Genomic DNA, 48084 nt, shown 5'->3' with positions numbered 1-48084 from the left:
CGGGAGTGTCCATATATGTCCTGTTAAATTTCCGCCAGAGTTATTTTGTTTGACATACCGGGAGTGTCCATATATGTCTTGTTAAATTACTTATGAGAGAATTGCCTACCTTTTAAGCTGAATTTAAAAGATAGGCAATGAATGAAAAACAATCAATTTTGAATGGGTGTCAATTAAAATTCTCTTTGTTAACAAGGTCCCCTTAAACAACTTATGCCACCTAATAATAACGGCTTTATCACTTAACCTTTTTACTTTGGCATCATCTACATACAGCACAATATGCGTATGGTTACTCATTACCGCATAAGCACACACGTCAATACAAAAAACTTTAGCAAGTTCAAGTAATTTTGACTCTATCCACCCTCTTCTGTGCTCATATGATTGCCCTGTTACCTTATCTTCACCACATAGATAAGCACGACGCACACACCGTGAAATACAATGATAGTATTTGGTATCAGTTAAACTCACTTGTCTTTTGCGTGCTGTTGCCATGAGAGAATTGCCTATCTTTTAAGCTGAATTGAAAGGATAGGCAATGAATGAATAACAGTCAATTTACGATGGGTGTCTTTTAAATTTATCTTTTGATTTAGGAATTGACCGTCAATGTATAAAAACGGTCAAAAGAGTACTAGTGCCTATTGACAGAGTTAAGGCTCATATGTGTTATAACGATTTTTCTTGATAATTTTCTATAGTCATTAGAAATTCACTGGGTGAATCCACGCCTAAATATATGAACTTACCTGAATTAAGCTTAATCTCAATATTTGGATTACCGGCCAAATTAAATCTATTAACATTACCTGACCGACGTATGAAAATCGAATTAGGTTGAACGTGAGTAATTTCACTTAAAGCAATTCTAAATGGATTCCAAACACCATACCTCACAATAATGCTGTCCGGTAGAATTGAAATCGGTCTAATTGCAATGGCTTTATACTCTGCAATAAAAAACACTAAACCAAGAAGAGTTAAAACCGTTGTGACATTAGCCACAAACGGTGACCATAAAAAATGTAACAGCAAATGTATTACGGGTAGTTCAAATAAAATTATTAAAATAAAGCCTAACTGATTGCTTTGAGCACCATCTTTTTTATGACAGCTAAAATGACTATCTCCAGTAAAGCTTTGTTGTCTTATCTTTTTTGAAAATAACGCATATGTCCAAACTCGCGCCTCAAAAGAGAGTAAAGAGCTTATAGCACCTTTCCCTAAAATTCTTTCAATTGGTTTTGATATAGCCAAATCAGGATCTTGCTCTTTGGTAAGAGAAGCTTTGATCGCAAAAAATACGGTCAAAATAGTGGTGATTTCTAAAACAATAAACGCAGCTAAAGCAAGATAGCGCAATGATTCAAGATAAGGCCATACAACCTTTGAACTTTCAGGAATTACAAAGCTGCCAAGCAAAATAATTAAACAGCTGTAGGCAACAGTTTTGATTGCGGCTTCTTTCTTATCTTTAACAAACCAAAAGCATAAAATAGGTAAGACAACTAAACCATCTATTAGCAAAAGCCATTCTGGTTTTTCTATGCCATACCCATTGAGAGCATTAGAGCTTTGATAGTAAAAAGCCCAGAAAACAGAAATAACTGCAAGAAAGATAAATGGTATATTCTTTTTAGTTAAAGTTTGCACTGACACTCCTTATCGTTATAACGCTTAGCTAACAGGAAAATTGAATAAGCTAAAATCGAGCGAAGCGACGAGCTTATTTAATTTTGACCTAGTTTAACACATTGTTATACACGTTAACTTGTTAAAATAATTGTTAAAATAAAACTTATGACAAATGCAGTGCTAAATGAGATTAGAGTTGCCTTTTTGTCCATGCTGAATATTTTGTATTTTATTAAACCTGAAAAAGAAGGAGCTAATTCTTTTTGATGCTCGTTAACAACTGAAAGCTCATTTATTTGAATGCCAAAAGTAGCGCAAATTGATTTAGCTGACTCTGGCGAAGATATACCTGATTTTTCAATTCTCTGAATCGTTCTTAAGCTAAGGCCACTTATTTCCGCAAAGTAAGACTGACTCCAAGCTTTAGACTCTCTAAGTTGCTTTAGTTTTGCTTTATCAAGTTTCATTTCCATCACTGCTTCCTCATATATAAAAGTTCACACTATTATGAAGAGAAATCCTATCTTTCTATACGTCATCTATATGACAGCCCAGCGTCATTGTTGCGTCATGAGTGTATAACGCCTATAGCACAGGACGTGTTTTAAGTTGATGGAGCGAAGCGAAAGCAGCTTAAAACCGTTCCTGTGACTATTTTTGTTAGGCACTTTCAAGCTCCTTAAGCCAATCATTAAACCACTCTATCGGCATGCTTTCTTGTGAAAAGTCTAACTGCTTCAATTGCTCTAGTGAATAGGTATTTGCTAGATACATATCCCACTGGGTATCTACGTCAGTGCCAACACCAGTGGCAATATCCATTGCATTGTCCGTATCGATCTCGAACATAGCCATGAAAAAACGATCACACCAATGCGCTATATCCTGATGTGTATATTTTGACTGATCGGGATTGGCACCGTTCTGCAATACGGATTTAAGGGATTCAACCGTAAACGGCAAATTGACCGCCATTGAAGTGTTTTCACTCCACGAGCCAACATACTTATTTTTACCCGTTTTATTATCCACTTTAAACTCATGGTGAGACATGCTGTGGTTGCCTAACAGCGTTTTAGCGTGAATGCCGATAAACACTCTGCTCTTGTTTCGCGTAGAGAAAATCAGAACCGCTAATTAATTTAATATATATTAGTAACTTAACACTTTCCCTCACACACAACAATCATCTTTTCACACCTTCTGAACCCGAGAATTTACTTAACCGAGCATCAGTTGGGTCGTTATGCAATTTTACTAAAGTAAAAACCGCTTATAATTCAGTTAATTATGTTCACATGCCAATTTAAACGCGCATTTTCTAAATTACATAACGAGAAGAGAGGTTAGCAATTGTAGGAAATTAAATTATAACTGTATATAAACACAGCCATCGAGTTTATTATATCTTCCTCTCCTTTTCTTGAATCTGTGCGAACCGAACTGCGTACAAGACGCTATAGTATTAAAACTGAGAAGGCGTACTTATTATTGGATCAAGTCATTCATCATTTTTAATGATAGCCCCCCTCAGAGAATAACCAGTGACCCCCACTCTAAAAAAATAACAAGTGACATCTATTCTAAAATAAGTAAAAAAATCACAATCATATCCAAGTTCACAGCAAACAATTATGCTCTATAAAAGCCAAGACACTCCCTCCCAACCTTCTTTCTCTTTGTTAAGCAATGATCCATAAATAAAAAACCCCAGCTCAAAGCTGAGGTTTTATATTCGTCAATTTAAATTAACGTATTTTTATTAATAAGCTCTATGACCTAAATTGGCTCTTTATTAAAATTTATAATTAAACTTTAAGTAAGCTTGGCGACCTAATGAGCTGTGAGTTTTATTATCAACGCCCATAGATTCAGAAGGCGCTTGTGGCGCTTCTTCATTCAATAAATTCGCCGCTCCGGCCGTTAATACTAACCCTTCAAAACCAACATAGCTGACAGAGGTATCAATGGTGGTCCATGAATCAATGCCAAACTTGTCATTATTACTATCGGCTAAATCTTTATAAGAACCAATATGACTCACACTAAGGGTTGCAACCCAGTCATCACGGTTCCAATCAACGCCACTGGTCCAACGCAGCTCTGGATGCTGGTATTCACCGTTACGGTCATCAATCACGTTAATACGATTACCTGCGTCGTCACTTTCAAACGCTTGCTCTTCAAAGTTAAGCGCATACGTTAGGTTATAATTGAATTTAAACTCACCTAAATTGTCGGTCATTAATCTGTATTCTAAATTAATGTCAACACCATCGGTTTCACGGCCACCAATGTTCACAAAGGTGTCGTTAATTTGTAAAATACGACCCAGTGTACTACCCTGATTTGGCGCGCGCACAACTAAACTTGAATCACTGCCACAACAATCAACCAGTTTTTGTGCACCAATTTTCTTTATTAGGTTTTCTTGGTCGTAATTCCAGTAATCAACCCCAATACTAAAGTTATCTGTTGCTTCCCACACCACGCCTAAGTTGAAGTTTTCAGATTCTTCTGGTTGTAAGTTTTTATTACCCGCCACAATTGCCGTGTATTCAGTTGGCTCACAGTCAACTTCTGCACCGGTTTGACGACAACGCTCTTTATCGATCACACTTGGGGATTCATCGGTACGCCCTAAGTGTAACTGAACCAGCGAAGGCGCTCTAAATGCCGTGCCCCAAGAGCCTCGAACAACCAACTCATCAAATGGTGACCAACGAAATGCCACTTTCGGATCAGTGGTTGTACCAAAGTCGCTATAATCTTCATGGCGAACAGCAAGCTGTAATTCGAGAGTTTCTAACACTGGAATACTGAATTCAGCAAAGATGGCGGTATTATCACGGTCACCATTTGCCTGTGTTGCTTCAGTGCCGAAAATTTCGCCACGTAAATACTGGCTATCTGGGTTATCTTCTATTTTTTCTTTACGATGTTCAAAACCAAACGCACCTGCGATGTAACCAGACTCAAGTTCAAACAACTCGCCTGATACCGTCCCATCTAACGCCTGCATGGTCGATGAGCCATAACGTGTTGTGGTGGTTTCGAAGAATGCTAACCCTGCAGCTGTATTTGTACTTGGTTCAAACGGGTTCCATAAACCGGTATCAATGGCTTGCTGTGCGCGCAATTTATTAGGGAAGCCATCAAAGCCACGCTCAACCGCACTTGAACGAATTGTTGAATAAGCAACTTCCCAATCCCATTCTTTAAAATTACCACGAGCACCGAGTACTGCACGATAATACTCTGAGTCTACGTCTTTTTTACGATTACCAATATCGACTGTTCGGCGGCGCATTGAAATATCTACACCATGTAAAAAATGAGTCGGATCATTGGCTAATGGGTGATTCGGGTTAGTCCCCATCATTGTCAGTTCGGTAAAGCTTGGGCTACCCGCACCTTGAATAAAGGTCGACGAATGTTGTGCTGAAAATTCTGCAAAGCCCTCTATACCGTCGGTTATCTCTTGCACACCGTTGTAGTTAAAGCTATAACGCTCGGTAGATGGCATTAAGCTCATATGCGGTGCATAGTCATAACGGCAAATATCACCAATGATCAACGACTCTTCACATTTATCGTTACCCCATGTATCAGCAAAAATTGTCTGACGAACTTGTGTACCGTCATCTTCAACTCTTACAACAGGCAATGCGTTCCATTGTTCTTCTGTTAACATACTGCGCACAACTTCTACGCTACCAGGGAAACCTGATGAACTAAGTGCGTTATTACCGCCACGAAAACGCTGATCTGCACTGGCGGTGTAATCTCTGTCAGAATAAAAAATATCGCCACGTTTAAAGTAATCTAGTGAGAAGTTATGATTGCCTTTGTCATTAGACGAGCCCCATAAAAGCGTAAAGTTTTGCTCCTCGCCACCGCCATCTGCTGTATCAGACACTTTGCCAGAAACTTCAAAGCCCTCGATGTCATCGCGTAAAATAATATTAATAACACCCGCAACGGCGTCTGAACCGTAGGTTGCTGATGCACCATCTTTTAGAATATCAATGCGCTTTACAGACGACACCGGAATACTATTTAAATCAACGAACGATGTTTCAATGTCTTTTGCAAATGGGCTCACTGCAACGCGGCGACCATTAATAAGCACAAGCGTTGAAGAAGCGCCAAGGCCACGTAGCGCAACGCTTGAGCCACCGTTTGCGGTATCGTCACTTGAGTTACCTTGGGTGCTAAATGTGCCCGCTCCAGATACAGGTAACTTGGCGAGCGCGCCAATTAGGTCCGTTGAGCCGGTTGCAGCGAGATCTGACGCTGATAAAGATTGAATTGGCGAGGGGCCTTCCATGTCTGTCCGTTTGATGTGTGAGCCCGTTACTTCTATCCGTTCAACCTTATTTTCATCGGCTGACACCGCACTGCCTGAGTGAGCAAGCAGGATTGCTGCTGATAGTGCACTAAGAGAATATGTTGCCTTCATTATATTTGTCCCTGTTGTAGTGTAAGTTATTGTTTTAATTAATCACCTAAAGTTTTATCACACTTTACAGGCACAAACAAATCAACAAAATAACAACACACACCTTCAATTAGTACATAAAACAGCAACGGTTTTGGTAGAATTATCTCTTATAGCGTGTACATACGATATTTTTAATTACTTTTAAGGAATAATAAGGATAAAATCCCCTATTAAATAATTCGCCCTAAATTAAGCGCCTGTAGATTAAACTGCTCACCTAAAGGCAGTTTCTAACCGTAGTAATCTCTGTAATAACGCCACTACATGGACCTTCCAAGCCTGTTATAAATTAGATTATGCCGTGGTAATAAACCAATTGTAAGAATTTATTATTACATCAACAATTACTATTTATCTGCACAAAACATGAATGCTACTTATCTAAAATCTAAGTAGAGTGGAAAGTTTCAATATTGCATTTATTTAAACACCTATACATTCTTCTCAATTAAAAGCAATAAAAAAACCTTGATTTTATATTTCGAGCAAATAAAATCCTCCCCCCCAAGTAGGGTTTAAACTCTAATAAAGCTTAGTTTAATTAAGGATAAAATATGAAAAAGCTTATAACCGGCCTAGTAGCACTGTGTTCACTGACAGCGTTAAATGTTCAGTCACATACTGATGAACCAAACACTATCATCAGCTCAAAAAAGATTAAAATTGTCGCGATTGGAGAAAGTGGTTTTGACCCTAGGTGGCGTGAACCAACCTGTAGTATTACAAAAACAAATAAAGACGAATTCGGGCAAAATTATATGATCAGCCATTTTGATATGTGTACTTGCCAGAATAGCTTGAAGTCTAGCTACCTGATCAAAGACACACAAGACACGCCAGATCAAAGAGCCGTTATTTGTTATATCGAGACTAATTAGCAAATTACATTTACTATGGCTAAGCGCTATCATAACCGCTTAGCCATGACAGCGAGACCCTAAAATATAACTCGGACGCATTTTACTGTTAGCCTAGTTTGGTAACACTTGACTCTACGTTGACGCTATTTTACCGAGCAAGGCACACTACAGTCATTGACCTTTATACCCTATTCATTTTTCCAACAAGTTAAATTTTAACGTTTTCCTGATAGAAATAACAAGCTATATAAACTACTCTAATATCATTCTCTTTCTCGTTTCATTGTCCAAAAAGTGGCGGTAAAATAATCTTTTATGTATAAACTGTTCACCCTTACACGTGCAGCCTTAGTACTAGCAATACTAATATCTCCCTACTGCTTTGCACAATATCCCATGCTTGCTAATGAATATTCGGTAAAAAAGTTAACTGCTGAAGATGGTTTTGTATCATCTGAAATTTATTCAATAATTCAAGATGAACAAGGATTACTGTGGTTTGGCACCGCTGAAAATGGGGTAATGCGCTACGATGGCCGTAAAGTAACACTGTTTGAATTTGATAGTGACAGTGAGAATGGGTTGTCTCATAACGATGCTGGTAATCTCATGTCGGATCAAAGTGGTCATGTTTGGGTAGGCACATGGGGTGGTGGCGCCAATAAATACAATCTTAAAACAGGCCAATTTCAAAACTTTTTACACGATCCAAAACAACCAGACTCAATATCAGCCAATCGGATCCAGTCTTTATACCATGATCAAGCTGGCTCTATTTGGCTGGGTTCTTATGACCAAGGTTTAAACCATTATTTAGGAGGGGGGCGCTTTGAGCATATAAAAAAGCGAACAGACTCAACCCCTGGATTATCTCATAACCGAGTATGGGATATAGAAAGCAAAGACAAAGATAGCCTCTGGGTTGCTACGAGTTACGGCCTTAATTTATATAATAAAAAAACACAGTCTTTTCGTTATTATTTCCCAGATCCAAGTAATAAAACACCGACAGGTGCCAATGAAATACGTCATATATTAAAAACATCCCAAGGCAAAATATATGTAGGTACTCAACAAGGGCCCTTTGTCTTTAATACAGAAACAGGCACATTTAAACAGCTCGGTGTGTTGAACGATAACCTGTTAGGTCAAGTTAACTCAATGATTGAAGGCCAAGATGGACACATTTGGTTTGTGACCAGTAAAGGAGTATACCGCCAATCAGGTTCCAGTGGAAAAATAGAACAACTCGATCTAGAGTATAACAGCGGTTTGAGGATTATTTTTGAAGATAAAGACAAAACAATTTGGATAACCAATGAGGTACATGGAATATTTAAACTCGTACCTCACCGACAGTTTAAAGCAATTAAAAATCCAGTGTTGGTTGCCCCCAATGGGATTGTTACCGACAACAATGGCGACCTATTAATCGCGACAGCGTCTTCACAGCTTTATAAATGGCAAGTTAAAACTCAAAAACTAAAAAAGCTTTCATCGTCGATGTTTAATGAGGTAAATGGGTTTGATCAAAACCGTTTGTTAGAGCGTCCAGTACTTCATCTAAGCAAAAAAAATATATTGTGGGTAGCCCAAGATGAAGGTATCGCTAAGTTTAATTTACACACTCAACAAGCAGAGTTATTAACTTACCCAAAAACAGGCCCTCACTATCATGAATTTAGAGAAATAAGAGCACTCAGTATTGATAGACATGGCAACCTTTGGATAGGCACTTATAAAAATGGTATTTATATATATGATACTACTGAACAAACGTTTCAACATTTAGACTCGACATATGGTCTCTCGCACCCTGAAGTGTTAGTGCTATATACAGACAATCAGCAAAATATGTGGGTCGGTACGGGTGAAGGTGTTAATTTATGGGTAGACGCAAGCCAACGGTTTTTATCGTTTAAACCAGATAAATACAAACCTGGCAGTATACTCGGCAGTATTGTACAAGATATAAAGCAATCTCGTGATGGCAATATATGGATTGCGACACAAAAAGGCCTTAATTTATACTTGCCTGAACATCAAAGTTTTAAACACTACAGTACAGATCACGGTCTCCCAACAACATTGATAAGAGCCATCGCCGATGATCAAGAAGGAAATTTGTGGTTAACGACCAATAAAGGGATCTCCAAGTTCAACCCATCAACAGGTAAAGTTAACAACTTCGACAGTCAAAATGGTTTACTTGGCTTAAACTACTATCCAAACAGCCTAGTAAAAGGCAATAACAGCACGCTATTTACCAGCAGTCAACGCGGCATTGAATACTTTAGTACAGAGCCATTAAAAACTAACCTAGTTGACCCAAACCTCATATTGACAGGCTTTAATACCATGGGTCAGCCGATGAAACTTGCCCTGCCCCACTCTTATGTTACAGATATTCATTTGTCTTATCTGGATTATATCTTCTCGTTTGAGTTTTCTGCTCTAGATTTTATTTCCCCAAATAAGAATCAATATGCATACAAGCTCGTTGGATACGATGATAACTGGATTGAAATTGGCAACAGAAACACAGCCTCATTTACCAACCTAGATGGGGGGTCGTATCAGTTCCAAGTCAAAGCAACAAACAGTGACGGTAAATGGAGTGAAAACCAACTGTCGATTAATTTACATGTGTCACCGCCTCCATGGCAAACGTGGTGGGCATATAGCTTATATGCTTTTTTAACTACGCTTATTATAATAACTGCTATTTACCTGAGAACGAGGTTACAAAAGTCAGAAATTATTAGGCAAAAACAATTTGTATTAAAGTTAGAAGAGCAAGTATCAGAAAAAACAGCCTCACTTGAAACGCAAGCGAATGACTTAGCAGATGCATTAAAAAAAGCAGAGGCCGCCACACAATTAAAATCAGAATTTTTAGCCAATATGAGTCATGAAATTAGAACTCCTATGAATGGCGTAATTGGTATGCTCGATCTACTAAAAAATAGTAACCTTAATTCTGAACAACACCACTCAGTCAATATTGCCAGTACCAGTGCTCAGTCATTATTAACGCTCATTAATGACATTTTAGATTTTTCTAAAATCGAAGCTGATAAACTAGAGCTCGAGTACATAGACTTTAATTTAACAGAGTTAATTGAACAGTTATCAGAATCAATGACATTAGCTGCCCAACAAAAAGGCGTTGAAGTTATTTTAGATTTAGCGGGTATCCACCACCCTCATGTCAAATCAGATCCTAGCCGGATCAGGCAAATTTTGACAAATATTATAAGTAATGCAATAAAATTTACCGAACACGGAGAGATTGTCGTGACAGCTAACCTTTCCGGTGTCGATATTAGCAATAACACGACGTTGACGTGCCAAATTACAGATACCGGTATTGGTATAGAACAGTCAAAAATTAGTGCTTTATTTGACTCTTTCAGTCAAGTCGATGCATCAACCACCAGAAAATATGGTGGTACTGGTCTTGGGTTGAGTATTACTAGGCGCTTGTGCCAATTACTCGGGGGGGATATCTCTGTTTCAAGTGCGATAGGCAAAGGTAGTTGCTTTGAAATAACGTGCTTGCTAAATGCAAACTCACAGCTTCCCAATACACAGCCTACATTTGGCCCGCTCAACTTAACCGTCGCAATAGTTGATGGGAATAAATCAAGCCGAGAAGCATTACAGCGACAATTTGAAAGTTGGGGGGTTTCTGTCGAAGTCGCTAAAAATGCAAATGAAGCAATAAAACATTTTGGCGACGCAACTAAATTACCCACAAACACAATCGATCTTATTATTTTTAATAAAGTACTCCCAGACATGGATGGTTTATCATTCTCCCGACGGCTTAAAGCGGGTATTGCTAATCCTAAATTTAAGTTGATCATGATGAGCCCGTTAGGAGAACAATATGATCTTGAAAATACGAGTGACGGAGAGATTGATGCAATTTTTCCGAAACCAGCAACAAAGCAAGACCTCTTAGAGGCTTTATCAACAGCTCATCCCGATGTTCAAGCATTTTTAGACAATGGCAAATCCCCTTACGACAAAAATGACCCCGTGGAAACTGATAACGCTTGGACTGAACATGCACAAGTACTGCTTGTTGAAGACAACAGAATCAATCAACTCGTTGCCCTAAAACTACTTGGTAAAATCGGTATAAATGCTGTAGTGGCAGAAAATGGTGCAGAAGCTCTCATTAAATTGAAAGAATCTGAACAGAGAAATACCCTTTTCAGCATAATACTAATGGACTGCCAAATGCCAGAAATGGATGGATATGAAGCAACCAAGAATATTAGGCAAGGTAATGCTGGCATTAAAAATCAATCGATACCGATTATCGCCATGACCGCAAACGCTATGCAGGGGGATAAACAAAAATGTCTCGACGCGGGTATGAACGACTATATAACCAAACCCATTGACACTGAAAAGGTGCTGAATAAATTACAATCATGGATCACAAAGGTACATCTCCCATGAATTAAAGGAGCCATATCATTAAACAGCTCCCCATACAAAGAGCCTTAACGGGTGTATCCATTATATGTAAATAACCTCAGGTTTGAATAAGGGTTGTGGAATAAAAAGTTTTTTGAAAACAAACATACGTAAAATCCAATAATGATATTTTTTCAATATCAAGGCGCTTCTATACAGAAGCGCGTGCTATTACAAATGAAAGCAACGCCGAGAGTGAGTAAAAAAGCTTTATTGGGCAAATTCGCTTATCCAGAGCTGAGATTAAATATGTTCTTTCAATCGCAATGCTTTGTTACAACTTACCGATACATTTAAACACCCTGACACATCTATTGTCGTATCCTTATAAATATCGATACTAACCGTCATTTAGTATCACATGTTTCAATAGTAGGAAGGACTATAACGTGGCTAGTAAAAAACAGATAATATTACCCATCGCGGTGCTCATTGCAGGAGTTGGTATGTCTGCAGCATTTTCCACAATGAAGAAACCGCCAGAAGAAAAAGCAGAAAAGGTGATACATCCATTAGTAGAAGTTCAAGCAGTTACAGTTGCACCAATGCAATTGTCTGTTGATTCATATGGCATCGTCAAACCTAAATACACCACTAACTTAGTAGCGCAAGTAAGCGGCCAGATTATTAATATATCGGAACGCTTCGTTCGAGGTGGCTTTGTAAAAACGGGCGAAATACTTGCGAGGATTGACCCAAGTGACTACGAAGCAGCTTTAATCGAAGCACAAGCAAATCTGGCTCAAGCAAGTTCAGCCTTAGAAATTGAACAAGCACAAGCGCATGTAGCTAAAGCTGAATGGCAACGAATTAAAAATAATACCCATGAAACCATCCCATCAGAACTCTATTTAAGAAAACCACAACTTGCTGAAAAACTTGCACACTACAGAGCTGCACAAGCAAGTGAAAAACGTGCTAAACGAAACCTAGAACGGACTTATATAAAAGCACCTTATGACGCCATCATTGAAAGTCGTGAAATAAGTTTAGGAAGTGTTGTCAGCCCAGGGAATCAATTTGGTGTACTGAACGCAACATCGCTCGCCGAAATACGCTTACCTGTTGCTGATAAAGATTTACAATACTTGGTCAATAATGGCATTGATGCTCCTGTTAAATTAACTGCAAATTTTGCAGGTAAGTCAGTAACATGGAACGGAAAAGTAGTTCGTAGCGAAGGCGTGATTGATGAACGCAGTCGCATGACCTACCTAGTTGCACAAGTAGATGTACCTTATGGATTGACAGAAAAACCACTGCGCTTTGGTACTTATTTAAATGCAAAAATCGAAGGTCAGTTGCTACAATCAGCTGTCGCAGTACCTAGGCATTTAGTTAACGATGGAAAAATTGCCACGCTGCAAGAGGACTCTACCCTCGCTTTTAAACCTCTCAATATTGTACGTGAAGCAAATGGTTTTATTATTGCAGATCAAGGACTCAATGATGGAAACCGTATCATTACATCAGCATTAGAGTATCCCTCTGACGGTATGACTGTTCGCATAGAAAACACCTTACTCAAATCCCCTGAAACACAGCTCGCATTAAAAAAGGAGTAAACCGTTATGACTATACCATCTGAAAAAGGCATTATCGCTTGGTTTGCTCGTAACCCGGTTGCAGCCAATTTACTCATGATATTCATACTCGTTGGGGGGATATTAACGGCGTTTTCAATCCGAAAGCAAATGTTCCCACAATTTGAAAACAATTGGCTCAGTGTTCAAGCTATCTATCCAGGCGCCGCCCCTCAAGAAGTTGAAGAAGGCATTACCATAAAAGTTGAAGAGGCGATGGAGGGTCTGGAAGGGATCAAGCGCCTAATAACATACTCAAACCGCGGTATGTCACAAACTTGGATTGAAGTGGAAGAAAAGTACAACCCGCAAGAAGTATTAGATGAAGTTAAAATGCAAGTCGACTCTATTTCCAGCTTCCCAGTTGGGATGGAACGACCTGTCATTCGATATGATAAATTTACCCAAGAAGTTATGTGGCTCGCTCTGAGTAGCAATTTACCCGCCGGTGAGCTTAAAGAATTGGGTAATACGTTGCATGATGAAATGTTAGCACTACCAGGGGTAAACCTTGTTGAGTTTAATGGCGGATTAAACTATGAAATAGGCATCGAAGTGAGTCCAGATAAGTTACGTGAATTTGGGTTAAGTTTCCGAGATATAGCAAATGCAGTATCAGCATTTTCAGCCAATATGTCTGCTGGCCAAATACGCTCTGATAATGGCTATATTTCAATGCGAGTTGAGAATCAAGCATACCGAGGTAATGAATTCGAAAACCTGCCATTACTTACGTTGTCCGATGGCGCGCAAGTTAAGTTAGGTGATATAGCAACCGTCAATGATGGCTTTGAAGAAGGGCTACAATACTCTAAGTATAATGGTAAAAACTCACTCATCTTCCAAGTCAGTGCCTCTAAAGACCAAGATATCTCGCAAGTTGCTGACATAATTAAAAATTACTTAGCTCAACGTCAAAAAACTCTACCAAGTGACACCGAATTAGAGCCCTTTATTGATTTAACCTATTACCTTGATGGTCGCCTAAACATGATGGTAGAAAACATGATTTGGGGGGGCTTATTGGTCATGCTGATGTTGGCACTATTTTTACGCGTCCGATTAGCATTTTGGGTAATGATGGGCTTACCGGTCTCGTTCCTTGGTGCTTTTTTATTTATGCCAATGGGTGGGCTTGACGTTACTATAAACCTCGCTTCACTGTTCGCTTTTATTCTGGTGTTAGGTATTGTTGTTGATGATGCCATTGTTGTTGGTGAATCTGTGCATTCTGAAATAGAAGAACACGGACATAGCCTAGATAACGTAGTCAGAGGTGTAAAACGGGTTGCTATTCCAGCTACATTTGGCGTACTTACCACAGTAGCTGCGTTCTTACCTCAAACCTTAGCAACAGGCCCTGCAGCTGCGTTTTCAAAAGCCATTGGCGGCGTTATAATTCTATGTTTAATTTTTTCGCTTATTGAGTCTAAGCTCATTTTACCTGCCCACCTTGCAGCAATGAAAGATAAACCAAGTAATCCAAAGAACCCATTGCACCGCTTAAGAGCCCTGTTAGATGGCGGGCTTAAAAACCTTATTGAGCACCTATATCGCCCCTTCATTGAACGTTGTATACATTATAGATACACTGTAATTGTTGGCTTTCTGACTATTTTAATTGTGAGCGCAGCATTGTTTGCCGGTGGGTTTATTAAATTTGTCGCTAACCCAAAAATACCTCATGACTTCCCAGAAATAACCATAGAAATGAACTTATCATCATCAGAAAGCGCGACACTTCAGAGCGCACAAAAAATTGAAACATTAATTTTAAATGTTGATAAGCAAATTCAAGAACAATACGGGCAAAGTATGATCCGAGATCTCTCGGTCAGCTTACGCGGCCGCACAAATGCTCAAATTATGGCGATATTAGTAGAACCTGATAAACGCCCTATTGACACTTTTGAACTAAGCGCCATGTGGCGAGAGCAAATGCCCCAGTTGCCTGGTGTAAAAACGCTAAATATTCGCGATAGTATCTCGAGTGGCGGACGCGATGATGGTGATATTAGCTTTAGACTTGAAGGCAAAGATAAAGTGCTACTTAAAGAAGTCGCAGAAAAACTCAAAGCTAAGCTTAATACGATTAAAGGCGTCGGTGATGTGAATGATTCAATGCAAAGTGCAACCGATGAAGTGCAGCTAGAGCTTAAACCGCTTGCCTATAGTATGGGGTTAACTCTTGCGGACGTGGCCTCTCAAGTTAACTTTAGTTACTACGGATTAGAAGCACAGCGTATTCTACGTGACGGCGAAGAAATAAAAGTCATGATCCGCTATCCGAAAGAGTCTAGAAACTCTATTAGCGATATTCAAGATGTACGAATTATTTCTCCAGCAGGCGCTGAAGTGCCATTGGCCGAAGTTGCTAACATTAAACTAGTTGACGGTGTAAACCGCATACGCCGGGAAAACTCTAAACGTACTGTTAATGTATGGGCGTCAGTTGATACTGATCAAGCTGAACCTTTCGAAATTGCAACAGAAATAAGGGATGAATACTTGCCCTCATTACTGGTGAACTACCCGGGAATTCAAAGTAATGTCGCCGGTCGAATTCAAGAAGAAATGGACAGTGTTGCTGAACAAGTTCGTGATTTTGCGCTGTCAATGATGATTATTTTTGCACTGCTGGCTATCCCACTTAGATCATACTCACAGCCACTGTTAATCATGTCCGTGATCCCGTTCGGGGTTGTTGGTGCCGTGTTTGGTCACGTGGTAATGGGAATGACCATGAGTAGCTTATCCTTTTTTGGCATTATCGCTGTGGCAGGTGTCGTTGTGAATGATTCATTGGTCATGGTTGACTTTGTGAATAAAGCGCGTGAACAAGGGGTAACGATTAAACAAGCAGTGGTTGAAGCTGGCTGCAAACGCTTTAGAGCTATTTTGCTGACTTCTTTGACTACGTTTATTGGCTTAGTGCCAATTATTACTGAAACCAGCTTGCAGGCACAAATTGTGATCCCAATGGCGGTGTCTTTGGCATTCGGCGTTTTATTTGCCACGGTCATAACGCTCATATTAATCCCGTGCCAATACGTCGTGCTAGAAGATATAAAAGCGCTAAAACGTAAATGGTTTCACAAAAGTGAAGATAAATTACATAACACGGTTACAGAGTAATCTCTCATCACTCCCAACCATTAAAGCTCGGTACGCTATACCGAGCTTTTTTACTACCAAGCCTGTAAGTAACTCAGGCTATACATATTATTACTCAACCTGCTGTATATTATATAGAAATGAAGTTTTCTAATGATAAATAATGAGTAATAGAGTGTTTATTTACCAAAGTGTCGTATAGCACTTTACATATCTACATTTAGACTACAAACTTACTGTTACTTTTTTTAAACTAGATTGCATTATGAAGTATTTAACAGTAATTCTTGCGTGTTTTACGCTACTTATATCAGGGTGCGGTAAAGACAATAAAGGGACTGGTGAGTCAACTACCCCTGGTTACACTGCTACAGCCTATTTTGATTCTTTATACAATCAAGATAACTTAGAGATAGCTGCGAAACACGCAACTCCTCGACTGGCTCGCGTTATGCGTTCTTATGGCACAGCTAAGCAGTTCACCCGTAACCTAGTAAACATGCAATTTGATCAAGTGACCATTGAGCTTGATATGACTAATCAAAGTTTGCGTGAACAATATGGTGATTCAGCAAAAATTAATATGGTATTTACGGGTATGCTCAGAGGTGAGCAAGTCGATGATATGCGCAGCGTACAATTACTGCGCAAAAAAGGAAAATGGTACGTTGATAAAATTAACCCGGATCCATTTGCCCGTTAGTCATGGCGACTTGCTTAAAAAACATCGACGGAAATCGCTTTGACTCTCCAGTTTTCGGCGTCTAAAAGTGATTTCCCTTGATGTTCAGTTATTGCTTTATCACTCACAGCGAATGCAATTTTTTCGCTATACGACAATGACAGCATATCGGTTCGGTTTTTAAGCCACGCTTTAAATTCAACTCGTTCTTTTGCGGTTTCTTTTGCCAACTGATAAGCCCGCTCCATAGTATACACAGCACCCTGTTCACCAACACTGCATAAATGGCTTACACGTTCCCTAGCAGCATCGCTGTGTGCTAAAACGTGACAGACTTTACGAACTAAAGTATCAGAAGGTACTTTACAACCATGACCTGTAACATGCATCCAACTTTTCAGTAAAAATGCCAACACAGGGTGTGTAAAATTATCAAAGAATTCATCTAACGCCCTAAAACCTTGAGCCAGGCTATGCTCTGTAGCATAACAGACCGATGGTAAGTCACCTTGCTGTCGACCATCATGTTCATACTTTTTAAGAACACACGAAGCTAAATACAAATGACTTAAAACATCACCGAGTCGAGCTGAAAGCATTTCTCGTCGTTTTAAAGACCCTCCCAGTCGCAACATCGCTAGATCAGAGCTCACAGATAAACATGTGCTTAACCAAGTCAACTTTTGATAATATCGCTTTGTTGGTCCACTTACAGGTGCGTTAATAAATCTTGCCCGTGTAATACCAAACCACAACGCTTTTAAAACACTCACACTGGTATGCTGTAAATGCGCCATCAATAGTTTATCAAACGGCTTAATCGCTTTGTCTTCTTCTAAATTTTGAATAATTTGTATTTCTTTGAATATATAAGGATGACAACGTGTTGCACCTTGACCAAATATCATTAAGTTTCGAGTGAGAATATTGGCACCTTCAACCGTAATAGATATCGGGATCCCCATATAATTATTTGCTAAATAGTTACTGGGACCTTTTTGAATACCTTTGCCAGCGTGAATATCTAAGGCGTCATTCATTACTATGCGCGACATTTCGGTTAAATGGTATTTGGCTATTGCCGTAATTACTGCAGGGCTCTTTTTCATGTCTATCGCTTGTGCTGTTGCTTGACGACAAGCTTCTATGCTGTACGTTAACCCCGTAATACGCGCAAGACTTGCTTGAATTCCTTCAAAAGCCGCGATCGGTAATCCAAATTGCTCGCGTACTGTGGCATAGGCGCTACTTGTTCGAGTACATAAATGCGCACTACCGGCACTTAAGGCGGGTAAAGATATGCCTCTGCCAGCACTTAAACAAGAGACCAGCATTTTCCACCCGTTTCCTATTCCACCTTTACCACCAATAACCCAATCAAGTGGAATAAACACCTCTTTACCTTGCGTCGTACCATTCATAAAACCTTGATTTAATGGGTTATGCCTGGCTCCAGTGATAACGCCTTCCTGACTAGTCGGGATCAATGCACAGGTGATCCCCAAACTGTCACAATCACCAAGTAGGTGCTCAGGGTCATACACTTTAAATGCTAAACCAAGCACCGTCGCAACCGGCGCAAGTGTAATGTAACGCTTATCCCAGCTCACTTTTAGTCCGAGAACCTGCTCCCCCTCAAATTCAGCCTCACAGACAACACCAAAATCTTGAATACTCCCCGCGTCGGAGCCCGCATCTAGAGCTGTTAAAGCAAAACAAGGCAATGCTTCCCCAGACGCGAGTTTAGGCAGCCAATATGACTGCTGTGACTCGGTACCATAATGTAATAACAATTCAGCAGGACCTAAGCTATTAGGTACCATCACAGTCACAGCAGTAGATAAACTCTTACTGGCAATTTTAGCCACAATAGTTGAATTGGCTTGAGCACTGAAACCTAGCCCGCCAAACTTCTCTGGTATTATAAATGCAAAAAAGCCCTCTGCTTTTAAATACGCCCACACAGACTCTGGCAAATCTTTGTCCGCTTGGATTTGTTCTTCATCGAGTATCGATAATAAATGGGCTAATTTGGTCTGAATAAAATCTTGTTCTTTGTCACTTAACAGCGGTGCATCGATTTGATGCCACTCCTGCCAATTTGGCTTACCAGAAAAAAGCGCGGCATCCCACCACGTGTCCCCAGCTTCCATGGCTTCTTGTTCGGTTTGACTCAAAGCCGGTAATGTCGATTTAAAATAATTCATGGTGGGGATTGTGATTAATTTATAACGCAGTACTCTCACCATAAACACAATGCACGCCAAAATAATCAGCAACACAATTAAAGCCATTTTGACCTCCTGCTTATCTTAATTTCTATGTTCAAATATAGCGTAAACTCAAATTAACACTGCATTTATCCAGCAGGAATTGTGGCAACTCTTGTTGGCTGTTATTATCACGCAGCTTTAACAACAACAAGTGAACACATAATGAAACCACAATTTAAACTTAGCCTTGGGGCACTCATTGTTGCGAGTACTTTAACGCTTGCTGCATGTAATAACACGGCATCAAAAACGCAACAACCGACTGAAAAAGACGCTGAGTTATTCCTTGCTCAATCAGAACAAACTTTAATAGATTTGTCTGCACGCTCTAGCCGGGCCAATTGGATCTATGCAAATTTCATAACCGAAGATACAGCCAGCTTAGCAGCAGATGTCAATCGCGAACAAACTGACATCGTCGTAAAGCTAGCAAGTGAAGCAGCACGATTTGATAGCGTTCAGTTAAGCGATGATAACCGCCGAAAAATGGACAAATTGAAGTTAAATTTGACCTTACCAGCGCCACAAAACCCAGAAAAATCAAAAAAACTAGCCGCTTTAAAAGCGGAGCTTGATGGTATGTACGGCAAAGGCCAATATTGTAAAACGGCAGACCAATGCTTAAGCCTTGGTGATATGACGGCAAAGATGGCGTCTAGCAGAAACTATGAAGAGCTACTTGACCTATGGCAAGGGTGGCGACAAGTATCGCAGCCAATGCGCCCACTTTATGCGCAACAGGTTTCTCTCACAAATGAAGGGGCTAATCAGCTAGGTTATGCAGACACCGGCGCAATGTGGCGAAGCAAATATGACATGCCAGCTGACGACTTTGCCACAGAACTTGATCGTATCTGGGGCCAAGTAAAGCCGTTATATAACTCACTACACTGCCATGTACGCGCTAAGCTTGGTGAAAAATATGGTGAAGATAAAGTACCTCAAGATCAGCCTATCCCAGCTCACTTACTTGGCAACATGTGGGCACAAACTTGGGGCAATATATATGATGTAGTGGCACCTGAAAATGCAGATCCAGGCTACGATGTGACTCAATTATTAGCAGAGCATAATTATGACGAGCTTAAGATGGTGCAAGGTGCTGAAACCTTCTTCACATCTATGGGCTTTGAAAAGTTACCAGACACGTTTTGGACTCGCTCTTTGTTCACTAAGCCAAAAGATCGTGATGTACAATGCCATGCCTCTGCTTGGAATTTAGATAACAAAGATGATTTACGTATCAAAATGTGTATTCAACGCACAGGTGAAGAGTTCTCAGTTATTCACCACGAATTAGGCCATAACTTTTACCAGCGCGCCTACAATAAATTGCCACTGTATTATCAAGAAAGTGCCAATGATGGGTTCCACGAAGCAATTGGTGATACCATTGCGCTGTCTGTAACTCCAGGTTATTTAAAAGAGATTGGTTTGCTAGAGCAAGTACCTGATGAATCAAAAGACATTGGTTTACTAATGAAAATGGCACTAGACAAGGTTGCATTTGTCCCATTTGGCTTGCTGGTAGACCAATGGCGCTGGCAGGTGTTTTCTGGTCAAATATCACCAGAGCAATACAATAAAGCATGGTGGGATTTACGTGAGAAATACCAAGGTGTACAAGCGCCCATAGCGCGAAATGAAAGCCACTTCGACCCTGGCGCCAAATACCATGTGCCAGGCAATGTACCGTATACTCGCTACTTCTTAGCCCATGTTTTACAATTTGAATTCCACCGTTCATTATGTGAAATCGCGGGTAATAAAGAGTCAATCCACCGCTGTTCAGTATATAACTCTAAAGAAGCCGGTGAGCGCCTAAACGCAATGCTTGAAATGGGCAGCAGCCGTCCATGGCAAGAAGCGCTAGAGAGCATTACAGGTAGCAAGCAAATGGATGCAACCGCCATGCTTGATTATTTTGCCCCACTACAAAAGTACCTTGATAAGCAAAATGAAGGTCGCCAGTGTGGTTGGTAAATCCGTAAAGTTAGGGTAATTTATTACCGACGCCACATTCTGAAACAGTTTTCTACTTTAAATTCAGTAAATAACACGTTACTGTTCAAAAAAAGGAGAAATTATGTCGATATTCAGAGTGTGGCAACTTGCTCAATTTGAGCTAACGCGCCTTTTTGCTACAAAGCGTGGCTTACTTGCACTCGGTGCATTTGCCATGGTTTGGTTTATGATCCAAAACTATTTAATCGCACAAGCAGTGCCATTTTTAAGTAGTCCCGAGTTTGCCGATATCACTGGGCAACTTGCTGGTAACATAGGCCTCAGAGAGCTAGTCAGTTGGCCTGAAGCTGAACTGGCAGTGTTTTGGATAATCGCTCTATATAGCTTCCCAGCATTTAGCTTATTCGTATGCTCGGATCAAACAGTCGGAGATAGGCTACGTGGTACCCTTCGCTTTATTAGTTTGCGTTGTACTCGAGAAGAAATCTTAGTAGGACGATTTTTAGGTCAGCTATTCATTATTGCAATCTTAATTTTTCTTACCGTTTTAGCGACATTTATTTTGATGATCTATCGCGATCTCAACTTGTTGGGCTCAGGTGCATTATTGAGCGTCACTGTTACTGCGCAGCTTATACTGATTGTCATGCCCTTTATTGCTTTGATGTCGTTGCTAAACTTAATTACAAGCTCGTCTCGCTTAAGTGTCGTCCTCGCCATACTCTTATTTACACTTGGCAATGCATTAATAAGCTATCTCAGTTATTACTTACCCATCCTGTCTTGGCTTTTATATGTTTACCCAGGTGTACAGATTTTAGATGTGGCACCGCAACATAGCTTTTCTCTGATTGATTGGTTACTGCCTGTTGCACAAACGATGGGGCTATTAACCCTCAGTATTCTTACCTTTAAAAGGCGGTCACTATGAGTGCATTAATTGAAGTGAATAACCTTTGCAAAGCTTTTGGTGACAAGCAAGCGCTAAATAACGTCAGCTTTGACGTAAATAAAGGTCAAACTGTGGCTTTAGTTGGCCCCAATGGAGCAGGTAAAACCACCCTATTTAGTATTTTATGCGGATATTTAGTGCCGAGTTCAGGCGCAGTCAATATTATGGGGAAACAACTCGGAGACCCTGCTTTATTTGGTCAACTCAGCGCACTTCCTCAGGATGCTACTCTCGACCCACGCTTTTCACTGCAAAAACAACTCAATTTCTATGGTCGTCTGCAAGGGTTGAATAAGCAAAAAGCCAATATGGAAACAAGCCGTGTACTTGAATTAGTGGGGTTAGCAGACAACCACCATGCAAAAATTGCTGAATTATCTCATGGCATGAAAAAGCGGGTCTGTATTGCGCAAGCGTTGATTGGCTCACCTAGAATTGTGCTACTTGATGAAGCAACTGCTGGGCTAGACCCTCTCAATGCACGAGAGATACGCCATGTTATAGCGTCCTTGAGTGAAGACATCACTTTTATATTAAGTTCACATGATTTAGCTGAATTGGAGAAGTTATGTGATCATGTTTTATATCTAAACCAAGGGCAACTTACCACGCACAACCGAGACACGAAGCAAGGCACGAGTCAGTACCTTACACTAACGCTCATACATGACTCTAGGGATACACTTGAACAAATAAAGCAATTATCAGGCGTATTACACGTTTCTCAGAGTCAAAATAAAGAATATATTATTGAATATCAATCCCACTTTGAGCAATTTGATATACACTTGCTTAAATATTGTCACAAACTTAATTGGCAGTATCGTCAATTAGTTAATGGCCATACTCTCGAAAACCAACTTTTTCAGAAGGACAAATAATGGGACTATTAAGTGGAATACTTGGCAATGCCAGTGAAGTCGATAACGATAAGCTTGATGAGTTATTAGCTGATACATTGATTGAGTCTGAACAAATTGAAAAAGCCTATCAAGTCATTCGTGATATGTTCGTCTTTACAAATAAAAGGTTATTACTCATTGATAAGCAGGGTGTCACGGGGTCAAAAGTAGAAATACTGACAATACCCTACAGTAAAATCACTAAATTTAGTAAAGAAAGCGCTGGTCATTTTGATATGGACTCAGAGCTTAAAATCTGGGTTGGTTCAGAAATCGAACCACTCACGAAAGAATTTAAAGCCGGTGATAATATAAACGACGTTTATAAAATAATAAGCAGCCATACCTTATAACGAGAGCTATTGATACCGTATGGCCACATACCATACGGTATCTGTATAATTAATACTGTGCTACATGCCCATTTTTTTACTTTTAGACCATAGCGACACTCCCAGTTTTTCAACCATAGTGCTGACACTGAGACCTAGCTTCTCAGATAGTCCTTTTTTAATTTTGTAGCTTACTTTATACAACTGATGCTGCTCATTCAAAGACAATAAAACATCATCACTGGTTTTAATCTCATCGACTAAGTTCAACGTTTTTGCATGTGACGCAAACCAATGCTCACCAGTGGCAACTGCTGAGATATCTAACGTTGTTCTATGTTCAGCAACGAACTCTTTAAATAAACCATGAGTATGTTCAATTTCTTCTTTGAACTTTTCTCGACCTTTAGCAGTGTTTTCGCCAAACATGGTCAAAGTGCGTTTATACTCACCAGCAGTAATTTGTTCAAAATCGACATCATTCTTTTTCAGAATTTTACTAAAGTTAGGTAGCTGGGCTATAACACCAATTGAGCCAACAATGGCAAATGGCGCAGCCACAATTTTATCAGCCACACAAGCCATCATGTACCCACCACTAGCTGCAACTTTATCAATACATATCGTCAATGGTAAGCCAAAGTCTTTAATTCTTATTAGCTGAGATGCAGCAAGCCCATATCCATGGACCACACCACCACCGCTTTCTAAGTTTACCAATACCTGATCTTTATCTTTATCAGCAATCGTTAAAATTGCACTCACCTCTTCTCTTAAGCTCGCGACTTCATGTGCATCCATACTGCCAATAAAGTCAATAACAAAGACTTTCTCATCAGCGGGCGATGTGTCTTGCTTTTTTTTCGCCTTTTTATGTGCCTTTAAGGCTTTCTTGTCTAGCGTTTGCTCTATAAACTGATCGCGAGTATCGTCTATTTGCTTCGATAAATCTTTAAGCTCTATTTCACCAGATTTACCTTTCGGCTTTTGGCTTGCCCCTATGATCATTATCAATATAATCCCAATAGCAGCCACTATTGTTACTGCTTTTGCTAAAAACAACCCATATTCAAATAAAAATGCCAACGCCTGCTCCTATAAATTTAGCAATAAAAAAGCCGCTATCTCTAGCGGCTTTTCATAGTGAACTAATTGTAATTAATTAGCAACAACTGCCGGATTAGTGATTGGAAGAACTAACCCTTTTGATTTCAAGTAAGACACAAGTTGCGTTTGCATCTCGACAGTCGCCATTGCATGCCCCTGTGCTGTTCCGCCTGCTGTTTCACTGAATGCCGTCGTAATTATTGAGCCATGGTGGCCTTGGCTAAAGTTCACAACATAGTTACCCGGACCTTGAGACTCAGACACAGTTTGTAACCCCATAAAACGGGCTAACGGTGAAGAACCAGAAAGAGGGTTAGCAGTTGTGGGTGGGATCACCGTGTCTGGTTTATTACCATCAACACCTCCAGTCACCACATTCATATAGACCGGCGTATTCACCGCTTTCACTAATTCAGCGTAGTTCAATGGATCGGCACTATCTAAAGCAGACTGAGCTGCTACCGCAAACTGTTGGATAATACCATTAATTGCAGCCAAAGATGCTGTGTCACCTGTCTCAGTCAAATGCTTAATGTACGCACTGTAACCACATGGCACGATATCTTCAGCAGCGCACCCAGCAACGCCATCACTTTGTAAAAAGGCCAAGAAAGCGTTTGAAGCAACATTACCTGCCGCACTCAATACAGACCCTTGAACAAATGACCCAAATTGCTCTGACTCGATCAAGAAACTCGCAATACCGCTTCCGCCACTTGCCAACGCTGCACTTTGCACTTTAAATAACCCATCAACTTGCTCATTTAACGGTAAGTTTGTGTGTGCCACAAAGCTTGGTGCAACAATGGCCCCCAAAGAATGCCCTACAAAACTCACATCAGTCGGGTTTAAACCAATTGCTGGAGCGCCAAAGTTAAGCCCTAGTCTAAGGCCTAACAAATCTGCAGTTGATTGACGTAAGTTATCTCGAGCTACCAACAATGACGTTAAGTTCATATAAGATAATATAGAACCCGTGGTCGCATTAAAGTCATCAGTGCCATCATTATCAACATCAATACCACGCTCACCATGCATTGGGTGATCAATCGCGACAGTGGCGAAGCCTTGCGCACTTAATGCAAGCGTTAAGCCGAGCATTGTTTCTTTATTAGTAGTAATACCGTGTTGTAAAATAACAACCGGCCAACCCGTTGCTGGCTGTTCAATACCTAACAATTCAGGAATTGGCTTGGTAATTTGTACTGGCACATTCGCAAGCCATTGCTGCTTAGGAATGCTATTGAATTTTGTAACATGGCGCATTGGATCAAGATTAAAATCACGCAATGCGTCACCAGATAATGCCGAACAAAGCGCATCATTGGTACCTGGTTCTGGTGTGGGCAGTGTGCCGCCAACCGCCGCTTTATACCCCGCTACTGCAAGCCCATTATCACATGCTGCTTGCCAATAAGTATCAGCTAGACTCTCTACGCCAACCGCTTGTGGCATACCTGAGTACATTGGGAGTTGAATACTGCCTTTCATATACTGTATTGCTTGGAATGACGCGACGGCTGCCGGGTCTTGGCCACCCATAACCAGCACATCTCTTACTGTGATTACGGGCTGTTCTGGTACTTCTAGCTTGGGGTTTGTCCCAGTAGCTAAACTCGCTGCTAATAATCCCTTGGCAGCGGCCATCACAGGCCCTACCGACTGAATTGTCGCTGCAGCTGAATAAATAATGTTGTCTTTACTGAGCGCGCCCAGTGCATCGTCAAAACTGCCTTCTGTTACAGCAGCTTCATAACTACGCACGGCACCTTGAAGGGCTAACTGAGCAGGTGTCACTAAATCTGCATCCTGACGCGCGAGCGTATAAGTCGAAGACGCTTTAATTGGACGTCCATCAGCCATTTCAATGCCTGATGTCAGTACCGTGATGTACGTCGAGCCAGCTTTAAATGGCTTTAAAGGTTGAATTGCGATGCCATCGCCAGTACTGGTGAGCTGCGCAATAAAATCACCGGTTAAGCCATTACTTAACTCAGCAACAGATTTACACGCAATACCAGCAGGAACTTGGGCACATTGTTCATCAGTACGGCTTGCTCCCATTATGACTTCAAAAATGCGCACAGATCCAGGTGCTTTAACAGAATCACCGTTAACACTCATGCCAGCAGCCATGTTCAAATCAATAACGTAAGGCATTTGGCTAGACCAGCCATCCAACGCACCAAGCGCTAAAGAAGGGTTTGCATACTGAGCACGGGAAATTGCTGGGTTATTTTCAGAATCTAGTTCGCCCGGTAAATTTATGGTGCCATCTTGCGTGCCACTGAGTAATAAATCATTCGGTATCGAAATCACACCGTTGGAAGGGTCAAACTTGATTGAAACAGACGGTAATACCGGGGCTGTTTCGTTTTTAATATCTTCTAATGTTTCACCACCACCACAGCCTGCTAAGACTGAGGTAACTGCGAGTGAGAGTAGCATTTTTTTCATTTTATAGGCTCCGACAGAATCTTATTATTATTTTGCTGTAAATAGTTAAATTATTGTAATCGTACTTTTAATAAGACATTAGACCAGTTAAAGTTAACGTAAAGTGTAGCCTTTCGCCACTTATATTTACAATAAATTCGATAACTTGAGTAATTGCTATGATAAAATGTCCAAAAGTTCTAATTTGGGGTCCACGATGCACGATTACAAAGCTGCGGCAAATGCCTTAGAAAATAAAACCATACTAATTACAGGTGCAGGTGATGGCATTGGCCGTGTTGCAGCACTTACTTATGCTAAACACGGTGCAACCATCATACTACTTGGCAAAACAACACAAAAACTCGAATGTGTTTACGATGAGATAGTCAATTTAGGCTATCCTAAGCCCGCCATTGTACCTTTAGATTTGCGCGGTGCAACAAAACAAAACTACAGAGATCTTGCAGCAACCATTGAGCAACAATTTGGTAAGCTAGACGGTTTATTAAATAATGCATCAATTTTAGGCTCTTTAGGCCCGCTTGAGCATTTTTGTGTATCAACCTTTGAAAATATCATGAAGGTGAATGTTACAGCACAAGCGATGATCACTAAGTACATGTTTCCATTGCTTAGAAAATCGCCGTCTGCTTCAGTTGTATTCACATCATCTGGCGTTGGGCGTCAAGGTAGAGAATTTTGGGGACCTTACGCCATCTCAAAGTTTGCGACTGAAGGCATGATGCAAACTTGGGCCGCCGAAGTCGGTAAAACCAATATTAGGATCAATTGCATCAACCCTGGGGCGACAAGAACAAGCATGAGAGCCTCAGCATTTCCAGGCGAAGATAAAGACACTTTAAAAACAGCTGAAGAGTTAATGCCAACGTACTTATATTTGATGTCAGAGTCATCAAATGACGTAAATGGGCAGTCAATTGATGCACAGCCAAAGTAATACTGAACATTTCTAGTTATACCTAATACAAAAGCCGCTGTTACAGCGGCTTTCTTTTTACTTTGCTCTATTTAAACTACGATTATATCTGTGTTTATGATTGACGACGTTTCGGCTTTTGTACTCTTTGATTATGCTTTTTCACCGCTTTACGGATCTGATTGATCTTCGCTCGCTTATCTTTGCGCTTTTCAGGCATTACAGATAACTTAGTCTGTGTTTCATTACCTAAACGCACGGATTTACGTAAATAGTTTACTTCTGGTAACTCTAGCTCTTCCCAGCCGCCTTGTGGTAAACGTTTATTCAACTCAAGTTTGCCATAACGGATCCTGATAAGACGAGAAACTTCAACATCTTGTGATTGCCACAAACGACGTACCTCACGATTTCGTCCTTCAGTCAGCATCACGTTAAACCATTTGTTAATACCTTCGCCGCCCATTGGTTTAATGTTTAAAAATTTTGCAGGTCCGTCTTCTAACTCAACACCTTTCGTGAGAGTACGTAACGTTTCATTAGTTACCTCACCAAATACACGAGCAGAGTATTCACGTTCTACTTCATATTTAGGGTGCATCAAACGGTTAGCGAGTTCTCCATCATTAGTAAATAACAACAAGCCTGACGTATTAATATCTAGGCGACCAATCGCTATCCACCGCTCCCCGTCAATACGTGGCAATCTATCAAATACCGTTCGACGCCCTTCTGGATCTTTTCGTGTACATAGCTCACCTTCCGGTTTATGGTACATAATAACACGACAAATTCGGTCTTCTTTTTGTTCTATTTTAACAATATGACCATCAACACGGATCAACGCATCTTCTTCAACACGATCACCTAATTTAGCCACTTTGCCATCAACACTAACGCGATTTGCATCAATGTATTTTTCCATTTCACGACGTGACCCCACGCCGGCTCGGGCTAATACTTTTTGTAACTTTTCACTCATTCGGATGATTCTCTCACAGAAGGATCGCTTAACATCTGATCTATTTTAACTTCATGCTGCTCAGGTAACTCTGGCAGCATATTTAAACCAGATAACGAAAAATAATCTAAAAATTGGTTTGTTGTCGCATATAACGCAGGTTTACCTGGCACTTCTTTAAAGCCCACAACTTTTATCCATTCACGTTCCTGTAAGCTCTTCATAATGTTAGAGCTGACAGATACGCCTCGTACTTGTTCTATTTCACCTCGGGTGATCGGCTGACGATAAGCTATTAAAGCGAGCGTCTCCAAGGTCGCCCTTGAATATTTAGGCGCTTTCTCTTGCCATAAATGACTAAGCCAAGGCGTTAATCGTTTACATGCTTGAAATCGATATCCACTGCCCACCTCAACTAATTGAACGCCTCGCGTTTGATAGTGCTCTGATATCGAGCGTATTGCTTCGTCAACACGCACTCCAGACGCAGCAACTTCCTTTAATACGGTTTCCCTTAATCGCTTTTTTGACAATGGTGTTTCTGACACAAAAATTGCCGCTTCTATAAGCTCAATCAACTGCTCATCACTTACACGCCGCATTACACACACCAAAATAAAACTCAATCCTCTATTATGACAGAGGTTAAGCTACTCTTGTAGCTGCAAACTCAAATAAATCTGACTAGAAGGGGTTACTTGTAAACAATTTATCAATTGCTCTTTAATTAGTTCCAACATTGCAATAAATGTTACAACAACACCACTACGACCTTCTTCTACTTTAAACAACTTGGTAAACGGGCACTGACCATCATTCTCTGATAAGTAGTGTAAAATTTGGCTCATCCTCTCTCTAGTCGATAAAGATTCTGTGGTGATCTGATGATGCTCAAATGTTTTTGCACGTGCCATCACATCGGCAAATGCTAGCATAAGCTCTTTGAGTGCAATTTCTGGCGTTTCTGCCACAGGCACTTCGCTTTCATCCACTAACGCACGAGCGACCAATATATCCCGCTCCAGCCTAGGTAATTGATCTAAATTTTCAGCCGCTAATTTATATTGTTCATATTCTTGCAGCCTTCGAACAAGTTCGGCTCGAGGATCTTCTTCTTCTTCAAGTTCTTCGTGTACAGGCAGCAACATTCTTGACTTTATTTGAGCCAATAATGCTGCCATAACCAAATATTCTCCCGCCAACTCTAATCGCAATTCAGTCATCAATTCAACGTACGCAACATATTGTTGAGTAATGCTGAGAATAGGTAACTCTAAAATATCTAACTTATGACGTTTGATGAGGTATAAAAGGAGGTCGAGAGGTCCCTCAAACGTTTCTAGGATAATTTCTAGGGCATCTGGAGGAATATATAAATCTTCCGGCTTTTCTATCACCGCTTGCCCATGTAAAAATGCAAACGGCGGTGCTTTTTCTGCTACATCATTCATTAAATATCATCAGGTAAACGCTGCGGTATCGCCACATCCAACACGTAAAATATCAACCTCATCTTCAGATAAGTCTATAACCGTCGTTGCTTGTTCTATTAGATAACCGCCGTGAATAATTAAGTCCACCAGTTTTTCAATTCTGAGTCTAATCTCATCAGGGTCTGATTCAGTAAACTGCTCACCAGGTAAAATTAAAGAACACGACATCAATGGTTCACCCAGTTCAGTCAGCAAAGCACTGGTTATAGGATGATCGGTTACCCGAATACCAATGGTCTTTTTCTTGTCATTTAATAACCGTTTAGGCACTTCTTTGGTGCCTTTAAAAATAAACGTATACGGCCCAGGAGTGTTATTTTTTATGAGCCTGAACATTTGGTTATCTACTCGAGCATACGTTGCAAGCTCTGATAAATCTCTGCACATCAAAGTAAAATTATGGTGCTTTTCAATGCCTCTTATGCGCTCAATACGCTCTTTAGCTTGCTTATTACCAATACCGCACCCTATTGCATACCCTGAATCGGTTGGATAAACAACAACACCGCCTTGCTTGATAATATCGGCAGCTTGCTTAATTAGCCGTGCCTGCGGGTTATCTGGGTGAACATGAAAAAATTGGCTCATATTAACATTCCTCGTTTTCTTCCCAAAACTGCCAAACACCTTGGCAATCTTTTGGTAAGTATAGATTTTTCCCCAGTTCTAGCCAAGGCATCGGGTAATGGAAATCTGAACCCTGGCTGGCTAGTAACCCAAACTCTCGGCTTAGTTGCCCTAAAAATTGACGTTCGCTCGGCGATTGCTGGGGTTGGGCGACTTCCATACCTTGCCCGCCTATCTCTGCAAACTCTTGCAACAATTTACGTAGCCATTTGTTCGACATTTGATATCGAGCCGGGTGTGCGACAACACTTATGCCACCAGCTGCTTTGATTGCATTAATAGCCGTTGCCATATCACACCATGAGCTTGGCACATATCCTGTTTTATTGCGTGCTAAAAACTTTTTAAACACACCCTGAATATTCTTTGCAACGCCACGTTCAACCAACGCGGCAGCAAAGTGAGCACGGGTGATCTCAGCATCGCCAGCAAGCTCTTTTGCCTGTTCGTAAACGCCCTCGTAACCGCGTTTAGCTAACCTGACACCAATTTCTTTAGCGCGTGCTTCTCTTTTCGCTTGTTGGGATAGAAGTAATTCACTTAGCTGCTCAGCCTGCGGATCAACCGCTAACCCGACTATATGTATTTCGAAGCTTTCCCATCGAGTTGAGATCTCTACACCAGGAATGAGCTCAAGGGCTAAATTATTTTGCTCTATATACGCTTTAGCTGGCTGAATTGCAGCTGTGGTATCGTGATCGGTGATCGCCAATACATCTACGCCCTTTTCTGTTGCTCGCTCTAGCAATTGCGGAACCGTTAAACGTCCATCAGAAAAGGTGGTATGGCTGTGTAAATCATATTTAATCAAACTAACTCTTTTATATCTGGTAGCTTTTTATTAGGGATGAAGTATAACACTCCTAAAGGCTACGAACTTTGTATATTTTTTATATTTTTATATAACTATCGCGATTTTGCCCTTGACAGAATTGCGTCCAGTGGGGTTTACTGTACGTACTAAAGATACATATTAATGATTAACACATGCTTAAATTAATTAAAACAACAAATTGGTGGTGGCGCTCGTAGATTCGGGTGTTTCGTTGTATCTAGCGAAAGTTGAAACCCGCAAATTAAGCGGGTTTTTTTATATCTAAATAAATGTTAAAAATTGGAAGTACACATGTTAAATAACAATGCAATGACACATTCTTGGTGGTGGTGCCTGGCTTAGCGGGACGGCATTGTTATACGTATTTAAACGCCCCGCTTAGTAAGTTTACTAGCGGGGCTTTTTGTATTAGGGGAATGAGGTTTGATTTTTAGTCATATAACAACAACACCTGGAGAGGTGACGAGCATACGGCAACGGCGAGAATACATTAGTAGCCCACTCTCTCTTTATGCTGCACTCGATAAAAACAACTCGCTGCTATTAGAATCAGCAGAGATCGATTCTAAAGATAATGTAAAGAGTATTATTTTAGTTGATGCCGCTTTACGTATCGAGTGTCAGGGCCGACAAGTCATTGTGACTGCACTATCTAATAACGGTAAACAACTGCTGGCACATTTAGCGTCGAAGGTAAAAAATTGCCATGTAGGGTTACACGATACAGTACTCACACTGGAGTATAAAACCAGTAACATTCAACAAGACGAATACAGTAAATTAAAAGCAGATAATGCATTTAGCGCGTTAAGAACTTGTATTAACAAAATTAAAAGTAACTCAGACACGCCATTTTCAGTGTTTTTAGGCGGCGTATTCGCCTATGACATGGTCGCCAACTTTGAACAACTGCCAGACGTACCAAACGATAAAAACACCTGCCCAGACTATGTATTTTATTTGGCTGAAACGCTGGTATTAATTGATCATCAAGAAAAAACCACAGAGCTAATTGGCAATGTATTCAATGGACCGGATGTACACGCGAATTGTTTTGAAATTGGTAAACAATTAGAAACATTGAACCAACAATGTGATGCCACTAAACCTTATACTCCAACATTAATTTCTGGCGAGTCTCATGTCACCGTAAATATCGATGATGAAAAATTCTGTCAGCAAGTCAGCACACTCAAGAACAACATTACTGATGGTGATATTTTTCAAGTCGTACCATCACGCGCATTTACATTACCCTGTGAACAACCACTAGCAGCATACCAGCAGCTCAAAATACAAAACCCTAGCCCGTATATGTTCTATATGCGAGATCAGGACTTCATCGTATTCGGTGCATCGCCCGAATCAGCGCTCAAATATTGTGTTCAGAGTAATCAAGTTGAAGTTTATCCAATTGCAGGAACGCGTCAACGTGGTAAATTTGCCGATGGTACAATTAATCCAGACTTAGATAGCCGCATCGAACTCGAATTACGAGATGATAAAAAGGAACGTGCTGAACATTTAATGTTGGTTGATTTAGCACGTAACGATGTAGCTCGTATCAGTGTTGCAGGAACTCGTCACGCAAAAGAGCTACTTAAAGTAGATAGGTATTCTCAAGTCATGCACTTGGTCTCTCGCGTTGTTGGCCAATTAAAACCAGATTTAGATGCATTACATGCGTATCAAGCGTGTATGAACATGGGCACTTTGGTCGGCGCGCCTAAAGTGAAGGCTGCAGAACTTGTTCGTCAAACAGAGAAATTTAGAAGAGGGAGCTATGGCGGTGCTGTGGGGTATCTGACCGGTGATGGTACCATGGATACCTGTATTGTTATTCGCTCTGCATTTGTCAAAAATGGGCTAGCGCATGTGCAAGCCGGTGCGGGCGTTGTATATGATTCAGTACCACAAGCTGAAGCAGATGAAACTCGGGCGAAAGCCCAAGCCGTAATAAGCGCTGTACAGTCAACTTATCAAGGCGGTAAGCATGCATAACATTAAAGTCTACTTTTTAGATAACTTTGACTCATTTAGCTACAACTTGGTCGATGAACTCTCATTGCTCGGCACTGAGTTGGTTATTTACCGCAACAATATTAGTGCTGAAAGAATATTTTCCGAAATGAGTAAAGAAACACTGCCTGTTATGCTTGTTTTATCACCTGGCCCAGGCAACCCTGGTCATGCAGGGTGTTTACTTGAGCTTATCGAGCTATGTAAAGGTATATTCCCTATGCTAGGAATATGCTTAGGCCAACAAGCCTTAACACAAAGCTATGGTGGCACAATTGGTCATGCAGGAGAAACCGTGCATGGTAAGTCATCAACCATCACCGCAGATGACCACCCTGTATTCGATGGTCTTGGGAAACAGTTCCCTGTCGCCCGCTATCACTCACTGATGGCAACGACTGTTCCTGATTCACTACAAGTTATTGCACAATTTGACACGATCCCCATGGCGATTTATCACCCACAAGATAGAGTCATTGGGTATCAATTTCATCCAGAATCTATATTAACCCCTGATGGTGCTCAGTTACTTAAGCAAACCATCGACTATCTGACACGTTAGGAGCCAACATGGATAGTTTAAAAAAGTTATTTGATAAACAGTCTTTGAGTTTTTCTCAAGCACAAGAATTATTCGATCAGATCATGTTAGGCAATATGACTGATATAGAGCTCAGTGCTGCACTTATCGCATTAAAGCTAAAAGGTGAAAGCGTTAACGAAATAGCTGGCGCGGCCCAGTCAATGCGCAATAATGCAGTCCCTTTTGATAGTAAAGGCTTAAGCTGCTCTGATAGCTGTGGTACCGGCGGTGATGGTGCTAATACCATTAACGTCAGCACAACGGCTGCAATTGTTGCAGCCGCTTGTGGCATCAATATGGTTAAACATGGAAATCGTAGTGTTTCAAGTAAGTCTGGCTCTGCTGATTTACTGAGAACCTTAGGCATAAACCTCGAAATGAGCCCAACGCAAGCCAGTGCATGTTTAGAAAATACTGGGTTTACATTTTTATTTGCACCTCAGTATCACCAAGGTGTTAAACATGCTATGCCTGTGCGCGGCGCACTCAAAACACGAACCATATTCAATATCCTTGGCCCGTTAGCTAACCCAGCTGCGCCGCAAGCACAGCTGTTAGGGGTGTATGATCCTGCGCTATGCCGACCTATGGCTGAAACACTCAAAACACTTGGCACCAAGCGAGCTATGATAGTGCATGGCAGCGGGACCGATGAAATAGCCTTGCACGGTACTACGGAAGTGACTGAACTCAATCATGGTGAAATCACCCAGTATACATTGTCGCCACAAGATTTTGGCCTAAGGAACTATTCACTTTCGCAAATCGCAGGAGATACCCCTGAATACAATGCAAAAGCCAGTATTGCCCTTTTAAAAGGAGAAGGTTCTGATGCACACAATGCCGCAATTGCCGCTAATGTTGCAGCATTGCTCGTGCTCAATGACCAGGCTAGTAATCTAACAGAAGCAACAGACCATGTATTGACAGTAATACGCTCAGGTGTCGCCATGACCAAACTAGCCGAGATTGTGGAGGTGAGTAATGGCTAATGTGTTAGAGAGAATTGTTAACGATAAACAAATTGAACTGGTTCAGCGTAAAATTGATTTACCTTTAACCGAATTTGTGAATAACGTTGAGCCTTCAAAGCGTGATTTTTATGCTGCACTTGCCAATAAAGGCACTCAATTCATTTTAGAGTGCAAAAAAGCCTCACCGTCTAAAGGCCTGATCCGTGATAAATTTGATCTCGATGAAATTGCTGACGTATATAAACGATATGCAAGCTGCATTAGTGTCTTGACTGACGAAAAATATTTCCAAGGGTCCTTTGATTACCTTGCATATGTGCGTAGTAAAGTAGAACAGCCACTGATCTGCAAAGATTTCTTTATTGATGAATATCAAGTATATCTAGCACGCCTTAATGGAGGTGATGCAATATTACTCATGCTATCAGTCCTTGACAACGAACAATATAAAGCTTTATCAGCGCTAGCCGCAGAACTCAATATGGCTGTGCTTACAGAGGTCAGTAATGAAGAAGAAGTCGTTCGCGCACTCGAGTTAGATGCGCAAATTATCGGAATAAACAACCGAGACTTAAGAGACTTAAGTACAGATTTAGCCACCACAGAAAAGCTGCGCAAGCTTATACCTAACGATAAGGTGGTTATTTCTGAATCTGGTATTTATACCCATCAAGATGTTAAACGTCTAGCCCCTTTATGTGATGGTTTTTTAGTTGGCAGCTCAATTATGAGCGAACAAAATTTAGATGAAGCATGCCGCAAGCTTATTTTAGGTGAAAACAAGGTGTGTGGCTTAACCCGAACACAAGATGCAATAGCCGCTTACCAAGCCGGCGCAGTCTACGGAGGACTGATTTTCCACCCTAAGTCGGCGCGTTATGTAGACTTAGACTGTGCTAAAGCCGTTGTAGAAAGCGCTCCTTTGCGATATGTCGGCGTATTCGTTAATGCTGACAGTTCTATGGTGATTGACTTCGTCCAAACGCTTAAATTAAGTGCCGTGCAACTACATGGTTCAGAAGACACACAATACATTAACCGTTTACGTAATGGATTACCTGTAACCTGCCAGATCTGGAAAGCCCAAGGCGTAGAGACCAGTTTACCAAAGCCCATCGAAGGGGTAGACAAACTGCTTTATGATACTCAATCTGCCAAAGGCTTTGGTGGTACCGGTGAACAATTTGATTGGCAACTATTAAAGGCACATGATGTAAGTAACTTCATGCTGGCTGGTGGTTTAACACCAGACAATGTCAAAACTGCATCCCAATTTGGAGCGCAAGGTCTGGATTTAAATTCAGGGGTAGAATTAAGCCCCGGCAAAAAGTGTCAAAACAAATTGAAAGACGCTTTTACTAACATTAGAAATTACTGAGGTGAGAATGAATAACGCAGCCTATTTCGGCGACTTTGGCGGCATGTATGTCCCAGAGTTGCTTGTTCCTGCACTTAAGCAGTTAGAACAGGAATTTAATAAAGCACAAAAAGACGCCTGTTTTTTACAAGAGTTTCAGCAATTACTTAATGAGTATGCTGGACGCCCTACACCACTTACATTGACACGTAACTTAGTTAAAAACCCAAAAGTAAAATTATACTTGAAACGTGAAGATTTATTGCACGGCGGTGCACACAAAACAAATCAAGTGTTAGGACAAGCGTTACTCACTAAACGCATGGGTAAGAAAGAAGTTATCGCAGAAACAGGCGCGGGTCAGCATGGCGTTGCAACTGCATTAGCCTGTGCATTACTGGATTTAAAATGTCGCGTATATATGGGGGCCAAAGACATAGAAAGACAGCAACCTAATGTGTTTAGGATGAAATTAATGGGTGCTGAAGTCATCCCTGTCACTGCGGGTTCAGGTACTTTAAAAGATGCGGTAAATGAAGCAATGCGTGATTGGTCGGCAAACTATCAAACAGCCCATTACTTATTAGGCACAGCCGCTGGCCCGCACCCATTCCCCACCGTCGTTCGTGAATTTCAAAAGATGATTGGCGAAGAAGCGAAACAGCAAGTACTCGAAAATGAAGGCCGATTACCTGACGCGGTTATGGCGTGTGTCGGTGGTGGTTCTAATGCCATTGGTATGTTCAGTGACTTTATTGACGAGCCAAGTGTTAAGTTGATTGGTGTGGAACCTGCGGGTAAAGGGCTAGAAACTGACGAACACGGCGCTGCTCTGTGTAAAGGCACAAAAGGGATTTTACATGGCGCTTACACCTACATCATGCAAAATAGTGATGGTCAAATAGAAGAATCCTATTCTGTCTCGGCAGGGCTTGATTATCCTGCCGTTGGCCCTCAGCACGCGTTTTTACATGAGACAGGCCGCGCTCAATATGTGGGGATTTCTGACACTGAAGCACTCGATGCCTTCCAATCCCTGGCAAAGCACGAAGGGATCATTCCGGCATTAGAATCTAGTCATGCATTAGCCTACGCATTAAAGTACGCTGAGAGTCAAACGCAAGAGACCATAATCGTTGTTAACCTTAGTGGTCGTGGAGACAAAGATCTCGCCCATGTACATCAAGTATTAAATGAGCAAGGAGCAATATAATGAGCCGCTATGCAAACACATTCGACCAATTAGCTAGCCAAAATCAAGGGGCATTTGTGCCTTTTGTTACAATTGGCGATCCTAATAAATCATTGAGCTTTGAGATTATTAAAAGCCTAATTGATGGCGGTGCTGACGCACTAGAATTGGGGATCCCCTTTTCAGACCCTATTGCCGATGGCCCTGTGATACAGTCAGCCAATATTCGCGCTCTTGCTGAAAATGTGAATACCGAAGATTGTTTAGAAATTATCAAGCAAGTGAGGCAATATAATCAAGATATCCCCATTGGTTTACTTTTGTACTCAAACTTAATTTTTGCACGCGGGATCAATGAGTTTTACCAACAAGCACACGACGCCGGTGTTGATTCTATTTTAGTCGCAGATGTGCCCCTACATGAATCAAAAATGTTTCGTCAAGCAGCGCAACAAGCGAATATAGAACCTATTTTCATTGCTACGCCAAATGCTAATGACGACACCCTCCGTACCTGTGCAAGCTATGGACGAGGTTACACTTACCTGTTATCGCGCGCTGGTGTAACCGGTACAGAGTCCACTGTACAAATGCCAGCAGACTCGATTATTACGCAGCTAAAAGAGTATCATGCAGCACCAGCACTACTCGGCTTTGGGATATCTACTCCTGAACATGTTAAAGCCGCTTTAGACTCTGGCGCAGCGGGCGCCATTTCGGGTTCGGCTGTTGTTAAAATTATCGAGAAAAACCTAGATAATTCGCCACAAATGCTTAGCGACTTAAAAGCATTTGTCACAACAATGAAAGCCGCGACACAAAGGTAACCCCGACTTATTCTGCTAAGGTACTCTTAAGTACCTTAGCAGGTTTAAATTGTACTTTATTTGCTCCCTCTATCATGATTTCCTCGCCTGTTTGTGGATTCCTACCCGTTCTTGCTGGGTGGTAACTCAAAGCAAAAGTCCCAAAACCCGATAAAGGAACCTGATCGCCTTCAGATAGGCGCTTAGTAATTGTCGTTAAAATACTATTTAAGGCAGCTTGTGACGCTTTCTTTGTTAATTCACTGCGCTGTGCCATTTGTGCAATGAGGTCTGTTTTATTCATTATCTCTTCTCTTAAATCAATTTTATTAGGGCCAGTATAGGACACAAAAGCTGAAGGGTAGCTGAGGCTAAGGATTTACTTCTTAAATGTCAATCTTGAACTTAACACGAGTTCTTGATACAACCCTATGACTGATTAAAAAAGGTAAATAACAATGTCAGCGCTACTAGAATACCTCCCACTTATTTTATTCTTTGGTGTATATAAGTTTGTCGATATTTATTGGGCAACCGGTGTGCTTATCATCACTTCAATAATTCAACTTGCTTATCAATACTTTGCTCACCGTACAATTGCAACTCGACATTGGATATTTTTTGCAATTGCACTGATACTCGGTGGCCTAACCATTTTGTTCCAAGATGAGCAGTTTATTAAGTGGAAAGCCACTGTTATTTATGCGACGCTCGCGGCAAGTCTGCTTGTATCTCGATATGTATTCAACAAAAATTTAGTTGAAAAAGCACTTGTCGGTGTTCTAGAGTCCGCTAATGAAAAAGCAAATCTCAGTCAAGAACCGAACAACATAGAATTGCCACCACACATTTGTGAGCAATTAAATTTAATGTGGTTTGCTATTTTAGCCTTTATCGCGGTACTAAATATTTATATTGCGTACACCTTCTCTTTAGACTTTTGGGTAAATTTTAAAGTGTTTGGCTTAATGGGGATCACCTTTGTCGCAATTTTAGTCACTTTGGTGAGAGTCTATAAATACTTGCCGGAAGAGGAAGGAAATTAAATTGTCACAATTGTGCGTGCTTTTTACTGCTATAGTTTTTGAAACTAAATATAAAGTGAGAAGCATCTTTGAATGCAGGTCAATACCGATGGTGTGAACTACTTCTTGTTTTTTTCTGTTTGCCTATCTTGGCGTATTTTTTTCGGTTTTATCTTTCTAACTGGCTATTCCCCGCTTTAATTATTTTAATGGCTGTTTGCACATTTTTATTACTGACAGATCCCCACTTTAAACGTTTTCGCCTTACGAGTTTAGGGCAGTTTTCTACAGTTAAAAAGCGCATATTCACCAGCTTTTTTGCAGGTGCATTATTTTCAGCAATGCTATACGGATTATTAAATCAAGAGAACTGGTTTAGTTTTCCATTAGACTCTACACGACAATGGCTGATACTGTTAATTGCCTACCCACTGCTTTCAGTTCTTCCGCAAGAACTCATATTTCGTAGCTATTTTTTTCACCGCTATAAAAAAATACTGCCAAATAAAACAGCTCGTATTATTCTTAGCGCGAGCGTATTTGCCCTAGCCCATTGTGTATATGACAATTGGATTGCCATTGGCCTATCATTTGGAGGGGGGTTGTTGTTCGCTTATACATATGCGCATAGCCGTTCACTGCTTGTATGTGTCTTAGAGCACAGCCTATGGGGATTATGGGTATTTACCTTAGGGGTCGGTGAATACTTAGATTCAGGGCTGACTTTTTAAATACTCATACCGTCAGTGAGGAGGATAATAAGTATAAAAATAAAATGACCGCTTTAATGACGAATTTTAGACATTAAAAAAGGTAGCACCTGCTACCTTTTTTCATTCTTTCACTTTAAAATTAAAGTGGAACGATGTTGTCAGCTTGAGGACCTTTCTGACCTTGTGAAAGAGTGAACTCTACACGTTGGCCTTCAGCAAGAGTTTTGAAACCTTCGCTTTTGATTGCACTGAAGTGAGCAAAAACGTCTGCGCCATTTTCTTGTGCGATGAAACCGAAGCCTTTAGACTCGTTGAACCATTTTACTGTACCAGTAACTGTATTAGACATAATATATATCCTGTATATAAAAAAGAAGTTGCTGACTATCATCAAAGTCAGACGTAATAGCACAAAAAATAAATGATATTTAAAAACTACAGGACGAGATACTAATAAAGCTTCGAAATGGAGTGTATAAAAGGTATTACTTTTAAGCTGCGGATAATAATATAGGGTTTTCCTGTAAAGTCAATAATTACTTTAAACAAAAAGAACGTCCAACTGAGTTTTATGAAAAAGCAGTCGTCCATTCTTCTTGTCCTTGCCCTTGCGTGCGCAAGTAGTAACAAGTGAAAACCCGTCAATTAAATTTGGTTAGGTAATCTAACCACCACAACCTAATGTTAAGCCTTTACATGAATATTGTGCATCCTCCATTTCCAAACCGGTTAAGTTCATCAAATGAAAAGCGTCATTGCCCACGCTCTGAGGGCTACTTGTGGAGCTATCGCAATACCCATCACTAGTCCATTTGGTACTATTCACATGTGGTAACTCTCCTTTAGACCAATAGTTACTAACAAAAACGGCTCCGTTATAGACGACTTTTTGCCCTTTCTGATACGCTTTATTTGAATACCATTCTTGAGGGCAAGTCTGTGTTTGCTCTGTTAATAAATAGTCATATGCTTTTGCGAAATTGGGGAGTCCATAACCATACTGGCTATCTTTACCTACTTTACCGAGATCTAAACTAGTTTGTTTTAACGCATTTACTATTTCATCTCTAGTCCAGTCAGTGTTCTGAGACCATAATTTTGCAATCCCACCAGTCATTATCGCGGCAGCCTGAGATGTTCCAGCGCCTACCACATAACTATCATTAAAATATGAAAGCCTAATCTGACTGTTTGTACTAAAAAGTTCAGGGGAAGTATGTACCAAAACGGTTGGGAACTCGGTATAAAAGGGTAAGCCATAAAGCCTAAAATTTTCAGAGCCTAGATAATTTATTATTACAAACTCCCCCCCATCCTCCTTACAGCTGCGTTCAACATTTTTAAGCACTAAATAGGTCTCTTCGGTCAAGTCCCCCGCATCTAATACATCGCTTAGCACATTGCCCGCCAATGTATATTTGCAAGATTCATTTACTACAACTCGCTCTGGCGGCTCACTAATACCAGCATCAATTTGAGTATACGCAATACTTGTAAAACCTTGTGCCGTTTCTAACTCGACGCTTTGTATTGCAAAATGGTAACGATTAGCTGTTGATACTATTTTTGTACCCGGCGTTACAAAATCAATTTTATTGTTTATAGGTGAGAAATCTGCCACTGACCCTTTATCGTTGAGTGCACCGACAGACAATACATTATGATATGATGCAGGATAATGCTTTGCATCATGATCACCACTTGACTTACCAGCGCCTGAACCGTGATTTCCTGCAGCACCTACAAAAATAATTCCCTTGTCATAAGAAAGTCTGTCTATGACCTCTACCATAACGCGAGAATAGTGTTCTCCACTTAAAGACATATTAATTACTTTAGCGCCAACACTAGCACACACTTCAATAGCTTCTATTAAATTACTCCCCCAAATTATTGACCCCTCACCATTGGCGGTTTTTATTAACTTACTAATATGAAGATTTGCGGTTGATTCACTCAACGCTCCTTTGACGCCAACCCCATTTTCTTGAGCAGCTATGATCCCCGCTATATGTGTACCATGACTAAATGCGTCTTTATCCCAAAACCCAGCATAAGTACTATGATAGCCCGAGGTTGATGAAGGTAAATCAGGGTGCCCAGCATCTAACCCTGAATCGATCACACAAACAGGCACATTCTGCACAGCATGAGGCAACTGTTCAATCGCAGTTGCCCTTAACCAATAAGGTTCTAATTCATCATATGCAAGTACATCAGCGTTGTTTGCAATACTAGGAAGTGATTTAATTGAGCCTGCATTAAGCGAAAGGCTAGAATTTTCTTCAACGACAACGCCTGGTAGAACCCTAAGCGCATTAGCTTGCTTTTGGTTTAACTTTCCTTTTGCAAAGCTTACGTTATCCCGACGCCATAGGATGTTTAGGTTTTGCGATAATGCATTATCGATTTGGCCAGACTGAAACTGAACTAAATATTCCTTTTCGTCTGTAGATTCATGCGAGTGAATACATAGTGGTACTAAACTAAACAAAATTACCATCAGATAGTTCTTACTTCTAATAATCTGTTTTTTCATAAGTTCTCCGATATTAATTGTACAATCGATGTTAGGGGTGGGCATCATACAAAGGAAAAGATAAAAGCTGATAACTCTATTGTCAGCTTCTGTGTTGCTCAAAATCGATAAGCGACTTTCACTTCATAACCCAAAGTGCTGATTGTATTTTTACTTTTTTAGCGCACTTAGTCTAATAAAACGGCAAAACGATGAAGAAATAACGGTAATATGAATTTTTATGAAAATTAATAAATATTGATTCAAAACTACAGACCTTCGCTATATTAGCGCAACAATAAGCAATGCAAATATGACAAAATTTCTTTAAGTTGGAAAAATTAAATTTAGTGTTTTGTTATTTTAGCCATATATTTCCGTTACTATTTGAAAACAAGTTAGTATCTGAACTGACTTGAACAACATGCTGATCATAGTAACTAACAACGCTATTAATAGCCTTTTGTCAAAAAAATTATAAGAGCAATCACTGATGCATATTCTTTTATCTGATAAGCACTATACCTATCAGCCTAAATTTCGATTCATAAAGCCCAAAGACCAACAAAAAGTTAAAGTAAAACTTGCAAATAACCTTGTTCTCACATTTGGCTATAAGCTCACAGAACAACTGAATTACTTTACTATGGCCGCTGAAGCCGCTTTCATGACATTGAACCCAATAGACCGTCAGGAAAACCAGTTTTTTATTGAGCTGGATATGCATTGTGATGCACAAGAAAGCATTAGCTTACAAGAAGAAAGTACAAGTGTAGGTCTAGGCTATTCGCTAGGGGCCGCCTTAGCATATCGAAAACACCTAGAAAAGCACGCCCCCCTTATTGAGCATATTTTTGCTACAGGAGAGGTATCTTCAAGTGGTAACGTCCATAGTGTTGGCCACATAAATGAAAAGCTCATGGGTGCACTTCACGCAATGCAAAAACACCCCAATCAAGCTTTTATTGTATTTGTGCCCAAGGCCAATGACACAGATATTATTCCAGCATTGATAGACAAAATCGTTAGCAATGGCGGTACCGTATGCCCCGTCGAGCATATTAGCCAAGCGATCCAAACTTTACTCAGTCATGATTTCGATGGCTCAGTTGTAGCAGAAGCGCTGACTTTTAAAGGCCTATGTAGTTTTGACCCCTACGATGCCTTCTATTTTTTTGGCAGAGACAAGCAAATCTCGGATTTACATGCTCTCTACAGTGATGGGCCTTCACTAATAAAAGTTCATGGTGTTTCTGGTAGTGGAAAGTCAAGCTTAGTAAAAGCAGGTTTACTGCCTGCGTTACTTAAAGAACACCCCAATTTAAAATGGCATATTGCGGCCCCCAAGCAATTCGCAGATAGTCATGAGCTTCTTACAGACTTTGTGTCATCGAGTGATGCAGGCTTTAGTGTCATCTTGTCGATGTTAGAAATACCTGTCGCGCAATTTGTAGACCATTTACTGCAGCAAAATACCACTTACTTGGATGAGATTTCAGCCCATTTAAGTGCCCACAAAACACCCTATATATGGTTCATCGATCAATTTGAAGAATTGTATGATTCAGATTTAAATAGTCAAATATTGCAATCACTTGCTTTACTTGGTGAACTTACCCCTATCACAGTCATAGTTAGTATCCGTAGTGAGTATCTTCATTACACTGACATGATAGGTCATGACTTTTACGTTACTCACAGTTTATCAGCAAAAAGTTGGATAAATATTATTGAGAACCAGTCTATAGCCCTAGGCTTAACACTTGAACCAGGCCTTGCTCAAACAATACAGACCGAGGCACTTAAACTCTCACATGGGCTGCCTGCAGTCGAATATCTACTCACACAAATGCATGGCTTAGCAATAAAAACCGAACATCCAAAACAACTAACACATGCCCAATACTTGCAGTTAAATAAATTAACCGGTGTTATTTATAAACAAGCTGAGCGGATCCTGGGTCATCATGAACAACTCACAGAGCAATTCTTTGAACTTTTTATTGGCGTTAATTTACATGGTAATAGTTACGCAAAACATGTCGACTTCACCGTACTATTGCAAAACTACCCACATCTGAAAGAGCTGGTTAGTGAGCTAATAGAAAAACAGCTCATTATCAGACATCAAGTTCATAAGTCACCTCCCTACGTAAAGCTAACGCATGACTGCCTCATCACTATTGCTGAAGATTTATCCTTAGATCAGCAAATTTGGCCTCGCTTTTATATTTGGCTAAACGATAGAAAAAGCTACCTTCAATGGTTTCATGGTATTGAAGCCAAATTTATATTGTGGAAGCAGTGCTTAAGTAACACGCAAGATCAGCATGCATATGTGCTAAGTAAATATGAACTTCAAGAGGGCGCAAAATACCTAAGCCAGCCTGGCACAATTTGCCTACAAGAAGTTCGAGACTACATAATGCAGTCTCAACAAGGCTATCAATCATCACTAGAGCAAAAAAACACAAGTCAAAAACGTCAACTTATCAGTACTAGTATCTTATTCTGTATAGCTTTGGGCTCTGCCATCTTCGCCTATGTACAAAAACAGCAAATACAAAAAGAGCAGCTAAGAGCAAGTAACGCACTGTCGAGTTTAAAAGAGACCGTGCTTGTCAATATTGACTCACTAGAACCGCTTATAACTCAGTATTTACCAACCTATCACCGGAAATACCTAAATCAACACTTAACTCAACTCACAGAAAGTATTGAAGATTTGCCGCTAACGGATGTCGACAAATTACGATTGTTATTGATACAAATAAAAACGCTAAGACAAGACGACTCCAGCCACATAGATACAATTGAAAAAGCCTTAGATACAGTGCAGAAAAGACTGTCGACATTTGCAGATTTAACGTCACAAAGCGCTGCGCAAAAGCAAGTGATCATAGAGTTTAATTACCAGTTAGGCGCTCTCCTACTAAAACATGGTGAGTCTAAAAAATCGCATGATTACTTTGTGAAGGCAATCACTTTAGCTGATACACTCTTAGAAAAGACCGATAAAATGACGTTGCTCACGATAGAGATCGCTACAAAATTAGCTATCATCGCACTCGACTCAGGCGATGTTATACCTGCGAGAACTGAACTCAATGCCCTTTTAACTAGCCTCAATGATCTAGCTTTATCTAAAGAATTTGACCAACATATTAGCAATTTAAAAGTAGATATTTTGAGAAATCTCGCTTTGACATCCGACTCCGGTTCTCAAGCGACTCCTATGCTGCTCCAAGCGAAATCTATTTTAGAAAGCCAACTATACAAAGATCCAAATCACCTAAACTTGAAGTATAACTTACTAAGAACGTACATAAACCTCGCTGAATTAGACACTGATAAAACAGCAGCATATAGTTATTATGAAAATGCTAATGAAATAGCTGCTACCTACGCTATCAAAGATCCTGATAATATACATGTGCAAGTTGCGCAGTTATTACTTGCCACGCGCTTAGGTAAACGATCTATCACAACAAAGCAGATGGCTAAAGCTCAAACGTACTTTATGTCAGGTATGGAAATAGCCACAAAACTTAAGAAGTTAGACAATACAAATATAGATTGGCTTGGCCATACAGCAGAGCTGTATAGTGCTTATGCCGAATACTATGCAAAAACAAACTCACCATTAATGAGTAGTAAAAGTTATAAATTGGCGATCGATACAGCCAAGCAGCTCGCTAGTCAAGACAAGCAAAACTTACATTTTGCAAATTTACTTCAAAGCATATATTCAAAATACGCAAACCATTTATACAACTCTGGAAAAAAACAAACTGCGATAGAGTACTTTGAAAAAGCCAAAGAAATCACTTCAATATTAGTAGAAAAGCAACCCAAAAACGTCCAATACAAAACAAGCCACAGAAAAAAGCTATTCAATCTAGGATACATTGCTGCTGAGTTGAAACAAAATAGTATTGCATGTAACTATTTTTCAAAAGGACAAACGTTTACTGAGGGACATATTGCAAATACCCCAAATTCAGGGTGGCTTAAAGCATTAGATAAATTCAACCATCAAATAAAAACTTTGAAATGCTCTAAAAATATAACGCCATAACATCTGTGCAAATATTTTTGATAGTAAAAAAACAATAATTAAGGAGGTGTAGATGTGGTTTCATCAAAAAGAATCGGTGCAAGAGGCTTACCGATTTATTAAATTTTTAACCAAAAAGAAATCGATATCAGACCACCGTATTGACACCGAAGCGATCATACAAGAGACCTTGCTAAAAGTGATCAAAGCTACACAGCGAGAATTAACGCTCGACAATAATGCTATCAGTGAAGATAAATTGAGCATTCAAAATGAATTTAATCATTTACTAAAGGCATACACTTATCGAGCTTTCGAGTGCGCGTATTTAGATATGAGTAACAACGTCACATTCCGTAAAAAGTCTCCAAGTGAGTTAGCTAACTCACTTGACGACACTAATTCAATACAATTGACACATGTTTATGACGGCCAAAGTTCAGAGCATTCGAATAATGTTATAGAAATGATGCCTGCCTCTCAATTAACGCCTCATCAAGGAATACAAATTGATAAAAGTGCAAACAAATTCATAAACTTACTACTTGAAACTATCGGTCAAGAAAAAGATCAACGCAAGCAAGCTTTGTTTATTGACTTCTTCTCATTGTCGTTTAGACAAAGTGGGCAAACACAAAAGCAACTAGGTCAATTACATGGATTTCAAGGCAATACAGCAATTACCCATATATCACGATTTGTAAATAAACTCTCTCACAGAGTCAAAGAGTCTGAATTAGATTTAGAACTTAACAGCTCAAATTTAGACATCTACTTTCTCAATCACAGCAACAAATTAAATGAGACAATATCAGTATGAACAAGGTTAAGATCACAGACAAGGTATTAAAGTCACTTGAAGATCACCTGATCGCAAAATCTATTAGCGAGTTTGAACACGGAGAAGAAGCGGGTCTCAACTCTCAAGAGTTATTAGTTATTGATACTATTTATGCTAAACATGCACAAAAACCTATTGTTAAACGTCATTTTGAAGTACCTCTATTGGCCGCCAGTGCTGAGTTAAAGCAAAGAAATAAACCTTGGTGGGATTTCGATACAATCATCAACGATACGTTTCAATTAGCAGTTTTTAGTTCTTTTGGGCAAGATATGTTAGAAAATGTTGACTTTGAATTAAA

The 48084-nt window shown here is 40.3% G+C and carries 36 protein-coding genes and 1 pseudogene (1 of these 37 cut by a window edge); 21 read left to right on the top strand and 16 right to left on the bottom strand.

Annotated elements, in window-relative coordinates; all coding sequences use genetic code 11:
* Nucleotides 1–174: 174 nt before the first annotated feature.
* From CWC18_RS05090 to CWC18_RS05065, 5 genes and pseudogenes are all read right to left on the bottom strand, one after another.
* Nucleotides 175–501 (bottom strand): annotated as a pseudogene (locus CWC18_RS05090) (transposase); the annotation flags it as partial.
* Nucleotides 502–675: 174 nt separating this feature from the next.
* Complete coding sequence (locus tag CWC18_RS05085) at nucleotides 676–1659, bottom strand: hypothetical protein (RefSeq protein ID WP_138674849.1); 984 nt, start codon at nucleotides 1657–1659, stop codon at nucleotides 676–678.
* A gap of 113 nt (nucleotides 1660–1772) precedes the next feature.
* Entirely contained in the window at nucleotides 1773–2114 is a 342-nt protein-coding gene (locus tag CWC18_RS05080; protein ID WP_138674848.1) for a helix-turn-helix transcriptional regulator, read from the bottom strand.
* Nucleotides 2115–2301: 187 nt separating this feature from the next.
* The gene (locus tag CWC18_RS05075) at nucleotides 2302–2739 is read right to left on the bottom strand and encodes a hypothetical protein (protein WP_212747717.1); all 438 of its coding nucleotides are present in this window, start codon (nucleotides 2737–2739) and stop codon (nucleotides 2302–2304) included.
* 697 nt (nucleotides 2740–3436) lie between these two features.
* Nucleotides 3437–6103, bottom strand: a complete 2667-nt coding sequence (locus CWC18_RS05065) for a TonB-dependent receptor plug domain-containing protein (RefSeq protein ID WP_138674847.1) — start codon at nucleotides 6101–6103, stop codon at nucleotides 3437–3439.
* A 596-nt stretch (nucleotides 6104–6699) separates the two neighbouring features.
* Here CWC18_RS05065 and CWC18_RS05060 point away from each other — a divergent pair.
* The 5 genes from CWC18_RS05060 (at nucleotide 6700) to CWC18_RS05040 (ending at nucleotide 16896) form a co-directional block, all read left to right on the top strand.
* Nucleotides 6700–7023 (top strand): hypothetical protein, encoded by a 324-nt coding sequence (locus tag CWC18_RS05060; RefSeq protein ID WP_138589675.1) that lies wholly within the window; start codon nucleotides 6700–6702, stop codon nucleotides 7021–7023.
* Nucleotides 7024–7320: 297 nt separating this feature from the next.
* Nucleotides 7321–11478 (top strand): hybrid sensor histidine kinase/response regulator, encoded by a 4158-nt coding sequence (locus CWC18_RS05055; RefSeq protein ID WP_138674846.1) that lies wholly within the window; start codon nucleotides 7321–7323, stop codon nucleotides 11476–11478.
* A 407-nt stretch (nucleotides 11479–11885) separates the two neighbouring features.
* A complete protein-coding gene (locus CWC18_RS05050; protein ID WP_138674845.1) occupies nucleotides 11886–13061 on the top strand; it encodes an efflux RND transporter periplasmic adaptor subunit in 1176 nt (391 codons plus the stop codon).
* A gap of 6 nt (nucleotides 13062–13067) precedes the next feature.
* Nucleotides 13068–16214 (top strand): efflux RND transporter permease subunit, encoded by a 3147-nt coding sequence (locus CWC18_RS05045; RefSeq protein WP_138674844.1) that lies wholly within the window; start codon nucleotides 13068–13070, stop codon nucleotides 16212–16214.
* A gap of 244 nt (nucleotides 16215–16458) precedes the next feature.
* On the top strand, nucleotides 16459–16896 hold the full coding sequence (locus tag CWC18_RS05040) for a hypothetical protein (RefSeq protein ID WP_138674843.1): 438 nt from the start codon (nucleotides 16459–16461) through the stop codon (nucleotides 16894–16896).
* A gap of 14 nt (nucleotides 16897–16910) precedes the next feature.
* Here CWC18_RS05040 and CWC18_RS05035 read toward each other — a convergent pair whose 3' ends face one another.
* Complete coding sequence (locus tag CWC18_RS05035; RefSeq protein WP_138674842.1) at nucleotides 16911–19169, bottom strand: acyl-CoA dehydrogenase; 2259 nt, start codon at nucleotides 19167–19169, stop codon at nucleotides 16911–16913.
* A gap of 141 nt (nucleotides 19170–19310) precedes the next feature.
* On the opposite strand from CWC18_RS05035, the gene CWC18_RS05030 reads away from it, so the two are divergent.
* The 4 genes from CWC18_RS05030 to CWC18_RS05015 all read left to right on the top strand — a co-directional run bounded on the left by CWC18_RS05030 (nucleotide 19311) and on the right by CWC18_RS05015 (nucleotide 23320).
* On the top strand, nucleotides 19311–21131 hold the full coding sequence (locus CWC18_RS05030; RefSeq protein WP_138592192.1) for a M2 family metallopeptidase: 1821 nt from the start codon (nucleotides 19311–19313) through the stop codon (nucleotides 21129–21131).
* A 103-nt stretch (nucleotides 21132–21234) separates the two neighbouring features.
* Nucleotides 21235–22044 (top strand): ABC transporter permease subunit, encoded by an 810-nt coding sequence (locus CWC18_RS05025; protein WP_138592191.1) that lies wholly within the window; start codon nucleotides 21235–21237, stop codon nucleotides 22042–22044.
* Nucleotides 22041–22946 carry an ABC transporter ATP-binding protein gene (locus CWC18_RS05020; protein ID WP_138674841.1) on the top strand — a complete coding sequence of 302 codons (906 nt, stop codon included), beginning with the start codon at nucleotides 22041–22043 and terminating at the stop codon, nucleotides 22944–22946. The genes CWC18_RS05025 and CWC18_RS05020 overlap by 4 nt, the downstream gene beginning before the upstream one ends.
* On the top strand, nucleotides 22946–23320 hold the full coding sequence (locus CWC18_RS05015) for a PH domain-containing protein (RefSeq protein ID WP_138674840.1): 375 nt from the start codon (nucleotides 22946–22948) through the stop codon (nucleotides 23318–23320). Before CWC18_RS05020 ends, CWC18_RS05015 begins: the two co-directional genes overlap by 1 nt.
* A gap of 60 nt (nucleotides 23321–23380) precedes the next feature.
* On the opposite strand, the gene sohB is transcribed toward CWC18_RS05015, so the two are convergent.
* Nucleotides 23381–24385, bottom strand: a complete 1005-nt coding sequence (sohB, locus tag CWC18_RS05010; RefSeq protein ID WP_138674839.1) for a protease SohB — start codon at nucleotides 24383–24385, stop codon at nucleotides 23381–23383.
* A gap of 72 nt (nucleotides 24386–24457) precedes the next feature.
* Entirely contained in the window at nucleotides 24458–26863 is a 2406-nt protein-coding gene (locus CWC18_RS05005) for a VolA/Pla-1 family phospholipase (RefSeq protein ID WP_138674838.1), read from the bottom strand.
* Between the two features lie 196 nt (nucleotides 26864–27059).
* On the opposite strand from CWC18_RS05005, the gene CWC18_RS05000 reads away from it, so the two are divergent.
* Nucleotides 27060–27803 (top strand): YciK family oxidoreductase, encoded by a 744-nt coding sequence (locus tag CWC18_RS05000; protein ID WP_138674837.1) that lies wholly within the window; start codon nucleotides 27060–27062, stop codon nucleotides 27801–27803.
* A gap of 94 nt (nucleotides 27804–27897) precedes the next feature.
* Here the strand turns inward: CWC18_RS05000 and rluB are convergent, their stop codons facing one another.
* The 5 genes from rluB to rnm are packed head-to-tail and all read right to left on the bottom strand — an operon-like array spanning nucleotide 27898 to nucleotide 31674.
* Nucleotides 27898–28764, bottom strand: a complete 867-nt coding sequence (gene rluB / locus CWC18_RS04995) for a 23S rRNA pseudouridine(2605) synthase RluB (protein ID WP_010363251.1) — start codon at nucleotides 28762–28764, stop codon at nucleotides 27898–27900.
* Entirely contained in the window at nucleotides 28761–29345 is a 585-nt protein-coding gene (gene scpB / locus CWC18_RS04990) for an SMC-Scp complex subunit ScpB (protein ID WP_138674836.1), read from the bottom strand. The genes rluB and scpB overlap by 4 nt, the downstream gene beginning before the upstream one ends.
* A 48-nt stretch (nucleotides 29346–29393) precedes the next feature.
* Entirely contained in the window at nucleotides 29394–30194 is an 801-nt protein-coding gene (locus CWC18_RS04985) for a segregation and condensation protein A (RefSeq protein WP_138592184.1), read from the bottom strand.
* A gap of 9 nt (nucleotides 30195–30203) precedes the next feature.
* Nucleotides 30204–30824 (bottom strand): L-threonylcarbamoyladenylate synthase, encoded by a 621-nt coding sequence (locus tag CWC18_RS04980; RefSeq protein WP_138592183.1) that lies wholly within the window; start codon nucleotides 30822–30824, stop codon nucleotides 30204–30206.
* A 1-nt stretch (nucleotide 30825) separates the two neighbouring features.
* Entirely contained in the window at nucleotides 30826–31674 is an 849-nt protein-coding gene (gene rnm / locus CWC18_RS04975) for an RNase RNM (RefSeq protein ID WP_138592182.1), read from the bottom strand.
* Nucleotides 31675–32121: 447 nt separating this feature from the next.
* Here rnm and CWC18_RS04970 point away from each other — a divergent pair, with 447 nt between their 5' ends.
* From CWC18_RS04970 to trpA, 6 genes are read left to right on the top strand one after another with little or no spacing between them, the layout of a single operon-like run.
* The gene (locus CWC18_RS04970) at nucleotides 32122–33699 is read left to right on the top strand and encodes an anthranilate synthase component 1 (protein WP_138592181.1); all 1578 of its coding nucleotides are present in this window, start codon (nucleotides 32122–32124) and stop codon (nucleotides 33697–33699) included.
* Nucleotides 33692–34279, top strand: a complete 588-nt coding sequence (locus tag CWC18_RS04965; RefSeq protein ID WP_138592180.1) for an aminodeoxychorismate/anthranilate synthase component II — start codon at nucleotides 33692–33694, stop codon at nucleotides 34277–34279. The genes CWC18_RS04970 and CWC18_RS04965 overlap by 8 nt, the downstream gene beginning before the upstream one ends.
* Nucleotides 34280–34287: 8 nt before the next feature.
* Nucleotides 34288–35292, top strand: coding sequence for an anthranilate phosphoribosyltransferase (gene trpD / locus CWC18_RS04960; RefSeq protein ID WP_138592179.1), 1005 nt, complete (start codon nucleotides 34288–34290; stop codon nucleotides 35290–35292).
* The gene (trpCF, locus tag CWC18_RS04955) at nucleotides 35285–36652 is read left to right on the top strand and encodes a bifunctional indole-3-glycerol-phosphate synthase TrpC/phosphoribosylanthranilate isomerase TrpF (RefSeq protein ID WP_138592178.1); all 1368 of its coding nucleotides are present in this window, start codon (nucleotides 35285–35287) and stop codon (nucleotides 36650–36652) included. Before trpD ends, trpCF begins: the two co-directional genes overlap by 8 nt.
* A gap of 7 nt (nucleotides 36653–36659) precedes the next feature.
* On the top strand, nucleotides 36660–37844 hold the full coding sequence (trpB, locus tag CWC18_RS04950; protein ID WP_138592177.1) for a tryptophan synthase subunit beta: 1185 nt from the start codon (nucleotides 36660–36662) through the stop codon (nucleotides 37842–37844).
* Nucleotides 37844–38650: a tryptophan synthase subunit alpha gene (gene trpA / locus CWC18_RS04945; RefSeq protein ID WP_138592176.1), complete on the top strand. Its 807-nt coding sequence runs from the start codon at nucleotides 37844–37846 to the stop codon at nucleotides 38648–38650. Before trpB ends, trpA begins: the two co-directional genes overlap by 1 nt.
* Before the next feature lie 7 nt (nucleotides 38651–38657).
* Here trpA and CWC18_RS04940 read toward each other — a convergent pair whose 3' ends face one another.
* Nucleotides 38658–38933 carry an HU family DNA-binding protein gene (locus CWC18_RS04940; RefSeq protein WP_138592175.1) on the bottom strand — a complete coding sequence of 92 codons (276 nt, stop codon included), beginning with the start codon at nucleotides 38931–38933 and terminating at the stop codon, nucleotides 38658–38660.
* A 154-nt stretch (nucleotides 38934–39087) separates the two neighbouring features.
* Between CWC18_RS04940 and CWC18_RS04935 the strand changes: the two genes are divergently transcribed.
* Nucleotides 39088–39675 (top strand): inner membrane-spanning protein YciB, encoded by a 588-nt coding sequence (locus tag CWC18_RS04935; RefSeq protein ID WP_138592174.1) that lies wholly within the window; start codon nucleotides 39088–39090, stop codon nucleotides 39673–39675.
* A 68-nt stretch (nucleotides 39676–39743) separates the two neighbouring features.
* Nucleotides 39744–40385 carry a CPBP family intramembrane glutamic endopeptidase gene (locus CWC18_RS04930; protein ID WP_138592173.1) on the top strand — a complete coding sequence of 214 codons (642 nt, stop codon included), beginning with the start codon at nucleotides 39744–39746 and terminating at the stop codon, nucleotides 40383–40385.
* Nucleotides 40386–40506: 121 nt separating this feature from the next.
* Here the strand turns inward: CWC18_RS04930 and CWC18_RS04925 are convergent, their stop codons facing one another.
* Together CWC18_RS04925 and CWC18_RS04920 are read right to left on the bottom strand one after the other, a co-directional pair.
* The gene (locus CWC18_RS04925; RefSeq protein ID WP_010363226.1) at nucleotides 40507–40716 is read right to left on the bottom strand and encodes a cold-shock protein; all 210 of its coding nucleotides are present in this window, start codon (nucleotides 40714–40716) and stop codon (nucleotides 40507–40509) included.
* 315 nt (nucleotides 40717–41031) lie between these two features.
* Complete coding sequence (locus CWC18_RS04920; protein ID WP_171041040.1) at nucleotides 41032–42906, bottom strand: S8 family peptidase; 1875 nt, start codon at nucleotides 42904–42906, stop codon at nucleotides 41032–41034.
* Nucleotides 42907–43378: 472 nt separating this feature from the next.
* Here CWC18_RS04920 and CWC18_RS04915 point away from each other — a divergent pair, with 472 nt between their 5' ends.
* The 3 genes in view from CWC18_RS04915 to CWC18_RS04905 are tightly spaced (at most 52 nt apart) and all read left to right on the top strand, a layout consistent with a single transcriptional unit that may run on beyond the window.
* The gene (locus CWC18_RS04915) at nucleotides 43379–46963 is read left to right on the top strand and encodes an AAA family ATPase (protein ID WP_138674834.1); all 3585 of its coding nucleotides are present in this window, start codon (nucleotides 43379–43381) and stop codon (nucleotides 46961–46963) included.
* Nucleotides 46964–47015: 52 nt separating this feature from the next.
* A complete protein-coding gene (locus tag CWC18_RS04910; protein WP_138674833.1) occupies nucleotides 47016–47762 on the top strand; it encodes a hypothetical protein in 747 nt (248 codons plus the stop codon).
* Nucleotides 47759–48084, top strand: the 5' portion of a protein-coding gene (locus CWC18_RS04905; protein WP_138674832.1) for a hypothetical protein. The gene runs 241 nt beyond the window's last position; 326 of the gene's 567 nt are visible here — the first part of the coding sequence; its start codon is at nucleotides 47759–47761; the stop codon falls past the right edge of the window. Before CWC18_RS04910 ends, CWC18_RS04905 begins: the two co-directional genes overlap by 4 nt.

Origin of the sequence: Pseudoalteromonas aurantia, from assembly GCF_005886875.1 — a bacterium.
GTDB classification, from domain to species: domain Bacteria; phylum Pseudomonadota; class Gammaproteobacteria; order Enterobacterales; family Alteromonadaceae; genus Pseudoalteromonas; species Pseudoalteromonas aurantia_A.
Note: the sequence above shows the minus strand (reverse complement) of the source record. Positions and strands in the feature narration are given on the sequence as shown.

Coding starts and splice junctions, on each gene's coding strand:
- CWC18_RS04985 (WP_138592184.1), bottom strand. CDS start 30,194: ATGAATGATGTAGCAGAAAAAGCACCGCCGTTTGCATTTTTACATGGG.
- CWC18_RS04920 (WP_171041040.1), bottom strand. CDS start 42,906: ATGAAAAAACAGATTATTAGAAGTAAGAACTATCTGATGGTAATTTTG.
- CWC18_RS05005 (WP_138674838.1), bottom strand. CDS start 26,863: ATGAAAAAAATGCTACTCTCACTCGCAGTTACCTCAGTCTTAGCAGGC.
- CWC18_RS05035 (WP_138674842.1), bottom strand. CDS start 19,169: ATGGCTTTAATTGTGTTGCTGATTATTTTGGCGTGCATTGTGTTTATG.
- CWC18_RS05025 (WP_138592191.1), top strand. CDS start 21,235: ATGTCGATATTCAGAGTGTGGCAACTTGCTCAATTTGAGCTAACGCGC.
- CWC18_RS05000 (WP_138674837.1), top strand. CDS start 27,060: ATGCACGATTACAAAGCTGCGGCAAATGCCTTAGAAAATAAAACCATA.
- CWC18_RS04965 (WP_138592180.1), top strand. CDS start 33,692: ATGCATAACATTAAAGTCTACTTTTTAGATAACTTTGACTCATTTAGC.
- CWC18_RS05055 (WP_138674846.1), top strand. CDS start 7,321: ATGTATAAACTGTTCACCCTTACACGTGCAGCCTTAGTACTAGCAATA.
- CWC18_RS05080 (WP_138674848.1), bottom strand. CDS start 2,114: ATGGAAATGAAACTTGATAAAGCAAAACTAAAGCAACTTAGAGAGTCT.
- CWC18_RS05030 (WP_138592192.1), top strand. CDS start 19,311: ATGAAACCACAATTTAAACTTAGCCTTGGGGCACTCATTGTTGCGAGT.
- CWC18_RS05015 (WP_138674840.1), top strand. CDS start 22,946: ATGGGACTATTAAGTGGAATACTTGGCAATGCCAGTGAAGTCGATAAC.
- CWC18_RS05065 (WP_138674847.1), bottom strand. CDS start 6,103: ATGAAGGCAACATATTCTCTTAGTGCACTATCAGCAGCAATCCTGCTT.
- CWC18_RS04940 (WP_138592175.1), bottom strand. CDS start 38,933: ATGAATAAAACAGACCTCATTGCACAAATGGCACAGCGCAGTGAATTA.
- trpD (WP_138592179.1), top strand. CDS start 34,288: ATGGATAGTTTAAAAAAGTTATTTGATAAACAGTCTTTGAGTTTTTCT.
- CWC18_RS04935 (WP_138592174.1), top strand. CDS start 39,088: ATGTCAGCGCTACTAGAATACCTCCCACTTATTTTATTCTTTGGTGTA.
- CWC18_RS04980 (WP_138592183.1), bottom strand. CDS start 30,824: ATGAGCCAATTTTTTCATGTTCACCCAGATAACCCGCAGGCACGGCTA.
- trpA (WP_138592176.1), top strand. CDS start 37,844: ATGAGCCGCTATGCAAACACATTCGACCAATTAGCTAGCCAAAATCAA.
- CWC18_RS05040 (WP_138674843.1), top strand. CDS start 16,459: ATGAAGTATTTAACAGTAATTCTTGCGTGTTTTACGCTACTTATATCA.
- CWC18_RS05020 (WP_138674841.1), top strand. CDS start 22,041: ATGAGTGCATTAATTGAAGTGAATAACCTTTGCAAAGCTTTTGGTGAC.
- CWC18_RS04925 (WP_010363226.1), bottom strand. CDS start 40,716: ATGTCTAATACAGTTACTGGTACAGTAAAATGGTTCAACGAGTCTAAA.
- scpB (WP_138674836.1), bottom strand. CDS start 29,345: ATGCGGCGTGTAAGTGATGAGCAGTTGATTGAGCTTATAGAAGCGGCA.
- trpB (WP_138592177.1), top strand. CDS start 36,660: ATGAATAACGCAGCCTATTTCGGCGACTTTGGCGGCATGTATGTCCCA.
- rluB (WP_010363251.1), bottom strand. CDS start 28,764: ATGAGTGAAAAGTTACAAAAAGTATTAGCCCGAGCCGGCGTGGGGTCA.
- CWC18_RS04915 (WP_138674834.1), top strand. CDS start 43,379: ATGCATATTCTTTTATCTGATAAGCACTATACCTATCAGCCTAAATTT.
- CWC18_RS05060 (WP_138589675.1), top strand. CDS start 6,700: ATGAAAAAGCTTATAACCGGCCTAGTAGCACTGTGTTCACTGACAGCG.
- CWC18_RS05045 (WP_138674844.1), top strand. CDS start 13,068: ATGACTATACCATCTGAAAAAGGCATTATCGCTTGGTTTGCTCGTAAC.
- trpCF (WP_138592178.1), top strand. CDS start 35,285: ATGGCTAATGTGTTAGAGAGAATTGTTAACGATAAACAAATTGAACTG.
- CWC18_RS04910 (WP_138674833.1), top strand. CDS start 47,016: ATGTGGTTTCATCAAAAAGAATCGGTGCAAGAGGCTTACCGATTTATT.